Source organism: Pseudomonas fragi, from assembly GCF_002269505.1.
GTDB classification, from domain to species: domain Bacteria; phylum Pseudomonadota; class Gammaproteobacteria; order Pseudomonadales; family Pseudomonadaceae; genus Aquipseudomonas; species Aquipseudomonas fragi_D.
The window spans coordinates 22,199-79,533 of the sequence record NZ_NQKQ01000012.1 but is presented as its reverse complement, the minus strand read 5'-3'; the positions used below and the strand labels follow the sequence as shown (position 1 = coordinate 79,533).

The 57,335-nt window shown below is 60.3% G+C and carries 53 protein-coding genes and 2 pseudogenes (1 of these 55 cut by a window edge); 13 read left to right on the top strand and 42 right to left on the bottom strand.

From position 1 onward, the window contains the following. Positions 1-187: the 5' portion of an AMP-binding protein gene (locus tag CJU81_RS12825; protein WP_095036919.1), read on the bottom strand. The gene continues 1,472 nt to the left of window position 1, outside the view; 187 of the gene's 1,659 nt are visible here — the first part of the coding sequence; it begins with the start codon at positions 185-187; its stop codon lies off the left edge, out of view. 207 nt (positions 188-394) lie between these two features. Between CJU81_RS12825 and CJU81_RS12820 the strand changes: the two genes are divergently transcribed. The 3 genes from CJU81_RS12820 to CJU81_RS12810 all read left to right on the top strand — a co-directional run bounded on the left by CJU81_RS12820 (position 395) and on the right by CJU81_RS12810 (position 1,637). After that, positions 395-748, top strand: a complete 354-nt coding sequence (locus CJU81_RS12820; RefSeq protein WP_217902756.1) for a VOC family protein — start codon at positions 395-397, stop codon at positions 746-748. Between the two features lie 266 nt (positions 749-1,014). Continuing rightward, positions 1,015-1,338, top strand: a complete 324-nt coding sequence (locus CJU81_RS12815; RefSeq protein WP_095036917.1) for a type II toxin-antitoxin system RelE/ParE family toxin — start codon at positions 1,015-1,017, stop codon at positions 1,336-1,338. Then, positions 1,335-1,637 carry an addiction module antidote protein gene (locus CJU81_RS12810; RefSeq protein ID WP_095036916.1) on the top strand — a complete coding sequence of 101 codons (303 nt, stop codon included), beginning with the start codon at positions 1,335-1,337 and terminating at the stop codon, positions 1,635-1,637. Before CJU81_RS12815 ends, CJU81_RS12810 begins: the two co-directional genes overlap by 4 nt. A 71-nt stretch (positions 1,638-1,708) precedes the next feature. Here CJU81_RS12810 and CJU81_RS12805 read toward each other — a convergent pair whose 3' ends face one another. The 10 genes from CJU81_RS12805 to CJU81_RS12760 all read right to left on the bottom strand — a co-directional run bounded on the left by CJU81_RS12805 (position 1,709) and on the right by CJU81_RS12760 (position 12,995). Then, positions 1,709-3,091: a DUF1329 domain-containing protein gene (locus tag CJU81_RS12805; protein ID WP_254924870.1), complete on the bottom strand. Its 1,383-nt coding sequence runs from the start codon at positions 3,089-3,091 to the stop codon at positions 1,709-1,711. Between the two features lie 88 nt (positions 3,092-3,179). Beyond that, positions 3,180-4,868: a class I adenylate-forming enzyme family protein gene (locus CJU81_RS12800; protein WP_095036914.1), complete on the bottom strand. Its 1,689-nt coding sequence runs from the start codon at positions 4,866-4,868 to the stop codon at positions 3,180-3,182. A gap of 37 nt (positions 4,869-4,905) precedes the next feature. Next, complete coding sequence (locus tag CJU81_RS12795) at positions 4,906-6,045, bottom strand: acyl-CoA dehydrogenase family protein (RefSeq protein WP_095036913.1); 1,140 nt, start codon at positions 6,043-6,045, stop codon at positions 4,906-4,908. A gap of 11 nt (positions 6,046-6,056) precedes the next feature. Then, positions 6,057-7,247 carry an acyl-CoA dehydrogenase family protein gene (locus CJU81_RS12790; RefSeq protein ID WP_095036912.1) on the bottom strand — a complete coding sequence of 397 codons (1,191 nt, stop codon included), beginning with the start codon at positions 7,245-7,247 and terminating at the stop codon, positions 6,057-6,059. Between the two features lie 42 nt (positions 7,248-7,289). Then, positions 7,290-8,459 carry an acyl-CoA dehydrogenase family protein gene (locus CJU81_RS12785; RefSeq protein WP_095036911.1) on the bottom strand — a complete coding sequence of 390 codons (1,170 nt, stop codon included), beginning with the start codon at positions 8,457-8,459 and terminating at the stop codon, positions 7,290-7,292. Beyond that, positions 8,460-9,638, bottom strand: a complete 1,179-nt coding sequence (locus tag CJU81_RS12780; protein ID WP_095030177.1) for a lipid-transfer protein — start codon at positions 9,636-9,638, stop codon at positions 8,460-8,462. Positions 9,639-9,655: 17 nt separating this feature from the next. After that, entirely contained in the window at positions 9,656-10,075 is a 420-nt protein-coding gene (locus tag CJU81_RS12775; protein WP_095030178.1) for a MaoC family dehydratase, read from the bottom strand. Then, the gene (locus tag CJU81_RS12770; protein WP_095036910.1) at positions 10,047-11,180 is read right to left on the bottom strand and encodes an acyl-CoA dehydrogenase family protein; all 1,134 of its coding nucleotides are present in this window, start codon (positions 11,178-11,180) and stop codon (positions 10,047-10,049) included. Before CJU81_RS12770 ends, CJU81_RS12775 begins: the two co-directional genes overlap by 29 nt. Before the next feature lie 10 nt (positions 11,181-11,190). Then, entirely contained in the window at positions 11,191-12,168 is a 978-nt protein-coding gene (locus tag CJU81_RS12765) for a bifunctional MaoC family dehydratase N-terminal/OB-fold nucleic acid binding domain-containing protein (RefSeq protein WP_095036909.1), read from the bottom strand. Between the two features lie 53 nt (positions 12,169-12,221). Then, the gene (locus CJU81_RS12760) at positions 12,222-12,995 is read right to left on the bottom strand and encodes an SDR family oxidoreductase (RefSeq protein ID WP_095036908.1); all 774 of its coding nucleotides are present in this window, start codon (positions 12,993-12,995) and stop codon (positions 12,222-12,224) included. Positions 12,996-13,138: 143 nt separating this feature from the next. Here CJU81_RS12760 and CJU81_RS12755 point away from each other — a divergent pair, with 143 nt between their 5' ends. Next, the gene (locus tag CJU81_RS12755) at positions 13,139-13,924 is read left to right on the top strand and encodes an enoyl-CoA hydratase (RefSeq protein WP_176464838.1); all 786 of its coding nucleotides are present in this window, start codon (positions 13,139-13,141) and stop codon (positions 13,922-13,924) included. A 56-nt stretch (positions 13,925-13,980) separates the two neighbouring features. Here CJU81_RS12755 and CJU81_RS12750 read toward each other — a convergent pair whose 3' ends face one another. Further along, positions 13,981-15,408, bottom strand: a complete 1,428-nt coding sequence (locus CJU81_RS12750) for an FAD/NAD(P)-binding protein (protein WP_095036907.1) — start codon at positions 15,406-15,408, stop codon at positions 13,981-13,983. 74 nt (positions 15,409-15,482) lie between these two features. Beyond that, entirely contained in the window at positions 15,483-16,883 is a 1,401-nt protein-coding gene (locus CJU81_RS12745; RefSeq protein ID WP_095036906.1) for an LLM class flavin-dependent oxidoreductase, read from the bottom strand. A 262-nt stretch (positions 16,884-17,145) separates the two neighbouring features. Here CJU81_RS12745 and CJU81_RS12740 point away from each other — a divergent pair, with 262 nt between their 5' ends. Continuing rightward, positions 17,146-18,399, top strand: coding sequence for an acyl-CoA dehydrogenase family protein (locus CJU81_RS12740; protein WP_095036905.1), 1,254 nt, complete (start codon positions 17,146-17,148; stop codon positions 18,397-18,399). A gap of 27 nt (positions 18,400-18,426) precedes the next feature. Here CJU81_RS12740 and CJU81_RS12735 read toward each other — a convergent pair whose 3' ends face one another. The 12 genes from CJU81_RS12735 to CJU81_RS12680 form a co-directional block, all read right to left on the bottom strand. Next, positions 18,427-19,404, bottom strand: coding sequence for an ABC transporter permease (locus CJU81_RS12735; RefSeq protein ID WP_095036904.1), 978 nt, complete (start codon positions 19,402-19,404; stop codon positions 18,427-18,429). Continuing rightward, the gene (locus CJU81_RS12730) at positions 19,401-20,396 is read right to left on the bottom strand and encodes an ABC transporter permease (RefSeq protein ID WP_095036903.1); all 996 of its coding nucleotides are present in this window, start codon (positions 20,394-20,396) and stop codon (positions 19,401-19,403) included. The genes CJU81_RS12735 and CJU81_RS12730 overlap by 4 nt, the downstream gene beginning before the upstream one ends. Then, positions 20,383-21,927, bottom strand: a complete 1,545-nt coding sequence (locus CJU81_RS12725; protein WP_095036902.1) for a sugar ABC transporter ATP-binding protein — start codon at positions 21,925-21,927, stop codon at positions 20,383-20,385. Before CJU81_RS12725 ends, CJU81_RS12730 begins: the two co-directional genes overlap by 14 nt. Continuing rightward, complete coding sequence (locus tag CJU81_RS12720) at positions 21,924-22,871, bottom strand: sugar ABC transporter substrate-binding protein (protein ID WP_254924871.1); 948 nt, start codon at positions 22,869-22,871, stop codon at positions 21,924-21,926. Before CJU81_RS12720 ends, CJU81_RS12725 begins: the two co-directional genes overlap by 4 nt. A 305-nt stretch (positions 22,872-23,176) precedes the next feature. Next, the gene (gene catA, locus CJU81_RS12715; RefSeq protein ID WP_095036900.1) at positions 23,177-24,100 is read right to left on the bottom strand and encodes a catechol 1,2-dioxygenase; all 924 of its coding nucleotides are present in this window, start codon (positions 24,098-24,100) and stop codon (positions 23,177-23,179) included. Positions 24,101-24,142: 42 nt separating this feature from the next. Beyond that, the gene (gene catC, locus CJU81_RS12710) at positions 24,143-24,433 is read right to left on the bottom strand and encodes a muconolactone Delta-isomerase (RefSeq protein WP_048361578.1); all 291 of its coding nucleotides are present in this window, start codon (positions 24,431-24,433) and stop codon (positions 24,143-24,145) included. A 141-nt stretch (positions 24,434-24,574) separates the two neighbouring features. Then, on the bottom strand, positions 24,575-25,693 hold the full coding sequence (locus tag CJU81_RS12705; RefSeq protein WP_095036899.1) for a muconate cycloisomerase family protein: 1,119 nt from the start codon (positions 25,691-25,693) through the stop codon (positions 24,575-24,577). A 26-nt stretch (positions 25,694-25,719) separates the two neighbouring features. Further along, on the bottom strand, positions 25,720-26,481 hold the full coding sequence (locus CJU81_RS12700; RefSeq protein WP_095036898.1) for a 1,6-dihydroxycyclohexa-2,4-diene-1-carboxylate dehydrogenase: 762 nt from the start codon (positions 26,479-26,481) through the stop codon (positions 25,720-25,722). A 19-nt stretch (positions 26,482-26,500) separates the two neighbouring features. Continuing rightward, on the bottom strand, positions 26,501-27,511 hold the full coding sequence (gene benC / locus CJU81_RS12695; protein WP_095036897.1) for a benzoate 1,2-dioxygenase electron transfer component BenC: 1,011 nt from the start codon (positions 27,509-27,511) through the stop codon (positions 26,501-26,503). A gap of 69 nt (positions 27,512-27,580) precedes the next feature. After that, on the bottom strand, positions 27,581-28,069 hold the full coding sequence (gene benB / locus CJU81_RS12690) for a benzoate 1,2-dioxygenase small subunit (RefSeq protein WP_095030188.1): 489 nt from the start codon (positions 28,067-28,069) through the stop codon (positions 27,581-27,583). Beyond that, complete coding sequence (benA, locus tag CJU81_RS12685; protein ID WP_095036896.1) at positions 28,066-29,424, bottom strand: benzoate 1,2-dioxygenase large subunit; 1,359 nt, start codon at positions 29,422-29,424, stop codon at positions 28,066-28,068. The genes benB and benA overlap by 4 nt, the downstream gene beginning before the upstream one ends. Positions 29,425-29,653: 229 nt before the next feature. After that, positions 29,654-30,610, bottom strand: coding sequence for a helix-turn-helix transcriptional regulator (locus CJU81_RS12680; protein WP_095036895.1), 957 nt, complete (start codon positions 30,608-30,610; stop codon positions 29,654-29,656). A gap of 190 nt (positions 30,611-30,800) precedes the next feature. On the opposite strand from CJU81_RS12680, the gene CJU81_RS12675 reads away from it, so the two are divergent. Both CJU81_RS12675 and CJU81_RS12670 read left to right on the top strand, forming a co-directional pair. After that, positions 30,801-32,135, top strand: a complete 1,335-nt coding sequence (locus CJU81_RS12675) for an amidohydrolase (protein ID WP_095036894.1) — start codon at positions 30,801-30,803, stop codon at positions 32,133-32,135. Positions 32,136-32,681: 546 nt separating this feature from the next. Then, positions 32,682-33,011, top strand: coding sequence for a hypothetical protein (locus CJU81_RS12670; RefSeq protein ID WP_094999986.1), 330 nt, complete (start codon positions 32,682-32,684; stop codon positions 33,009-33,011). A 52-nt stretch (positions 33,012-33,063) separates the two neighbouring features. On the opposite strand, the gene CJU81_RS12665 is transcribed toward CJU81_RS12670, so the two are convergent. The 5 genes and pseudogenes from CJU81_RS12665 to CJU81_RS12645 form a co-directional block, all read right to left on the bottom strand. Then, complete coding sequence (locus CJU81_RS12665) at positions 33,064-33,552, bottom strand: hypothetical protein (RefSeq protein ID WP_095036893.1); 489 nt, start codon at positions 33,550-33,552, stop codon at positions 33,064-33,066. Between the two features lie 175 nt (positions 33,553-33,727). Continuing rightward, on the bottom strand, positions 33,728-34,657 hold the full coding sequence (locus CJU81_RS12660; protein WP_095036892.1) for an electron transfer flavoprotein subunit alpha/FixB family protein: 930 nt from the start codon (positions 34,655-34,657) through the stop codon (positions 33,728-33,730). Between the two features lie 2 nt (positions 34,658-34,659). Further along, positions 34,660-35,409, bottom strand: a complete 750-nt coding sequence (locus CJU81_RS12655) for an electron transfer flavoprotein subunit beta/FixA family protein (protein WP_095036891.1) — start codon at positions 35,407-35,409, stop codon at positions 34,660-34,662. A gap of 35 nt (positions 35,410-35,444) precedes the next feature. Then, positions 35,445-35,819: pseudogene (locus tag CJU81_RS12650) on the bottom strand (cytosine permease); the annotation flags it as partial. Positions 35,820-35,827: 8 nt separating this feature from the next. Next, a complete protein-coding gene (locus CJU81_RS12645; protein ID WP_095036890.1) occupies positions 35,828-36,532 on the bottom strand; it encodes a YoaK family protein in 705 nt (234 codons plus the stop codon). Positions 36,533-36,793: 261 nt separating this feature from the next. On the opposite strand from CJU81_RS12645, the gene CJU81_RS12640 reads away from it, so the two are divergent. Then, positions 36,794-37,468 (top strand): histidine phosphatase family protein, encoded by a 675-nt coding sequence (locus tag CJU81_RS12640; RefSeq protein WP_095031114.1) that lies wholly within the window; start codon positions 36,794-36,796, stop codon positions 37,466-37,468. Positions 37,469-37,484: 16 nt separating this feature from the next. Here CJU81_RS12640 and CJU81_RS12635 read toward each other — a convergent pair whose 3' ends face one another. Then, complete coding sequence (locus CJU81_RS12635; protein ID WP_095036889.1) at positions 37,485-38,423, bottom strand: DMT family transporter; 939 nt, start codon at positions 38,421-38,423, stop codon at positions 37,485-37,487. 311 nt (positions 38,424-38,734) lie between these two features. Here CJU81_RS12635 and CJU81_RS12630 point away from each other — a divergent pair, with 311 nt between their 5' ends. Both CJU81_RS12630 and CJU81_RS12625 read left to right on the top strand, forming a co-directional pair. After that, the gene (locus CJU81_RS12630) at positions 38,735-39,673 is read left to right on the top strand and encodes a LysR substrate-binding domain-containing protein (RefSeq protein WP_095036888.1); all 939 of its coding nucleotides are present in this window, start codon (positions 38,735-38,737) and stop codon (positions 39,671-39,673) included. Beyond that, a complete protein-coding gene (locus tag CJU81_RS12625) occupies positions 39,670-39,891 on the top strand; it encodes a YgdI/YgdR family lipoprotein (protein WP_095031117.1) in 222 nt (73 codons plus the stop codon). The genes CJU81_RS12630 and CJU81_RS12625 overlap by 4 nt, the downstream gene beginning before the upstream one ends. 48 nt (positions 39,892-39,939) lie before the next feature. On the opposite strand, the gene CJU81_RS12620 is transcribed toward CJU81_RS12625, so the two are convergent. Genes CJU81_RS12620 through CJU81_RS12610 form a run of 3 tightly spaced genes read right to left on the bottom strand, consistent with a single transcriptional unit; the run spans position 39,940 to position 42,706 of the window. Further along, positions 39,940-41,232, bottom strand: a complete 1,293-nt coding sequence (locus CJU81_RS12620; RefSeq protein WP_095036887.1) for an NAD(P)/FAD-dependent oxidoreductase — start codon at positions 41,230-41,232, stop codon at positions 39,940-39,942. Then, complete coding sequence (locus CJU81_RS12615) at positions 41,229-41,885, bottom strand: amino acid ABC transporter permease (RefSeq protein WP_095031119.1); 657 nt, start codon at positions 41,883-41,885, stop codon at positions 41,229-41,231. Before CJU81_RS12615 ends, CJU81_RS12620 begins: the two co-directional genes overlap by 4 nt. A 59-nt stretch (positions 41,886-41,944) precedes the next feature. Further along, a complete protein-coding gene (locus CJU81_RS12610) occupies positions 41,945-42,706 on the bottom strand; it encodes an ABC transporter substrate-binding protein (protein ID WP_095036886.1) in 762 nt (253 codons plus the stop codon). A 171-nt stretch (positions 42,707-42,877) separates the two neighbouring features. On the opposite strand from CJU81_RS12610, the gene CJU81_RS12605 reads away from it, so the two are divergent. After that, entirely contained in the window at positions 42,878-43,654 is a 777-nt protein-coding gene (locus CJU81_RS12605; protein WP_095036885.1) for an IclR family transcriptional regulator, read from the top strand. 78 nt (positions 43,655-43,732) lie between these two features. Here CJU81_RS12605 and CJU81_RS12600 read toward each other — a convergent pair whose 3' ends face one another. The 8 genes and pseudogenes from CJU81_RS12600 to CJU81_RS12565 form a co-directional block, all read right to left on the bottom strand. Beyond that, positions 43,733-44,746 (bottom strand): AraC family transcriptional regulator, encoded by a 1,014-nt coding sequence (locus CJU81_RS12600; protein ID WP_095036884.1) that lies wholly within the window; start codon positions 44,744-44,746, stop codon positions 43,733-43,735. A 127-nt stretch (positions 44,747-44,873) separates the two neighbouring features. Continuing rightward, a complete protein-coding gene (locus CJU81_RS12595; RefSeq protein WP_095036883.1) occupies positions 44,874-45,911 on the bottom strand; it encodes a Rieske 2Fe-2S domain-containing protein in 1,038 nt (345 codons plus the stop codon). Between the two features lie 232 nt (positions 45,912-46,143). Continuing rightward, on the bottom strand, positions 46,144-46,977 hold the full coding sequence (locus CJU81_RS12590) for an SDR family NAD(P)-dependent oxidoreductase (RefSeq protein WP_095036882.1): 834 nt from the start codon (positions 46,975-46,977) through the stop codon (positions 46,144-46,146). A 16-nt stretch (positions 46,978-46,993) separates the two neighbouring features. Next, a complete protein-coding gene (locus CJU81_RS12585; RefSeq protein ID WP_095036881.1) occupies positions 46,994-47,761 on the bottom strand; it encodes an SDR family oxidoreductase in 768 nt (255 codons plus the stop codon). Positions 47,762-47,851: 90 nt separating this feature from the next. Next, positions 47,852-49,096 (bottom strand): helix-turn-helix transcriptional regulator, encoded by a 1,245-nt coding sequence (locus CJU81_RS12580; RefSeq protein ID WP_441007419.1) that lies wholly within the window; start codon positions 49,094-49,096, stop codon positions 47,852-47,854. 155 nt (positions 49,097-49,251) lie between these two features. Next, entirely contained in the window at positions 49,252-51,678 is a 2,427-nt protein-coding gene (locus tag CJU81_RS12575) for an efflux RND transporter permease subunit (RefSeq protein WP_095036879.1), read from the bottom strand. Next, positions 51,675-52,652, bottom strand: coding sequence for a WD40/YVTN/BNR-like repeat-containing protein (locus CJU81_RS12570; RefSeq protein WP_095036878.1), 978 nt, complete (start codon positions 52,650-52,652; stop codon positions 51,675-51,677). Before CJU81_RS12570 ends, CJU81_RS12575 begins: the two co-directional genes overlap by 4 nt. Before the next feature lie 260 nt (positions 52,653-52,912). Next, a pseudogene (locus tag CJU81_RS12565) lies at positions 52,913-53,128 on the bottom strand (hypothetical protein); the annotation flags it as partial. A gap of 448 nt (positions 53,129-53,576) precedes the next feature. On the opposite strand from CJU81_RS12565, the gene CJU81_RS12560 reads away from it, so the two are divergent. Beyond that, on the top strand, positions 53,577-54,767 hold the full coding sequence (locus CJU81_RS12560) for an Ig-like domain-containing protein (RefSeq protein ID WP_141232603.1): 1,191 nt from the start codon (positions 53,577-53,579) through the stop codon (positions 54,765-54,767). 1,086 nt (positions 54,768-55,853) lie between these two features. Further along, positions 55,854-57,335: ESPR-type extended signal peptide-containing protein (locus tag CJU81_RS24070; RefSeq protein WP_303396362.1), on the top strand; the 1,482-nt coding region annotated here is incomplete at its 3' end.

Sequence of the window (57,335 nt, the reverse complement as noted above, 5' to 3'; positions counted from 1 at the left end):
ACTGAGTGAAGGTGTAGGTGGCGCTGCTGGAATCGCGCCCCTCCCAAAACAACGCAATGCGGCCCGGCAAGGCGTGGCGGTCGCAACACTCGACGCAGGCATTGATCGCTGCCAGATGGCCGTCCAGGGAACCGGCTACCGTGCGTTGGTAGTCAAAGTCAGTCATCGAAGTCAGATAGTCGCGCATCAGCAGAATCCCTCGGTCTTTATTTTTAGGATGGGAACCGTGAAAAATCCTGCTGATAATCGCCCTGCGAAGGCTCTGCAACAATGGTCAAAACACTCAAGCTGGGTGACTGCTTTGGCCAATGGCTACGAGCTTGTTGTGCTGATAAGAACCGGATGGCATTCAGCCAGTCACTTATCTATATTTGAGCCTCATAAGGAGATGCCCGTGACCACAGACAACCGCCACAACAGAATCGACAACATCGAATTCAACGTCCATGACATCGCACGCAGCAAAGCCTTTTATGGCGCCGCGTTCGGCTGGACCTTCACTGACTTTGGCCCCACCTACAGCGAGTTCAGCGATGGGCGCCTGAGCGGCGGATTCACCACTGGCGAACCTGTACGCCCCGGTGGCCCGCTGATCATTGTGTACGCCGACGACCTGGTCCAGGCTCAGCAGGCCATCAGCGCTGCCGGAGGCCGCATCAGCCGACAAGAATTCAAGTTCCCCGGCGGCAGCCGCTTCCACTTCACCGACCTGGATGGCTACGAACTGGCCGTCTGGTCGCAGGCATAACTGCGCATTCCCCTTCTACACAGCCCACCCCCGCACCCCGGCAATGACTTGTTGCATTACCGGGGTCTGCCGCTGCGCCGTAATTGCGCATAAGTAATAAAACCTGCACAACCTTGCGATCCATCCTAATTGCCCTCGCTACACCGCAACCCTAGCTTTGCCACTGCCACCCTCTATCACATTGGATGTGGGCCTGCTCTGACGAACAGCCGTGCTTGGCGGTTAAAAATAATTGACCAAAGGGTAGCTTCAAAGCTACATTTCAAATGCTAGAGATAAGACACTACCTCAGCGAAACAGGTAACGACCCTTACCAGCAGTGGCTGGACCACTTAAAGGATCGCACGGCCAAGGCACGCATCACCGTGCGAGTCAACCGGCTTTCAGCGGGCGCTTTTGGTGATTGCAAACCCCTGTGCCAGGGCGTATGGGAGTTGCGTATAGATCACGGACCAGGCTATCGGCTGTATTACGCTCGGGACGGCAAAAAACTGGTGCTGTTGTTGCTGGGTGGCGACAAGCGCCAGCAACAGGCCGATATCGATAAAGCCGTGCGCTGCTGGAACGAGTATCAGACGAGGAAGCCATGAACAAAACCAGGAACCACGACGAATCCGTTATCGAGATGATCCGCCAGGATCCCGAACTTGCCATTGAATACCTGCGTATCGCCATTGAAGAACTTGATGAAGAAGGTGGCCAGGCCAGCTTTTTGACCGCGTTGCGCCATGTTGTCGAAGCACGGGGCGGCATGGCACAAATAGCCGAAAAGGCAGGGCTCTCCCGTGAAAGCCTGTATCGCGCCCTTTCGCCCAAAGGCAACCCGACACTGCGCACCATGCGCCAGGTGGTGCATGCCACGGGTATGACTTTTGCCTCACTGACCTGAGCCAATAAAAAACCCCGCAGGCGTTACACCGACGGGGTTTTTGCTTGCAGCTTGGTGCTAAAACCTGCCGCTTAGCGTCCCATCGCCCGCGCCGCATCGGCGGTGTACTGGTCCTGGGTGAACTTGCCTTCGTTGAGGATCGGGCCTTTCTTGGCTTCGTTGGTCATGCCGTAGCCGGTGTACTGCCCCGAGTTCAAGTCCATGAAGAACTGTGAACCGGCCTGCCAGCCGCTCATGTCCGGGTGGTAGTAGTAGTTGATCATGGCATGCTTCCACAGCTGGCCACGAGCGTCGTAGTTGTCCGCCAGCACCGAGTTCCAGGTGTCTTCGTCGAGGAACAGTACACGCTTGCCGTACACGTGGCGGTAGCCTTCCTTGAGGTCGGCTTCAACCACCCACACCCGGCGCAGCTCATAACGCATCAAGTCCGGGTTGGGATGATTGGGCGTCAGCATGTCGGCGTATTTTACCGTACCTGCGTTGGGCTTGTAGGCGTTGGCCGGGATGTAGATTTCACGCTTGCCCAGCAGTTTCCAGTTGTAGCGCTCCGGCGAGCCGTTATACAAACGGTCTTCGTCCACGGTCATGGTGCCGTTGGTGCCGATCATCGGCTGATCGTAGCCGTAACCCGGCAGCAGCCTTACACGGCGGGTCGAGGGGCTGTAGCTCCAGGCCTGGCGCGGGTCGGTGGCGAAGTTGTAGGGTTCGTGGGAGATGCTCAGCGTGCCGTTGTCACGGGTCGGCTTGAGGGTCATGTTGTTGCTCATGGCCTGGAGTTTGTTTTCGGTCTTGGGCTCGACCGTAGGCGAGTTGGCCATGGCCAGGTTGCGGGCATAGGCACGCCCCCAGCCAATGCTGCCGTTGGGCAGCACGGAGGCCAGGTCGCTGGTTTTTTCTTCGGTCCAGGCACGGGCCGGGAGCTGGTGGTTCCACAGGGCCTCCATGCCGTTTTTCGGAATCGGGAACGGTACCTGGCCCAGCCCTTCGAAGCCCATGCCGTCATTCACCAGCTTGGCGTTCAAGGCATTGTTCATGACCCGCTGGCACACGTAATCCGGGTAGCGGTAGTCACGGTGACCGGTGTAGATGTTCATCTTGTAGGTGGTCGGGTAACGCTTGAGCAGGGCCTTCTGGCCTTCGGTCAGCTTGTCTTCGTACTGCGCCATGTTTTGCGCGGTAATCACCAGGATCGGCTTCTCCGCGGCATAGGGATCAACCGGCTGGTCACCGGAAAACTTCACATGATTCCAGCCCGGCACTTCGCCCAGGTACTTGCCGGTATACGGCGGGATGGTGCCCGCGGCATTACCCGCCTGCTCTGCCCCTACACAGGTCAGCTCCTTGCCCAGTTTGGCCGCTTCCGCGGGCGTTACCTGGGCAGATGCCGTGCCGATGGCGACCACATTGACGGCCATGGCGGCTGCGAGCATTACGCCTGTTCTTGTTATTTTCATGTATTGCCTCCTACGCGAATAAGGCTTGCTGGGGGTATGCATCCATTCTTCGCCAATTAGCGGCGAGCACATCGTCCACAGAGACTACTCAGGCTGTTACCAGTATTTCCTTGAGCACGCTTTTCAGCGTCTTGCCCGAGGCATTGCGGGCAAAGGGTGTGTGCTGCACATGGATCTGCGCCGGCACCTTGTAGCTGGCCAGGCGCTGCGCAATGAAACTGCGTACCGCGTCGCTGCCCGGCGTTGAAGCCGGCTCGCCACGCACCACCAGAAACACCACTTCGCCCAGCACATCGTCGGGCACGGCAAAGGCTGCAGCTTCAATCACACCGGGCATTTCACAGGCGCAGGACTCAACCTCGGCGGCAGCAATTTTTTCGCCACCGCGATTGATCAGGTCCTTGGCGCGGTCAGTGATGTAGAGGAAACCTTCGTCATCCAGCAGGCCGATATCGCCGGTATCCAGCCAGCCATCGCACAGGGTCCGGGCGCTGGCTTCGGGCAGGTTCCAGTACTCGCTCATCAGGGTTGGCGAACGCACCCAGATCAGCCCGCTGACCCCGGCAGATACGGGGCGGTCCGGGCTGTCGCCGATACGCACATCGACAATCGGCAAGGGCCAGCCCGCCGAGGCCGGTTTGTAGGCAAACTGGTCACCTCCATGGGCCGCACAGATGCCGTTGCTTTCGGTCAGGCCATAGCCACTGCCACCGATTGCCTCGGGCTTGCGCCGGGTCAGGTTGTCCAGCAGGCTGCTGGACGGTGCCGCACCGCCCAGGCCCAGACCGAACAGGCTCGCGGTGTCGGGGCTGCCAAAGCGTGGCGAGGCCAGCAGTTGCTGCATCATCACCGGGGCGCCGTTGAACTGGGTGCACTGTTCGTCACGAATCAAGTCGAGGGCTTTTTCCACATCCCACTTGTACATCAGCAGCAAGCGCCGTCCGCTGCGCAAGGCCAGCAGAAACTGGGCATGCAGGCCACTGACATGAAACAGCGGCACCGCCATCAGGGTGGCGGGGGCATAGCCGCTATTAATCACCACACTGATGCGCTCCGGCGAGCTGACCGCACAAAATGCACTCTGGAACTCCAGCGCCACCAGCGCCTGACAAACCGCACCGTGGGTCGACAGCACGCCCTTGGCCAAGCTGGTGGTGCCCGAGGTGTAGAGAATCATTGCCGGATCACTGGCACTGACAGCCTGCGCCGGCACGTTGATCGCCGGCGCCGCCAGCAGATCTTCCAGACGCTGGCAGTGCTCTTCCAGCGGTGCCCCTGCGCTCAGCCCCACCACAATGGTCGCCAGCCCCTGCTCGCGCAGGTCATTGGCCAACAGTTGCAAGCGTGGCTCGTCACTCAACAACAAGCTCGCCCCGCTGTCCTGCAGACCGTGAAACAACTCGTCGCGCAGGCCCCAGCTGTTGAGCGGGACGCAGACCCCGGCGCAACGCTGAATCGCCGCAAACGCCACCAGCCAGGCGGGCTGGTTGCGCATGGCAATCGCCACACGATCGCCCTTGCGCAGGCCAAAGCGCTCGACCAACTGCCCGGCCAGCCGGTCCACTTGATCGAAGAACTGGTTAAACGTCAGGCGCTGCTGCTCCCACACCAGAAATTCACGATCAGCATGGATGCGCCCGCTATCAATTGCAGCCCAGACGCTGGCAGCAGTGTGACGAAAATACTTGGGACCGCCATCAGCGGGTGTCTGTACTTCAAAAGGCGAGCCGGCACCAATCAGTTGCTGCCAGGCGCTCTGCCATTGCTCAAGTTTCATCTTGTTATTCTCCTGACTCGAACAGCCCGCTACAGGCTCAAGCGTGCGCCAGCTCCAGGGCTCCATAGCGCTCGCAGTGATAATCGGCATCCCCCAGGCAGGCCTGGGCCACCCGGATACGCTTGAGAAACAGGCCCACATCCAGCTCGTCGGTGACGCCAATGCCGCCGTGCATCTGCACCGCCTCGTTGACCACCTTGATCGCCGTCTGCCCGGCCTTCCACTTGGCCAGACTGGCCAGGCGCTGACGCTCGACCTCGCTCAGGCTGCTGTCATCCAGCGCCGCCAAACCGGCCATCACGGCGCTGCGCGCCAGCGCCAGATCCACATACAACTGCGCAGCGCGATGTTGCAGCGCCTGGAAACTGCCAATCGCCACGTCGAACTGCACGCGGGTCTTGAGATAATCGAGGGTCATGTCGAAGAGTTTTTCAGACATGCCCAGCATCTCTGCAGCCAGACACACACGGCCGCGATCCAGGGCGACATTCAAGGCCGGCATGGCCGACCCGGCGGCACCCAGCAAGGCATCCGCCCCGACCTGCACCTGATCCAGCTGCAAGCGGGCATGGTTGCGCGAGTCAATCAGCGGCAACGGGATAACGCTCAGGCCCGGGGCATCGGCCGGCAGCAGAAACAGGCTGATGCCCGCCATGCCGGTGCGTGCCGCCACCAGATAGGCGTCAGCTCCAACCCCGTCGATGACGAAATATTTTTCCCCGCTCAGGCTGTAGCCGTCGCCGTTGGCCACGGCTTGCAAAGCCACCCGGGACGGGTTGTGCCGTGGCTGCTCGTCCAGCGCCAGTGCCAGGCGCCGTTCGCCGCTGATGGTCGCCGACAGCCAGCGGTCCTGCTGCTGTGCATTGCCTTGCAAGTGCAGTAGCGAACCGCTGAGCACCACACTGGAAAGCAATGGCGTAGCGCTGAGATTACAACCGATGGATTCAAAAATCGGTCCCAGGCCCATGCAGCCAAAATCCAGCCCGCCTAGGTTTTCCGGGAAAGGAATTGCACTCCAGCCCAACGCAACTGCATCTTTCCACAGTTGCGGGTCAAAGCCGCCCGCCTGCGCTTCATCACGCAAAGCGCGCTGGCGGGACACCGGGCTGCGCGCGGCAAGAAATTCACCGGCACTGTCGGCCAGCAGCCGTTGATCTTCGTTATAAAGCAGGTTCATGGTGAGTTTCCTTACTTCACGTCAGGCAGGCCCAGGACCCGCTTGGCAATAACGTTGAGCTGCACTTCTGACGAGCCGCCAGAGATGGTCAAGGCAAAACTGTTCAACCAGCCGCGGGTGATGGCCTGCTCCTGGGGGCTGAATGCAGCCTTGTCCCAGCCAAGCCCGTGATAACCCATGACATCGAGCAGCACTTCGAACTTGTCGCGTTCCTGCTCGGTGTGCACCAGTTTCATGATCGACATCAGCCCACTGACGTCTTGCCCGGCGCGGGCGGTTTCGCCCATGCGCTGCACGGTCAGGTTGTAGCTGTGCTCGTTCATGGCCGTGGCCACCGCCCGTGCGACCAGTGCTGACTCGGCCTGGCCGGTTGCCTCGGGCAGGTACTGCTTGACCAGGGGCAGCAGATGAAAATGGGTCGGCAGGCTGAACTCGCCAAACTTGGACATGGCTTTGCGTTCGTGTTGCAACAGGCGCTTGGCCAGGTTCCAGCCGCCGTGCAGCGGGCCGATCAGTTGGCTTTTTGGGACTTTGACGGCGTCGAAAAAAACCTGGCAGAACGCCGACTTGCCGCTGATCAAATCGATCGGCGCGACGCTGACCCCGGGGCTCTTCATGTCCAGTACGATCAGGCTGATGCCTGTGTGTTTGCTGGCTTTGGCGTCGGTGCGCACCAGCGCGTACATCCAGTCCGACTTGTCGCCGTAAGAGGTCCAGATTTTGCTGCCGTCGACCACAAAGTGATCGCCGGCATCCCGGGCCGACGTTTTCAGACTGGCCAGATCAGAGCCGGCGTTGGGCTCGGAGAAGCCCTGACACCAGCGCACTTGCCCGCGGGTCATGGGCGTGAGCAGGGTTTTTTTCTGTTCTTCGGTACCGAACTCCAGCAGTACCGGGCCGAGCATCCAGATGCCCAGGTTGATTTGCGGCGGGCGGCACTTGAGGCGCCGCAACTCGCTTTCGAGTACGGCGTTGTATTCCGCACTCAGGCCTGCGCCACCGTATTCGGCAGGCCACTCGGGGCAGAACCAGCCCTTGTCGCGCATGCGCTCGAACCACAATTGCGCATCTGTACCGGGGAACTCCACCTCGCGGGCACCCCAGACCATCTCGCCTTCAGGGATGGCCTTGCGTTGCGAGGGCGGGCAATTGGCCTCAAGCCAGCTGCGGGTTTGTTCTCTGAACTGGTCAATCGCGTTCATGTTTTTCACCTTTCGGTTCAGGTCAATCAGTGCTGTCAAATCTCAGCGCTGGGTACGCGGCATGCCCAAACCGAACTGGGCGATCAGCTCGCGCTGGATTTCATTGGTGCCACCGCCAAAGGTCAGGGTCACCGAGGCACGCACTTCGTACTCCAATTCGCCGTGCAGCAGCGACGCTGGCGAACCGCCGCGCACCAATGCATTGGCCCCGACGATATTGCTCAATAGGCGCAGAATCTCGATCGAGGATTCCGAGCCATAGACCTTGGTCGTCGACGCCAGCGCCACGTCCATGCGCTCACGCTCAAGGTCAGCAGCAATGCGCAGGTTGATCAGGCGCATGGCTTCAAGGCGCGCGTAGCACTGCGCCAGACCTGCACGCACCCAGGCCTTGTCGGTGGCACGCACGCCGCGTTCATCGGCTGCATTGGCCCACTTCAAGACTCGGCCAAACAGCCCCACGACCTTGTCCGACCAGGCCCCCAGGCCCAGGCGTTCATGGTTCAGTTGCGCCGTGATGAGCTTCCAGCCGCCATTCAATTCACCCACCAGCATGTCGGCAGGCACGCGCACGTTGTCGTAGTAGGTGGCCGCCGTCGGGATGCTGGTAGTCGGGATAACCGTGCTGGCAAAGCCCGGCGCGCGGGTGTCGAGAATCAGGATCGACACGCCCTTGTGCCGCGGTCGCTCGGGATCGGTGCGCGCCGCCAGCCAGATGTAGTCCGCCGACTCAGCGCCCGAAGTCCACAACTTGTTGCCGTTGACCACAAACGCGTCGCCTTCGAGGCGGGCGGTGGTTTTCAGTGCCGCCAGATCACTGCCCGCATCCGGCTCGGAATATCCGATGGCGAAGATGATTTCCCCCGCCGCGATCCCCGGCAAAAACTTCGCCTTTTGCGCCTCGCTGCCGTGGGCCATCAACGCCGGTCCCACGGTGCTGATGGTCACGAACGGCAACGGTGCACCGGCGATATTGGCTTCTTCAAAGAAAATAAACTGCTCGGTAGGGCCGTAGCCCTGGCCGCCATGTTCCTTGGGCCAACCCACCGCCAGCCAGCCGTCGCGGCCCATCTGGCGGATGGTGTCGCGGTACAGCGGGCCGCCCTCCTGGCCGCGCAATTGCTCGCGCAACTGCGGGGTCATCAGGTTCTGGAAGTAGTCCCGCACCTTCAGGCGCAGGGCATGTTGTTCTGGCGTCAGGTCGACGAACATTCAGGCTGCTCCCAGAATCAGGCCGCTGGTGGGTACACCGGTACCGGCCGTGACCAGTACGTTCTCGACATTGTCGACCTGGTTGACCGAGCTGCCGCGCACCTGCCGCACCGCTTCCGCCACGCCGTTCATGCCGTGGATATAAGCTTCGCCCAGTTGCCCGCCGTGGGTGTTGATCGGGAACTTGCCGCCGCGAGCATGATGCCCGGCGCGGATAAACTCCTTGGCCTCGCCGCGTTCACACAGGCCGAACTCTTCCAGCTGCGGCAGTACGAACGGGGTGAAGTGGTCATAAATGATCGCCGTTTGCAGCGCCTCGGGGCCAAGGCCCGACTGGCGATACAGCTCTTTGGCGACCACGCCCATCTCCGGCAGACCGGTGATGTCATCACGGTAGAACGAGGTCATGATCTGCTGGCCCGAGGTAATGCCCTGGGAGCCGGCCTTGATCATCACCGGCTTCTGGCGCAGGTCCCTGGCACGCTCGGCCGAGGTGATCACCATCGCCACGGCACCGTCGGATTCCTGGCAGCAATCGAGCAAGTGCAGCGGCTCGCAGATCCAGCGCGAAGCCTGATGTTCTTCAAGGGTGATCGGCTTGCCGTAGAAGAACGCCTGGGGGTTGGTGGCGGCAAAGTCCCGTACGGCGACGGCCACGCGGCCGAAATCTTCGGAGGTCGCGCCGTAGGTGTGCATGTAGCGCTGGGCAAACATCCCGACCCAGGAGGCCGGGGTATGCAGGCCGTGGGGCATGTACCAGCCGTAGTTGACGTTCTCGAAAATCGGCGTCGAGGCAAAACCGTAGCTGCCGCTGCCGAAGCGATACCACGAACGCTCGTTCATGGCGCGGTAAACCACCACCACTTTGGCCACGCCAGTGGCCACCGCCATGGCTGCGTGCATGATCGGCCCGCAGGCAGCACCGCCGCCATGGGGCACCTGGGAGAAGAACTTGACGTCCTTGCACCCCAGCAACCGGGCGATTTCATATTCCGGGACTTTATCCACCGAATACGAGCTGAAGCCCTCGACTTCGGAAGGGTCAATACCGGCGTCCTTCAACGCGGCCAGAGTGGCCTCCAGCGCCAGACGCAGTTCGGTGCGCCCGGAGTTTTTCGAAAATTCGGTCGCGCCCAGGCCAACAATGGCTGCGCTGCCGGAAAGTGACGATTGCGTCATGTGTGCTGTCTCCGCGATCAGGGCAGAACCAGCGCGACCGTACCGGTCACGTGGTTGCCCATGGAATTTTTGCCGCTGAGGGTGATTTCCACCGTGCGGGTGGCGGCATCCTGACGGGTGACCGCGCCGTTGAAGGTCATGCTGTCACCGGGATAATTCGGCGCGCCGAGCTTGATCTTCAGCGCGGTGAAACGCGCCTCGGGGCCTGCCCAGTCTTCGATATAGCGCTGCACCAGGCCGTTGGTGGTGAGGATGTTCATGAAGATATGCGGCGAACCCAGCTCGCGTGCCGCCTCAGCATCATGGTGGCCGGGGAAGTAGTCGCGGGTGGCGATGGCGCCACCGGCAATCAGGCCCACGGTGATCGGGATCGCCAGTTCCGGCAGGGTTTCGCCGGGGCGCACGTCGTCAAAGCGCTTGGTGTTCTGCAAGGTCATATTTCCATCCCAGCTTGTCGTTATGGCTCAGCCAGTCGCCGAGGCGTTCAAGGCATGCTGCCGATCCACCCAGGGCACAGCCCAGGGCGCGGCTCCAGTAGAGGAAGCGGTGTATCGGGTAGGTCAGGTCGACGCCGATGCCGCCGTGCACATGCTGGGCGTTGTGCCCAATCAGATGCCCTGCTTCACAGGCCTGCCAGGCGGTGGCCAATGCTTCGCTGGGCGCCGGCAACCCGGCGTCCAGGCGGTAGCACAACTGCCACAGGGTGCTGCGCAGCGCTTCGAGGGCGATATGGGCGTTGGCCATGCTCATTTGCACCGCCTGAAAACTGCCGATGCTGCGTTCGAACTGGCGCCGCTCGCTGACGTACGCCACGGTGCGGCGGATCTGCTCGGCACTGACGCCCAGCTGCAGCGCCGCCAGTGCGGCGATGCTGCGCGGCTCCAGCCAGCCCAGCGCGGCGGCTGGGAGCAAGTGTTCGGCGCGGATCAGCAGCCCGTCGATATGCACATCGGCAATCGCTTCGCCGTGGGTCATGCGCCCGGCCACGTGAGTGATCGCCTTGTCGCCCAGCTCGACCAGCGCCAGCCGCGGCTGCCCGTCAATGCTGACCAGCAGCAATGCCGCCTGGGACTGCTCGGCCAGCGCCAGGGCGCCAACACGGCCTTTGAGGCGCCAGCCGCCGTCAGCCTCGATCCCGTGCAACTCAATGCCGTGGGCGCTGTAAAGACCGCTCAAGTCCAGGGTCAGCATCGCCCTGCCCGCGGCGGCCTCTACGGCCCACGGTTGCTGGGACTCGTCGGCAAACTGCGCGACAGTGGCGGCCGCCAGTTGATGGCGCCACAGCGGCACCTGCCCCAGCGCACGGCCCTGGGCCTGCAACACCAGCATCAGCTCGGCCATGCCCAGGCCACTGCCACCCAGTGCTTCAGGGATTGCCAGTGCTTGCAGGCCGGTTTCCACGCACAGTTCCCACAGCGGCTGCATGTAAGCCTGCTCACTGGTATCGAACTGGCGCAGGCGGTCATCGGTGCAATAGTCGGCAAACACGCTGCCGGCCATTTCGGCGATGGCGCCCTGGTCTTCGGTAATGTCGAAATCCATGCTGGCTCCCTTACTCGACCACAGGTCGGAATAGCGGCAAGGTCAACTCGCCATCGAAGGTCTGGAATTCAAGCTGCAAGGGCTGGCCAATTCGCAGGTCCTCGCGCTTGGCACCCACCAGCCCTGCCACCAGACGCACGCCCTCTTCCAGCTCGATCAGGCCGATCGGGTTGGGATGGTCGAACGGGGCAACTTCGGGGTAGTGCATGATCACAAACGAATACAGACTGGCGCGGCCGCTGGCCTGCACACTGTCCCAATCGAACGAGTGGCATTCGATGCACACCGGCGCCGGCGGATGACGCAGGGTCTGGCACTGGGTGCAGCGCTGGATCAACAGCTTGCCGGCGTCACAGCCTTCCCAGAAAAACCGCGTGTCATCGCTCATGCCCGGCTTCGGCCGTTTGACCACCGCAGCCGCTTCGACCTTGGCCGGGGCGGCCTCTGCTGCATGGTTGTTGGCCGGGCGAAACTTGAACACGCGGAACAGCAACTGGCCCACGGCTTCGTCGCCACTTTTGTGTTCAACGAAGTAGTCCATCACGAGGGTGACGAAAAATCCGGTGCCCAGACCGGTGGTTTTTTCGTCGCCCACCGAGTCCAGCCGGGTGGTGTAGTAGAGCTTTTCCCCCGGGCGCAGATTGCGTTCGAAGGTCAGCTCGGAGTTGACCGCGACCACCGACGGATAACCGTAGGACTCAATCAGCTTGAGCACTTCATAGGGGTTTTCGGTGGTCGAACCGGGCGCGTAGTTATTGATGTGAAAACCTTCCATGCACCACACCTGCAACATCGCAGGCGGCGCCACCAGCCCGTCCTGGGCACTGTTGGCGGCAAAGGCCGGATCGGTATAAAGAGGGTTGTCCACGCCCATGATCTCGCACCACTGGCGGATCATCGGGGCGTTGACTTCGTCCCAGGCGTAGACGCGACCATATTCACGCCCCACCAGGGCGCGCACGTCGGTTAGCAATTGAGAATCAGCCAAGTTCGTCTCCTGCGTGTCAAGTGCAGCAACCGGGTGGTCGCCGCTGAAGGTCGTCAGTGCGCAGCGCTCAAAAAAGCCGGGCGTTCGCCGCCGCCGTGCAACAACAGGTTGCAGCCGCTGGCATAGCCGGCCAGGGGTGATGCGATAAACAGGCAGGCGTTGCCGATGTCTTCGGGCAATGCCATGCGCCCGGCCGGGATCCCGGCGCTGACCGCCGCGATGCCCTGTTCGTCGCCGAAATGCAGGTGAGCCTGCTCGGTGCGTACCAGCCCCGGGCTGACCGCCACTACCCGCACCTTGGGTGCCCACTCCACGGCCAGCGACTGCACCAGGGCCAGCACCCCGGCCTTGGCCGCGCCATACGCGGCGGTGCCCGGCGATGCGCGCAAGGCGCTGATGCTGCCGATAAACACGATGCAACCGCCCTCGCTCTGTTGCTGCATCAGGGCATTGGCCTGTTGTGCAACGTTCAACGGAGCGATCAAGTTGAGGCGGATAATGCTTTCGTGAAAACGCGGCGAGGCGCTGCCGGCTTCGGCCGGAGGGCTGCCACCGGCGTTGTTGATCACCACATCGAGGCGGCCGAAATCGGCGCGGATGCCTTCGAACAAGGCCGTCAGCGATGCCTGGTCGCGCACATCGCACGCCATAAACACCGCCTGTGCCGAACCCGCACTGGGCAACACCTCAGGGGTTGTTCTGCCACACACGATCACCCGTGCCCCGGCTTGCAGAAAGCTGCGGGCGATACCGGCGCCGATGCCTTTGGTGCCGCCGGTGACCAGCACCACCTTGGCGCTGTAATCCAGCCCTGAGAGTTGACCCATGACGTGCTCCTTTTCTACTGATGGAGCCACTCTAGGGACAATCCGGGGGCTGCTCGTCGTCTGAACGGACGATGAAGCACGGCCGGCTGAACGCAACAATCCAGCGCATGCTGTGGACACAGCCCCTGTTAATGAGGAAGCCCATGTCAGACCCATCTGCCGCGCCGGTATTGCTTGAGTTCCCGGCCCCGGGCGTGGCCCTGCTGCGCCTTAACCGCCCCCAGGCCACCAATGCCCTGAGCCTTGAATTGCAGGCGCTGCTGTCGCGCCACTTCACTGAGCTGTCCGACAACCCGCAAGTGCGCTGCATCCTGCTGACCGGTGGCGAAAAGGTGTTTGCCGCTGGTGGCGACATCAACAGCATGGCCGGGGTCGGCCCGATCGATATCTACCAGCGCCATACCGAACGGGTCTGGGCGCCGATCCAGCATTGCCCCAAGCCGGTGATCGCGGCGGTGTGCGGCTATGCCTATGGCGGTGGCTGCGAACTGGCGATGCTCGCCGATATCATTGTTGCGGGGCGCAGCGCGAAATTTTGCCAGCCGGAAATTCGCATCGGCATCATGCCGGGTATCGGCGGCACCCAGCGGCTGGTGCGGGCGGTGGGCAAGGCCAAGGCGATGCGCATGGCCCTCACCGGGCAGCCGATTACCGCTGAAGAAGCCTGGGTTGCCGGGCTGGTGAGTAATATCGTGGACGATGCCGAGGTACAGGCCTATGCCCTGGAGATGGCGCAACTGATCGCCGCCATGCCGCCGCTGGCGGCCGAGCAGATCAAGGAAGTGATTCTGGCCGGTGTTGACGGGCCGCTGGAAACAGGCCTGGCGCTGGAGCGCAAGGCCAATGCACTGCTGTTTGCTTCACGGGATCAAAAAGAAGGGATGCAGGCGTTTATCGAAAAACGCACGGCGCGGTTTGAGGGCAATTAAGTTTTTCCAGCCAAAACCCTGCAACCCTCGCTCGCCAGCAGAGGGTTGCAGGTGGATTACAGCATCACCAGGCGTTGAGCCAACGCCTTGGCCTGCAAGGCAACATCGGTCACCGCGGTACTTTCCCACCACATGCCGCGCAATGGCGGGCCCATCGCGAACAATCGCGACGCAGGCTCGGCCTGCGCATTGAGCACCGCGCCGCCAGCATCGCTGGCAATGCCCAGGCCCAGATTGCCGGGCAGGATCAGCCCGCGCTGCAACAACTGGCGTGGCAAGGCTTTATCCACCCGGCGCCAGTCGTATTCAATGCCGGTGGAGTTGATCAGAGCATCCCCCTGCACCCATACCGCTTCGGATTGCCCGCGATATCGCAAGCGAATGCGCAGCCCCGAGCTGTCCACGCCTTGCAACGACGCCGCATTGATCGTCAGCCGCCCTTCTTCGATCAGCCGTTGCAACAAGGCATCACCCTGGGGCGGCGAACGGTGGTGATGGCTCTCCCACCAGGGCCGCACATGGCGCACAAACTGGCGGCGCTGGGCATCGCTGGCCTGGCTCCAGAGCCTGGGGATATGCACACGCACGGTGTCCAGCGGGGCCTGCCAGTCGATGCCCCGGGCCTGGGCCAAGGCGCATTGGCGACGCAGTTCACGCAACAACTGCAAAGGGCTGCGAATGTGCACGGCCAGGCTCAGGAAGTCTTCCCAAACCGGTGGCTGGCGCCGTACACGGGGCAGCAGGCCGTGACGGGAAAAGACCTCGATCGGGCCCCGATGCCCTGCCTGGTTCAGGGACTCGAGGGCATCGACCATGGTCAGCCCCGAGCCGATGATCAGCACCCGGGCATCCACCGGCAATGCGCGCATGGCGTCGATATTCCACGGGTCCAGCGCGGCCGCATTCAAACCGCTCGACTGGCGCTGGGCCGTGCGCGCCGCCGGGAACATGCCGGTAGCCAACACCGCAGCCCCTGCCTGCAACGGCTCGCCGTGCTTGAGCGTGACCCTCACGCCATGCGCCTGGGTGTGCAGGTCGACCACCTCATCGCGTACATGGGTCAGGCTTGAGCCGTTGCACTCGCCGACGGCCAGGGCCTGCGCCAGCCGCTGCTGGGCATACAGGCCAAACAGCCCGCGTGGCGGGAACAGTTCGGCTACCGGCACAGGCTGCACCGCCGACTCGGGCCAGCCACCCCCGGCGATATGGGCTTGCAGCCAGCGGGTCAGGTCGTCGGCATCATCCGGTTCGACGCTCATGCGCGCGGCATTGCCATTGAGGGTATGCCCCAGCTCGGTGGCGCTGTAGGCCTCGCCCCGGCCCAGTTCGGCCCGGGGTTCCACCACCACGATATGCCGGGCACCCGGCAAGCGCAGCAGTTGCATGGCCAACAAGGTGCCGCTCAGGCCACCGCCAACAATCAACACATCAGCCTTGCGGATGGCGTGGGTTGCCTGTCCGCTTGGCGCATCACTTAAGGTCATTCACTCGTTCCTGGATTTATTGAGCGCTGAACGCAGGGTCAGTCACTGACCCTGCCTGTGTCCAGCCCCTGGTTTCAAGCAGGCTCTGTTGCGCGGCTGCGGTTGAGTTCGCCCAGGTTGCGGTAGCCCGCTCCCGGATGCCCGGGCGCAAGACGCGGACCTTCGCCAAACAGCTTCTCGCGCAGGGTGCCCGGCGCGTACTCCTTCTTGTACACGCCGCGTCTTTGCAGCTCGGGCACCAGCAGCTCGACGGCGTCGGTAAAGGTCTCATGGGTGATGGCGTAAGCCAGGTTGAAACCGTCCACATCGGTCTCGGCCACCCATTCTTCGAGCAGGTCGGCCACGGTTTCGGGACTGCCGACAAACAACGGGCCAAAGCCGCCGATGCCCACCCAGTCGGCCAGGGCATTGGGAGTCCAGAGGGTGTTGGGGTCCGCCGTGGAAAAGGTCTCGACCGCCGATTGAATGGCATTGGTGTGCACATGCTTGAGCGGTTCGTCTGGCTTGAACTGGCTGAAATCGATGCCGGTCCAGCCGCTGATCAGGGCCATTGCGCCTTCGTAGCTGACATAGCTTTTGTATTCTTCGAATTTGGCCTTGGCCAGGGCATCGGTCTCGCCGAGAATCACCGTCTGCAGATTGAAAATCAGGATTTTTGCAGGGTCTCGTCCGGCTTCGGCAGCACGGCGGCGGATATCGGCGACGGTTTTTTTCAACAGTACCTTGGACGGCGCAGCCACAAACACACACTCGGCCTGCTCGGCGGCGAACTGCTTGCCCCTGCTGGAAGCACCCGCCTGATAAAGCACTGGAGTGCGTTGCGGTGAGGGCTCACACAGGTGTATGCCGGGCACCTGGAAGTGTTTGCCGAAATGGCGGATTTCATGGATTTTGCCCGGATCACTGAACACCCGCTTCTCGCGGTCGCGCAGGATCGCGCCCTCTTCCCAGCTGCCTTCCCAGAGCTTGTAGCAGACCTCCAGATATTCCTGGGCATAGTCATAGCGCGCATCATGCTCGGTCAGGGCTGGCTGGCCGATATTCCTGGCGCCGCTTTCCAGATACGAGGTGACAATGTTCCAGCCCGCACGGCCCTTGGTCAGATGATCGAGGGTCGACAGACGCCGGGCGAAGGGATACGGGTGTTCAAACGACAGCGAGGCGGTGAGGCCAAAACCCAGATGCTCGGTCACCAGCGCCATCGGCGGGATCAATTGCAGTGGATCATTGACCGGCACCTGTGCGCCCTGGCGGATTGCCGCATCGCCATTGCCGCGATAGACGTCATAAACGCCCAGCACATCGGCGATAAACAGCCCGTCGAACTTGCCACGCTCAAGGATCCGGGCCAGGTCGGTCCAGTATTCAAGGTCCTTGTACTGCCACGAGCGATCACGGGGGTGGGCCCATAAGCCCGGGGACTGATGCCCGACACAGTTCATGTCGAAGGCGTTGAGACGAATTTCACGGGACATCGAATTGCTCCACGGCAAGGCATTTGAAAGGGGCTGTTGCACAGGCCGTGCCGGTTTTGACCATCGCTCATCCTTGTAGCCTCGCTGCGCTGCGCAGCGGCTACCGAGCTGTTGAAATCGGGACAAGCTGTGGGATTTTCGTACAGTTTGTTGTTGCCCAGGCAACACATTGGCGAGTAATTCCCAGATTTATCCGGCCTGCAAGCAGCGGCACAAACCCTGCAACCCCACGTCAGGAACCTTCCATTTCAGGAGAACAGCCATGACCGCATCACCTCTGTCCGTGGGCACCGACTACGAAACCCTGGCCAAGCGTTTCCGCCCGCTGTTTCGCAGGATCGCCGCCGGCACGCTAGAGCGCGAACAGGCCCGCGAGTTGCCCCATGAACCCATCCGCTGGCTCAAGCAGGCAGGCTTTGGCGCAGTGCGGGTGCCGGTTGAATACGGCGGAGCAGGAGCGTCCCTAAGTCAGCTGTTCCAGTTGCTGATCGAACTGGCCGAGGCCGACTCGAATATCCCGCAAGCACTGCGCGGTCATTTCGCCTTTGTCGAAGACCGCCTCAACGCGCCACCCGGCCCTGCGCGCGGATCCTGGTTCGCACGCATTGTGGCGGGTGAACTGGTGGGAAATGGCTGGACTGAAGTGGGCGCGGTAAAGCTTGGGGAAGTCCTCACCAGGATCAGCCCCCAAGGCGAAAGCTACCTGCTCAACGGTGCCAAGTACTACAGCACCGGCAGCATCTTCGCCGACTGGATCGATGTATACGCCCGGCGTTCGGACAACGGCGCCGATGTGATTGCCCTGGTGCAGGCCAACCACCCCGGCGTTACCCAGAGCGATGATTGGGACGGCTTTGGCCAGCGCACGACCGGCAGTGGCACGTCGGTGTATGTGGACGTGCCCCTGAGCGCCGAAAACGTGATTCCCTTTGAAACGCGTTTCAAATACCAGACTGCGTTTTACCAACTGGTGCTGCTGGCCGTGCTGGCAGGTATTGGCCGGGCGGTGGAACGCGATATCGCGCAAGAAGTGCGTGAACGCAAGCGGGTGTTCAGCCACGGCAATGCCGAAACCGCCAGTGGCGATGCGCAAATCCTGCAAGTGGTCGGGCAGATAGCGGCTCAGGTGTACGCGGCAGAAGCCGTGACCCTACGCGCGGCCGAACCGCTGCAAAGGGCCTACGTCGCACATCTGGCCCAGAACACAGAGGCCGAGCGCCAAGCCAATATCGACGCCGAAATAGAGACCTCCAAGGCGCAGGTGGTGGTCTCGGAATTGATTCTGCGGGCGACCAGCGATCTGTTCAACGCCCTGGGTGCCTCAGGGGTAAGCGTCAGCAAAGCGCTGGATCGCCACTGGCGCAATGCGCGCACAGCGGCCTCCCACAACCCCTGGATCTACAAAGCGCGGATTGTCGGGGACTGGACAGTCAACGGCACCGAGCCGCTATCTGTGTGGCAAATCGGCAACAGCTTCCCTCACCCCACTCCTCTCGCAGATCCCACGCACGCTTGAGTACCCCGCCAACCTGTCCTCTCTCGCTCAGTAAGAGGGGCTTTGGCGCCGGCTGGCAAAACTGAACGCCAGCACCAGCAAAATCAGCCCTCCGGTCGCCACCTGCTGCCAGTAGAAATTCCAGCCGATCAACAGCAACCCATTGGCAATCACATTGATAAACAACACCCCCAGCAGCGTGCCGGGGATGTTGGCGCGCCCGGTTCGGCTCAAGGTGGTGCCCATAAACACCGCGCCGATGGCATTAATCAAAAACGCATTGCCCGACATCGGCACATAAGCATTGACCGTCGAACTGAGCACAATCCCGGCCACGGCACAGGCCAGCGCGCTGGCAATAAACACCTTGAGGCTGATCTGGCGGATCGACAGACCCGAATATCGCGCCAGTTGCACCTGAGTGCCCACGGCCAGTATCTCCCGCCCCAACCGCCCACGCGCCAGGATCACCCCGTATACCGTCGCCACCGCCAGCACCAGCCACAAGGGCAGCGGCATGCCCAGCCATGTCACCGCGGTGAGGCCCGGCAAAACAGGCTGCGCGATGTAGATCGGCTGCCCGCCGTCAGAGAGCAACTGCTGCACGCTGGTGCCGATGAACAGGGTGCCTAGCGTCGCCAGAAACGGCGTGATGCCCAGGCCTGCGATCAACCCGGCATTGAAGCTGCCCACCAGCGCCCCGGCCACCAGTGCTCCGGGAATGGCGACGACCAGCCCATAGCCGCCATTGAGCAACACAACAAAGGCCAGGCTGGCGAAATCCACCGCGGTGCCCACCGACAGGTCAATACCCCCCGCCGCGACGGCCCAGGTCATGCCAATGGCGACAATCGCCAACAAGACAAAATTGTTCAGCACAAGGCTGCTCAGATTGCCAAGGCTCAGAAACCCCGGCGCCGCCACGGAAAAAAATGCCACGATGGCAACGATCAACAGCGGCAGAATCCCCCGCAGCAAGCGGGATAACAGCGGCCTGGATACAGCAGTTGCAGCCAGCGTGGTCATAGCCCGCCCTCCTCTTTGCGCAATGCACTGGACATGGCCACCACCAACAAAATCAGTACCCCCTGCACACCGTTGACCCAGAAGCTGGCGATGTTCAGCAACTGGAAACCGTTAATCAAAAAACCCAGTAACAGCGTTGCCAGCAAAGTCCCGGGGATGTTCGCCACCAGCCGCCGGGAAAACACCACCCCCAAAAAAGCGATGGCCACCACTGACAGCAACATGTCCCCGGAACCCGTAGTACTGCCGCTAAAATACGCTGCCGAACAAAAGGCCGCGACGCCAGCACACAGGCCGGCAATCAGATAGCTGGAAAACACATAAAGCCCGACGCGCAGCCCGGCTGCCCGCGCTGCTTCGGGGTATTCGCCGACCGCGTACAGGCGCAAGCCATAGGGGCTGTGCTGAATCAACAAACCCAGCAGCAAGGCAACCGCCAACAACATCCAGGCAAGCGCTGGCACCTGCAGCCACTCACCCATGGCCAGGGTATCCAGCAAGGCCGAGTCGGTGGGCAGTACGCTGTTCTGGGTCAGCACCAGCTCCAGTCCGGCAATCAGGTTCATGCTCGCCAATGTTGCGAGCAACGGCGGCAGACGCAGCACCACTACGGTAAAACCGTTCAGCGCACCAACCGCCAGCCCGCAGAGCAAGGTCAGGCCAATCGCTTGTACCGTGTCAAAACCGGCATTGTTCAAGCTGCTGTAAACCGCAGCACACAGGCCCAGATTGGCTGCCAGCGACAGGTCGAGGCCACCGGCAACCACATTGGAGCCGCCCCCGATCACCACACAGGTCAGACCGAACGCCAGAATCCCCAGGATCGCCGACTGGGCAAACACATTGGCAATATTGCCGGGGCTGAGGAAGTTCGGTGCAGTCACGGCCAATACCGCCAGAATTAGCAAAAACGCCCCTGACGAGCCGCGCCGCAGCACCAGCAGACCCAGCCGGCGAGCCAGCGGCTGGGCAAGGATTTCAGACCAGGGCATGTTGCGTCTCCCGCACGGGGCAAAGGCCTGGGGCGGTCCCTTCATGGGCCCCCGTGGCACAGGCCAGCAGGCGATCGCTGTCAACCTGACCGGCATCGAACTCTGCGGCCAGGGCGCCACGGTGCATCACCAGAATGCGGTCGCTGATGCCAATCAGCTCCGGCAAGTCCGAAGACAGCACCAGTACCGCAGCACCTTGGCGGGCCAGGCGACTGATCAAGCGATAAATCTCGACCTTGGCGCCGATATCGATCCCGACGCTGGGCTCGTCCAGCAGATACACCGTGCAGTCACGGCCCAACCATTTACCCAACGCTACTTTTTGCTGGTTGCCGCCACTCAAGTGCCGCACTGCCGTATCGTGGCCGGCGGTCTTGATTCCCAGCTCGGCAATCAGCCGATCGCTTTCGCGTGCCTCATCTGCCGCATTTAGCAGGCAGGCACGAGTGAAACGCGAGAGCCCGGCCAGGGTCAGGTTTTCCAGGACCGAAAGCAGCGGTGCCACCCCGTGGATACGGCGCTCTTCGGGCACCAGCGCGATGCCTTTGCGTACCGCGTCGCGAGGTGATTTGAAGCGCGTGACCTGACCGTGCAAATGCACGCTGCCACGTTCGGGCTGCACCAGGCCAAACAAGCTTTTGAGCAGTTCCTTGGCACCGGAGCCGACCAGCCCGGTCAGCCCCACTACCTCACCACGGCGCAGGCTCAGGTTGATATCGCGGTAGGCCAGGCCTGCGCCCAGCCCCTTGAGCTGCAGCACCACCTCACCGGGTGTGACCACAGTTTTGGGGTACATCTCGCCGACATCCCGATTGACCATCAACCGTGCCACCTGTGCCGTCGAGGTACTGCGCGGGTCGACCACCGCCACGGTGCGGCCATTGCGCAACACCGTGACGCGGTCACACAGGCTTTCGATTTCTTGCAGGTAGTGGGAGATATACACAATCGTCAGGCCCTGATCACGCAGACCGCGGATGATTGCCAGCAGTTGGTCGACCTCGCGCTTGACCAGTGACACGCTGGGTTCGTCGAACACCAGAATCTTTGGCTTGGCCAGCAAGGCGCGGGTAATTTGCAAAATCTGCCGCTGCGCACTGTCCAGTTCGCTGACCAGCGCTCCCGGGGGGAACTCCAGGGCAAAATACTCACGTAGCAGCCGTGCCGCCTCGCGGTCCTGGGCACGCCGGCGCAGAAAAGGCCCGTATCTGAGCTCATGGCAGAAAAACAGCGCTTCACCCACGGTAAAGCTACCCGGCAACAAGCGCTCCTGATGAATGAAATGCACACCCAAGGCTTCGATTTGCCGGGGCCCGAACCCGCGTAATACCTGCCCGTCGATGGCCAGGGTACCGCTGTCGGCCCGATGAATGCCTGCCAGCACCTTGATCAGGGTCGATTTACCGGCACCGTTCTCACCGACCAGCCCGTGAATCGAGCCCCGCTCGACACGCAGGTCAACCTCATCCAGGGCCCGGGTCACCCCGAAACGCTTGCTGATGCCCTGCAAATGCAGCGCGGGGGCCGTCATTGATCGCCTCGCAGTGCTTGCACCTGTTCAAGATTGGCCGCGGTGGTCAGCAGGGTCGGCACTTGTGTTTCCCTGGGCAAGTCATTTTGCCCGGCCAGATAGCGCGCCACATTCTGCACGGCGGTTTTGCCGATCAAAGCCGGTTGCTGGGCGATCACCGCACCGACCGGCGAGTCGCTACGTTTGAGCAGTTCCAGCACTTCTGGCGTGCCATCGACGCCGTAGGTCTTGATCTCGGTGCGCCCGGCATCTACCAGTGCCTTGCTGGCACCCAATTGCGGAATATCCCAGGCAGACCAGATCGCGGTCACACTGCCTTTGGGGTATTTATTGAGCAATGCACTGACCTGACTGTAGGCGTCCTGCACGGTGTTGGGGATCACATCGCGCAGCTCGGGATCAATGATCTTCAGTTCGGGATGATCCCTGAGGGCCAGTTTGAGCTGGTCATAACGGATCGCGCACACTGGCACCCCATAAAAACCGTTGAACACCAGAATATTGCCTTTGCCGCCGCTGTCGGCCACCAACTGGTCGGCCAGATGCTTGCCGGTGGCGACGTTGTCCGACGTGGTGTTGTTGAGGCTGTATTGCGACGGCGCATCAATAGTAAACAGAGGAATGCCAGCCTTGCTGATGCGCTTGAGCCAGGGGTCGATCACGCTCAGGGTGCCCAGTGTCTGGATCACCGCATCGGGTTTTTGCGTGACTACCGTTTGCAGTTGCGTTACCAGGTTTTTATCGTTGCGCCCGGCATCCAGGGTAATGGGCGTACCGCCCAGGCGCTTGACCTCGGCAACCTGCGCTTCGAACGCTTTGACATCGAAGTAGTGACTGGTGCCGGTCATGCTGATGGCGATGCGTTTGCCGGCCAGCGAAGGCACATCGCTGTCCTCAGCATGGGCCAGTGACCCCAGCCCGAGGCTGACCACCGCCAGCGCCATGGCCTGCCAGAAGCGAGTAGAAGAAAAGTGCTGTTTGCGGGAAGTGGCAGCAGGCATGACGGTGTTCCTGAAGGGTATTTCCAGGAACGTTGCACAGACCATGCCGCAGCCCTTTGGGCCTGTGGCACCGGCGGGCAGCGCTGTGGCGTCGCGCACAGTGCTGCCTGTTTACCAACAGTCTGTCGGACAACTGTTGTCGGGCAAACACTTACTTCCAGGCCGGGCCCGGGACTTAAGCTGCGGCCTGCTGTCAAAAACGTTTCGAGCACCTCGCCCAGCTTATCGAATACCAGGCCAATACGTTGCTAAGCCTGCTGCAAGGCCCGCGGGCGATGGCTGCGCTGTTCGGCAGCAGGCGCGACGGCCTGTTGCAACTGGAAGTCAAAGGTCAACTCGGCATAACGCCCCGCCACATCACGGGCACCGTCGTCGCGAAATTGCACTTCGCCCACCAGGCCTTCGCGGGTGGCATAGGCAAAGTCGTCCCACAGGTATTTGTCCCCGGACAGGTTGATCTGGGTGGTCAGGTGACGGTGACCAGGGGCCGAGATAAAGAAGTGCACATGGGCCGGACGCTGGCCGTGACGGCCCAGTTGGTCCAGGCATTCCTGGGTCGGCCCCTGCGGGTCGCAGCCGTAGCCCGATGGCACGATACTGCGGGCGCGATAGCGACCTTCGGCATCCGTGATGATGCGCCGGCGCAGGTTGTACTCGGACTGGCTCTGGTCAAAAAACGAATAGGTGCCCTTGGTATTGGCGTGCCACAGGTCGACCGTGGCCCCGGCCAGCGGCTTGCCCTGGGTGTCGAACACCTGGCCTTCGAGGAACATCACGGTGGCCCCCTCCTCGCTACCATCGTCCATGCGCGTCTGTGCTTCAAATATCGGGGCACCGGCTACATACAGCGGGCCTTCGATGGTGCGCGGAGTACCGCCGACCTGACCGGCTTGATCGTCCTTGGCGTCCTGCAACAGGTCGATAAAATGTTCGATGCCCAGCCCGGCCACCAACAGACCGGCTTCCGAGCGAGCGCCCAGACGGTTGAGATAGTCCACGGACTTCCAGAATTCGTCCTCGCTGATGTCGAGGTCTTCGATGATTTTGGCACTGTCCTGCAAGACCCGCAGGATGATGCTTTTCAGGCGCGGGCTACCGGTGTCGCTGGCAAAACCGGCGGCTTCTTTGAAGAAGCTCTGGACGGCAGCGGTATGGGAAATTTTCACGGTCATGGGGCTCACCTCATCTTGTTCTTGTGCAAGGGATAGAAAGCGTTAACGGTCGTCGCTGTGGATCGAGGAAGGATGACGGCACAGCCCTTCGATCTCGATATCCATGTAGGGGAAGAGCGGCAATTGCAGCAGGGTGTCGTGCAGGGCCTCGACACTGGCCACGTCAAATACGCTGTAGTTGGCGTAGTGCCCGGCGATGCGCCACAGGTGGCGCCATTTGCCTTCCTGCTGCAGGCGCTGGGCCAGTTCCTTTTCATCGGCCTTGAGTTTTGCGGCCTTGGTCGGGTCCATGTCGAGCGGCAGGTTGACGGTCATTTTTACGTGGAAAAGCATGGGGGGTGCTCCTTGAAAATCATTACTGCGTAGTCGCTGCCGAGGAACGAAGGCTGCGAGCTTGTTAACCGCGTCCCTGCCAGATAAAAGCTCGCAGCCTTCGTTCCTCGGCAGCGACTACAGGTCTGGAAAGGCCTGGGATCAGCGGCTGAAACGCGCCAGGCGTTCTTCGTCCAGCGCCAGGCCAAGGCCCGGGGTACGCGGAATGTGCAGCTCAAAATCCCGGTACTGGGGCGCCTCGGTCACGATGTCTTCGGTCAGTAACAGCGGCCCGAACAGCTCGGTGCCCCAGGTCAGTTGCTTGAGGGTGAGGAAGGCATGGGCCGAAGCCAGGGTGCCCACCGAGCCTTCGAGCATGGTGCCGCCGTACAGGGCAATACCGGCGGCCTCGGCGATATGCGCAGTACGCAGCACCGCACGGGGCCCGCCGTTTTTCGCGATCTTGAGGGCAAACACGCTGGCCGCACCGTCCGCCGCCAGGCTGAAGGCGTCTTCGACACTTTCGATGGATTCGTCAGCCATGATTGGCGCCGGGCTGCGCAGGTTCAGGCGCACCTGCCCGGAGCGGTTGACCCGGGAAATCGGCTGTTCGATCAGGTCAATGCCGTTGTCACCCAGCACCTGGCAGCCCCGGATGGCCTGGGACTCGTCCCAGTACTGGTTGACGTCAACCCGCACACTGGCGCGATCGCCCAGGGCCTTTTTGATCGCCAGCACATGCTTGAGGTCTTGTTCCAGCGGGTTGGCGCCGATCTTCAACTTGAAGATGCGGTGCCGACGTCTATCGAGCATCTGTTGGGCTTCGTCAATGTCGCGACCGGTGTCGCCGCTGGCCAGGGTCCAGGCCACTTCCAGGCTGTCGCGCACGCGCCCGCCCAGCAACTCGCTGACCGCCAGGCCCAGGCGCTTGCCCTGGGCGTCGAGCAGCGCGGTTTCGATCCCGGATTTGGCGAAGGTATTGCCCTTGGCAATCTTGTCCAGGCTTTGCATGGCAGCGTTGATATTGGCCGCCGGCCTGCCCACCAGCATCGGTGCCAGATGCGCATCGATATTGGCCTTGATGCTTTCCGGACTTTCATATCCGTAGGCCAGGCCGCCTATGGTGGTGGCTTCGCCGATGCCTTCGATGCCGTCGCTGCACCGCAGGCGCACAATCACCAGGGTCTGCTTGCGCATGGTGTGCATGGCCAGGGTGTGCGGGCGGATGGTCGGCAGGTCGACGATCTGGGTAGTCAGGCTTTCAATCAGGATTTGGTTCATGGCAGTTGTCCTTTTTGTCAGGGCGGTCAGCCGAGGTCGCCGCCGCCCACTGGCAGGGTTACGCCGGTGATATAGGAGGCTTCGTCGCTGGCCAGGAACAGGATCGCGCCCACTTGTTCATCGAGGCTGGCGTAGCGTTTCATCAAGCTGCTGTCCAGGGTCTGATCGACGATTTGCTGGTACCAGACTTTCTCGTCCGGGGTTTGCTCGGCGTCATTGCGCGCAATCCGCCGCGGCGGTGCTTCAGTACCTCCCGGTGCGGTGGCATTGACCCGAATACCGCGCCCGGCATTCTCGAATGCCAGGCAGGCCGTGAGTGCATTCACGCCCCCCTTGGCCGCGCCGTAAGGTACGCGGTTGACGCTGCGGGTTGCGATTGAAGAAATATTCACAATCGCCCCGCTGCCCTGCTCCAGCATGTACGGCAACGCCGCATGGCAACACCACAGGGTGGGAAACAGCGAGCGGCGCACTTCAGCCTCGATTTCTTCGACCTGATAGTGCTCGAACGGCTTGGCCCAGAGGGTGCCGCCCACGTTATTGATCAGCACATCGAGACGGCCAAATGTTTTTACCGCCTCAGCCATCACCCGTGCGCAGTCGGCGTACTGCTCAAGGTCGGCGGTCAGGGCTAGCACGCCCTCGCCCTCAAGCTCAAAGACCAGCTCGGAACGGTCCACCGCGATCACCTGCGCGCCTTCGTCCAGCAGGCGTTCACACACGCGCCGGCCGATGCCCTGGGCGGCGCCGGTGACCAGCGCGACCTTGTTGTCGAATCGTTTGTTCATGGCAAGCTCCAGTCAAGTTTCACGCCGCAGCGGCAAACTTCTCGTAGTAGAAATTGGCCGGGGTAATGCCCTGCTCGCGGATGTAAACGTTGACTGCTTCCACCATCGGCGGCGGGCCGCACAGGTACACATCGACATCACCCTGGTTGAGGTGGCATGGCTCGATATGCTGGGTGACGTAGCCCTTGAGCGGATGCTGGCTCTGCGGGTTGGCCACGCAGGCACTGAAACTGAAGTTGGCAATGCGCTCGCTCAAGGCTTGCAGGCGATCGAGTTCAACCAGATCAAAGTCATTGCTTACGCCGTAAATCAGATGCACCGGATGGGCACTGCCCTGCTCGGCGATTTTTTCCAGCATGGCGGTAAACGGCGCCAGCCCCGTACCGCCAGCCAGCAGCAGCAACGGCCGGTCGATGCGCCGCAGGTAGAAGCTGCCCAACGGCCCGGCCAGGGTCATGCTGTCGCCCGCCTTGGCGATGCCGGTCAAAAAGCTGCTCATCAGCCCGCCCGGCACGTTGCGAATCAGAAAGCTGACCTCGCCGTCCTTTTGCAGGGTGCTGAATGAATAGGCTCGCGTCTGCTCGCTGCCGGGCACGTTGAGGTTGACGTACTGGCCCGGCAAGAAGGCCAGGCTGCTCAGGGACTCACCCTTGAGCGACAGTGCGATGGTGCTTTCGGACAACTGGCGAACATCGCTGATGGCCGCCTCGAAACTGGCCTGGCGAGTCTTGCACAGCGCCGACGAAGCCGGCACACGCACCACGCAGTCGCTGGCGGCACGCATCTGGCAGGTCAGCACATAGCCCTGCTCAACCTCGTCTGCGCTGAGGGCATCTTCGATGTAATCCTCGCCCAGCTCATAACGTCCGGCCTCGGCAAAGCATTTGCAGGTACCGCAAGCGCCGTCACGACAGTCCAGCGGAATATTGATGCCCTGGCGGTAGGCCGCGTCAGCGACGGTTTCCTGGCCATTGGTTTCGATAAAACGGGTCACCCCGTCTTCGAAGTTGAGGGCTATTTGAAAGCTCATAATGTACCTCGCAGGCAATGCCGGGCCCGGGTGCCGGCGGGCACCTTCAGGCGCGCATCAACGCGTTGATCAGATGTGGTAGATGTCGATGACCTGACGCACGTAGTCATTCTTGAGCACGACTTTCTTGGCCTTGATCAGCGGCTGCGGGCCGCGCATGTCGAGGGTGTAGAAGCTGGTGCCGAAGTAGCTGTCGCAGGTCTTGTAGCGATAGCTGAGGGTGTGCCAGTTGAACCGCACATGGCACAGGCCATCGGCTTCGTCGACGATCTCGATATTGCTCAGGTTGTGCGAGGTACGGGTGTCGGGGATGGTCGCACTGGAGCGCTCGGTCTTGATGCGGAACACGCGGTCTTCCAGGCCGCCGCGATTGCCGTACCAGATCAGCGATATTTCGCTTTGCGGGTCTTCGGTCAAGGTGTCGTTGTCATCCCAGCACGGCATCCAGAAGCTGGCATCGGCGGCGTACAACTCCAGCCATTGATCCCACTGGGCGTCGTCCAGGTAACGCGCTTCGCGGTACAGAAAGTCGCGCACAATCGCGTAGAGGCTGTTCATTGCACAGCCTCCACGGGGATCAGCGCCGGTTCGCCAGCGGTGGCCTTGAGCATGGTTTGCTGCCAGTACTTGTGTTGCAGCACAAACAGGCCTTCGTCTTCGGTGCGCACGCCAGACAGCAGCGGCTTGAGGTCGATCTCTTCGGCCGCCGCATCGGCGCCCTCGACCCAGTGCCCGGCACCCCGGGACATGTCATTCCAGCCGCGCCCTGCGCCGTAACCGGTCTGGCAGGAGCGGAACTCTTCCAGGTCATCCGGGGTGGCCATGCCACTGACGTTGAAGAAGTCTTCGTACTGGCGGATGCGTTTGGTGCGCGCCTCGCTGCTCTCGCCCTTGGGCGCGATGCAGTAGATGGTGATCTCGGTCTGGTTCACGCTGATCGGTCGGGCAATGCGGATTTGCGAGCTGAACTGATCCATCAGGTACACGTTGGGGTACAGGCACAGGTTGCGCGAGTTCTCGATCATCCAGTCGGCGCGGGCCTGGCCGAAGTCGCGGGCCAGTTCGTCGCGGCGCTCGTAAGCCGGTCGATCCTGGGGGTTGGCCCAACGGGTCCAGAGCAGCAGATGGCCGTGATCGAACGAGTAGAAACCGCCGCCACTCTTGGCCCAGCTGCCGGCGCTCATGGTTTTTATTTCTTCCCCGGCTTCGCGCAGGGTGCGCTGGTTTTGCGTGGCGGCGTAGTTCCAGTGAACGGAACTGACGTGGTAGCCATCGGCGCCATTTTCGGCGGTGAGTTTCCAGTTGCCTTCGTAGATATAGGAACTGGCGCCGCGCAGCACTTCCAGGCCATCGGGAGACTGGTCGACGATCATGTCGATGATCTTGGCGGATTCGCCCAGGTGCTCGGCCAGGGATTTCACGTCGGGGTTGAGGCTGCCAAACAGAAAGCCGCGATAGGACTCGAAACGCGCCACTTTGCTCAGGTCGTGAGAGCCTTCGCAGTTGAAGGCTTCAGGGTAACCGGCCGCAGCCGGGTCCTTGACCTTGAGCAGCTTGCCGCTGTTGTTGAAGGTCCAGCCGTGGAACGGACAGGTATAGCTGGCACGATTGCCAGTCTTGTGTCGGCACAGCATGGCGCCACGATGGCTGCAGGCGTTGAGAAAGGCATTGAGTTCACCGGCCTTGTTGCGCGCAATGAAGATCGGCTGGCGGCCCATGGTGGTGGTCAAAAAGTCGTTGACGTCGGGGATCTGGCTCTCATGTGCGAGGTAGATCCAGTTACCCTCGAAGATATGGGTCATTTCGAGTTCAAAGAGGTCAGGGTCGGTGAACATCTCGCGCTTGCAGCGGTAGATGCCCTTCTCCTTGTCGTCTTCAAGCATGGCATTCAAGTAATCGATACCCAGGGACATGGCCGGGGCCTCCGTTGTTATTATCCAGGCCGGGTCAGGTTAGGGAATCGATGTGCGGGGCAATATCCGTTTACTGCGGATCGCTATCCGATTAGTGCGCAGAGCGGCCCTCACCCCAACCCTCTCCCTGAGGGAAGAGGGAGCTGGTTTGAAGCGCTGCGCAAATCTGCTTTTGCTTTTAGTCCCCTCTCCCTCCGGGAGAGGGTTAGGGTGAGGGCCGCCTTTAAATTCAATGCCGGCGCTTGAAGGTGCTCGAAGGCAGCTCGCCGAACTGCAAACGGTAGCTTTCGGAAAATCGGCCCAGGTGCATAAAGCCGTAATCGAGTGCCAGCTCTGTGAGGCTGCGTACCGTGCAGCTGGGGTCGCTCAGGCAGGCGTGAACACGCTCGAGCTTGCGCTGGCGGATGTACTGCAAGGGGGTCACGCCCAGTTGGCGCTCGAACAGGCTATAGAGCGAGCGCTGGCTGATGCACGCTTGCGCAGCCAGGTCTTCACTGCTGATGTCCTGCTTGAGGTGGCGCTCGATGTAATCGAGGAGGCGCTCAATACTGGCACTGGCGGATGCCAGGTTTTCACGGCTGATATTGGTCTGCATCAGGGTCAACAGCTTGCTGGCGACAATCTGCGTGTAGTGCTCCTGCACCCGCTGCAGCGGGTCGCTGGCCTCGGACTCCTGGCACACCATGCCCAGCAAGCCGAGAAACCCCTCCAGCTCATCGAGCCGGTAATGATTGCGCATAAAGCGCACACCGCCCGCAGGCCGCCGCCAGCGCTGATCGTCACACACCGATTCGAGCAAGCTGGCCGGTATTTTAAGGATGAATTTTTCGCAATCCTGCGAGTACGTCAGGTCGACCGGGTCGTCAGGATTGATCAGCAACAGCTCGCCCGGCACCAGATGGTGCTCACGGGTCGGACCACGCCACAGGCAATTGCCGCTCAACAGGACCTGCAGGTGGAAGATGGTCTCCAGCGCAGGCGACGTTACGCGGACACTGCCGCCGTAACTGATACGGCACAGATCCAGCTCGGCGAACTTGCGATGATTGAGGCTGGCCAGCGGCCGGGTGGTTCGGGAAAGGCCAATACAGTGCTGGCCAACATGTCGATTCACATAATCGGACACGGCATGCGGGTCAGCATGTCGGAACACACTACTGCGCTCGCTCAGCAGGCGGCTATCCATCGGTCAGGTACTCGGTGTTGTCATTATTATTGGCGTCACAGGCGCCAGAGTAAGCACGCTGACATTGGCAGGGCAATTGGACCCTCGGCTAATGTGCGGTAATCGAACGCTTTTAGCCGGGCGGTTGCGCCGCCCCTGCAAAAAACTGGCTTACCCTGTGCGCCCAAAAACAACAAACAAGAGACCTTCGATGCTGCCCTGCCTTCGCCATGCCCCTTTGTACCTCGCCCTGTTGAGCGCACTGTCCAGCACCAGCCATGCGGCTGACCTGAGCTGGGTCGACCCCGCCGTCGCGGTGGTCAATGATCAAGTGATCTCGCTGCGCCACACCCTTCACCAGAATCCCGAGATGGGTAATCAGGAATTCAAGACCGCCGCTCTGGTCGCCGAGCAGCTCAAGAGCCTGGGCTTGCAGGTGCGCACCGGGGTCGGCAAAACCGGCGTGGTTGGCGTGCTCAAGGGCGGCCTGCCCGGGCCGGTCGTGGCCCTGCGTGCCGACATGGACGCACTGCCGGTCAAAGAAATGACCGGCCTGCCCTGGGCCAGCAAAGCCACGGGCGTGCGCCTGGGCAAGACCGTGCCGGTGATGCATGCCTGCGGCCATGACACCCACACCGCCATGCTGCTGGGCGCAGCCAGAGTACTGGCCGAGCATCGCGATCAGGTCGCCGGCACCGTGGTATTCCTGTTCCAGCCTGCCGAAGAAGGCGCAGCGGACCTGGACGAATTCGAGACCGACACCCTGATCGGCGCCCAGGCCATGATCCGCGACGGTGCGCTGGACTCACCCAAGGTCGAAGCGGTTTTCGGCGTGCATGTGATGGCGGGTTACCCCACGGGACATCTGTATTACAAGGCCGGTACCGTGCTCAATAGCAGCGACGGTTTTCGCATCATAGTCAAAGGCCAACAGACCCACGGCTCGGCCCCCTGGAGCGGCGTAGACCCGGTGGTGGCCAGCGCAGGCATTATCAACGGCCTGCAAACTCTGGTCAGCCGCCGGGCTGATTTGACCCAGGGGATGGGCGTGATCAGTGTTGGCACCATCAATGCCGGTTCTGCGGCCAATATCATCCCCGAAACCGTGGAAATGACCGGCACCATCCGCAGCAACAGCGCCGCGGTGCGCGACACCCTGTTGAAAAAAATGCCTCCGCTGGTGCAAGGCATCGCCAGTGCCTACGAGACCGAAGCCAGCCTGCTGCTGGTCAATCATGCGCCAGTCACCAGCAACGATCCGCAGTTGACCGCAGCCATGGTCCCGGCTCTGGAACTGGCAGCGCCAGGCAAAGTGCAGTTGCTGCCTGCGTCCCTGTCGCCAAGCGAAGACTTCTCGTACTACGCCGAAAAAGTCCCGGGTTTGTTCGTATTTTTGGGCGCAACGCCTGAAGGGCAGGACATGAGCAAGGCCGCGAACAACCACAGCCCCTACTTCACCGCCGACGATGCCACCCTGGCCACAGGGGTGAAAGCCCATGTGCAGTTTGTGATGAATTATCCGGGGCAGGTGCGCAGCAGCAACTGATCTGGGCTTGCCCACGCCGGGTAGCAGTTGCCGAACAAACACGGGGCAACAGCTACCCGTTCCGTCTTCGCCAGGGATGACCGGCATGCTGAAAACAGACCTATCAGTCACCTATGTAGTGCCTTAATATAATCACTACATATGTATTGACGGCACGATTTTCCCCCAGCATTATGCAGACGTCTTCCCCACCGGAAGCGCTGGAAAGGGTTGTTGCAAGCATGCTCGACGAGCTGTCGGGCTGTTCCGGGATAGGTACTGCCCACAAGGCAGAATTGATGAAGCTGACCTGGCTTGATCGTCCGCGTCAAAGACGACAGGGGCTAGCGAAACGTCCTCAAGAAGCTTGTGGCTGATGCGTCATGTCACTCAGGCATCCTGGTTCACGCTGCTCTCCTTCGCTTTACGCTCTTTATGTAGTGCCGGGTTTCACTACTACATATGACGAACTCAAGACAGATCTGCTTTGGATGGACACTACGTAGCGCTGCATGTGCAGTTGCGCGAATCAATTAGACAGATCAACGAGTAGTCAAGGAGTTAGCCATGAACCTGAATAACCAACCGACTGTTAACGAGCTGGCTCGACTCTTCGCCGCCCAGAAAGACACGCTGAACGACCATATCCTGTGGATCAGCGAAGCCGGTGATGTACGCATCGATCCCGTAACGTCGTGCAAGGAAGAAACCAGATTCGAGGAGGAACGCCCACAAATGCGAGCCCACCTCAAAATGTACCGCCGTGGCCAAGGCTACGTGGGCAAGAAGGCTGCAGCCGATAGCGACTATATGGCGCGCGTGCTGCAAACCCTGACCCTGACCTGGCAAAAAGCTCAAACCGAGCCTGCACTGGTCAAAGTTAACAGCTACAGCTGATAACCCCCTGCCGTACAAAAAAGCCCCGGATCATCTCCGGGGCTTTTTTACATCAGGAACCTGCAATTTTGACGCAGGTTTCCGTCCCTCGACCACCGCCCATGTAATCGGGCAAGTAATAGGATTTGTGTAACGTCGTTGAATATTGCCCCTTATTGTCCTGATCACGGGAAACAACCGTTATGCCCACGCCGCGATCAGTCGCTGCACTTTGACTGTCATTGGCGAAGTACATGGCCAACAAGTGCCCCTGGGCGGCAGCAATACCCGAGTAGGTAGCGGTTGCGCCATCAAGCGGAACTTCCAGCTTGAATTTATAGGCGCCAAAACCCTGGGCGAAATTGCTCACTCTGTCGTCCACTGCGAACGTCAAATCCCCCTTGAAAGCCCCGTCATGACTGTCATAGCCCGTGCATTTGTAACTGCCTGCTATAAACAACGGATCATTGACCAGTGTGTCCGCCAATAAAGAACCGGCACTGGTAATGCCTGCAACGACAAACAATGTGTTTAATACGGCTTTAGGGAAGTTACCCGACATATTTTACCCTCGAAACTGCTTAATAAGGATGGGATGTGACCGTCGGGAATTTACACTTCAGCGGATACGGCATATATAAAACTACAAAGCGGATTGTGCCAAAACTTGTATTGCGCACTGAATCTGCCGTCTGCGGGAGCGAACTTGTCCGCTCCCACAAACAGCACATAAGGGTTTAAACCGCCTGCTCCAGCTCAGGTACCGCTTCGAACAAGTCCGCAACCAGGCCGTAATCGGCCACCTGGAAGATCGGAGCCTCTTCGTCCTTGTTGATCGCAACGATCACCTTGGCATCTTTCATACCGGCCAGATGCTGGATTGCACCGGAAATACCCACTGCGATATACAGCTGTGGCGCAACGATTTTTCCGGTCTGACCGACCTGCATGTCGTTAGGCACAAAACCTGCGTCCACGGCCGCACGCGAAGCCCCCACCCCAGCGCCCAGCTTGTCGGCCAATGCATACAGATACTTGAAGTTGTCGCCGTTCTGCATGCCACGACCGCCGGAAACCACGACTTTGGCAGCCGTCAGTTCAGGACGGTCCGACTTGGCCAGCTCTTCACCCACGAACGAGGAAGTGCCTGCATCGTGAACCGCTGCAACCGCTTCAACCGCTGCCGAACCACCTTGGGCGGCAACCGGGTCGAAACCGGTGGCTCGTACGGTGATCACTTTGACCGGCGCCGTGGACTGCACCGTGGCAATGGCGTTGCCGGCGTAGATCGGACGGGTGAAGGTATCAGCGCTGACCACCGAGATGATCTCAGAGATCTGGTCAACATCAAGCGCAGCAGCAACCCGCGGCAGGATGTTTTTGCCGTTGGAAGTAGCTGCAGCCAGGATGTGACTGTAGCCAGTGCCAAGCTCTGCTACCAGTGGTGCAACGTTTTCCGGCAGTTGATGGGCGTAAGCCGCGTTATCCGCAACCAGGACCTTGGCCACGCCAGTGATCTGTGCGGCGGCTTGTGCCACAGCAGCCACACCCTGCCCTGCAACCAGCAGGTGAATATCTCCACCCATTTTGCCCGCTGCGGCCACTGTGTTAAGGGTTGCCGATGCAATACCGGCACCGTCGTGCTCTGCAATTACCAGGACAGTCATGCTCAGATCACCTTCGCTTCGTTTTTCAGTTTCTCGACCAGTTCAGCCACCGACTTGACCTTGATACCCGCGCTGCGTGCAGCCGGGGCTTCAACTTTCAGGGTTTTGTTGGTCGAAGCCGTGGAAACACCCAACGCGTCTGGGGTCAGTACTTCAAGCGGCTTTTTCTTGGCTTTCATGATGTTTGGCAGGGACGCATAACGCGGCTCGTTCAAACGCAGGTCGGTGGTGATGATCGCCGGCAAGCTCAGCGAAACAGTTTGCGCGCCGCCGTCGACTTCACGGGTCACGGCAACCTTGTCACCTGCCACTTCAACCTTGGACGCGAATGTACCCTGGCCGAAACCGGTCAGCGCAGCCAGCATCTGGCCCGTCTGGTTGTTGTCGCTGTCGATGGCCTGTTTGCCCAGGATCACCAGTTGCGGCTGTTCCTTGTCAACAACGGCCTTGAGCAGCTTGGCCACGGCCAGCGAGGTCAGGTCTTCGGCGGACTCGACGAGAATGGCGCGATCGGCACCCAGTGCCAGCGCGGTACGCAGCTGCTCCTGAGCGGTGGTCGGGCCGATGGAGACGACGACGATTTCAGTAGCAACACCCTCCTCTTTCAGGCGTACGGCTTCTTCCACGGCGATTTCGCAGAAGGGGTTCATCGACATCTTGACGTTGGCGAGGTCAACGCCGGAGTTGTCCGCCTTGACGCGAACCTTGACGTTGTAATCGACCACGCGCTTGATACAGGCCAGCACCTTCATTGTTGCTCCCCCTATGGCTACTTGATTGAAAAAACCTAAACCGCCGCAGGCTCGGCCGGCAAAATCAGTTGATCCGGCACCGACTGCCCCGAGTTGCGTGCCACGAAGTAGTACACCAGCGCTGGCAGCGTCAGGCCGATGATCCAGGAAATATCAGTCCCGCCCAGATGTTCCACCAGAGGCCCGGTGTAAAAGCTGGTGGCGATAAACGGCAACTGCACCACCACCCCGAAGGCGTAGACCAGAATACCGCGCAGGTTCCAGCGCCCGTATCGGCCATTCGGGTTAGACAGCGCCGGCACGTCATAGCGTTCTTTGCTGATCAGGTAAAAGCCCACCAGGTTGATCGCGCTCCACGGGGTGAAAAATGCCAGCAAAAAAAGGATAAATGCCGAGAAATCCTTGAGAAACCGGGCGTTTAGCGCGGCATGTAATCGCGCTGCCAGCGCCGCGGGATGCGCAGCGAAACCAGCCCCAGCACGCCAGCAAAGCCGGCGCTGAAGAGCATCGCCCTGAGCCCGAACTGCGCCTCGAGCAATGCGCCCAGAATCGCCCCCAGCAGCATCCCGGTCCAGGGCACCAGTTGCACGCGCCAGCCGCTGCGGCGCTCACCCAGCATCCAGCGCCCCAGACCCCGGCCAAAACGCGACAGAGCCCCGGTCACATAGGTCAGGCCCACCGGCAAGCCGTTGACCTGCTCCACAGCGGCATTGAGCATACCCATCGCCACAACCGCAGCCAGCAAAGCCGGCACCTTGCTGGCTAGCGGCAGCAAGGCTGCCGCACACAGCAAAGCTGCGATCACCAGCATCAACGGCAAGGCACGCCGCCCGCCCCAGCGCCCCAGCAGCACCCCCAGGGCGTTGCCGAGAATAAACGCGAGCACGGCAAACAACAGGCGCACCACCATGCCCAGGTCGCCCTCGCCCACAGCCACCGCCAGACGCGTGGTATTGCCGCTCATAAAGGAGACAAAATCACCGGTGGCCAAAAAGCCGATGGCATCGGTCATGCCCGCCAGCACCGACAAGCTGGCCACCATGGCCAGCCCTACCCGCCCGCGCCAGGCGCGAACCCGCAAATGCACAGGGTTGCTCGGTTTTCTGAGTGGCGCTGGAAGCATGGCGGCAGCCTCTGGAGAGTTATCCGACTAAAGAGAGAACGATTTTGTCATATAAAAAAGCCACCATAGCACTCAGTCTGTAGGACTATTCCCGACATAGCGCAGGTAAAATCGAACCAATTGTGAAAAACGCGTCTAATAACTGCTTCGACCAAGGATGAGAAGCATTACTTGTGCAGCAATGACAGGGAACAACACGCGGGCTGATGCTCCCGGTGTGCCAGGCCGGTCGGCCTTAATAGAGGCAAACAGAAGAACCCCATGACCCTGTCCGTATGGATCAAACCGCGACTCAAACCCTGCGCAGTGGCCCTTGGCACGCTGCTTCTGGTCAGCGCCGCAACCACCCTTGCCGTTCACGCTGACAAGGTCTTCGCCCAGCCGGTTGACGGCGTACAGACCCTGGTGTTTTTGCGCCACGCTGAAAAACCTGCAGACGGTCTTGGCCAACTCACCTGCCAGGGGCTGAACCGGGCGATTGATCTGGCCACCCTCCTGCCGCAACGCTACGGCAAGGCTGACTACGTGTTTGCCGCCAACCCTTCGCGCCAGGTTGAAGAAGGCGCCAATGATGATGCCTACAGTTACGTCCGGCCGCTGATGACCATCAACCCCAGCGCGATCAAACTGGGCTTGCCGATCAATCTGCAATACTCGGCCAACGATACCCGCCAACTGGCCAAAGAGCTGACCGACGACCAGTATCACAGCTCAACCATCTATACCGCCTGGTCCCACGGCTACTTGCCGGAACTGATCAATGACGTTGCCAGCCAGGCGCTGGGCAAAAAGACCTCGTTGACCGAAGACTGGTCCGGCGGTGACTTCGATTCGCTGTATGTGCTGACCCTGACCTGGAAAGATGGCAAGGCCTCACTGCTCAGCCGCGTCGACAAGCAACAACTCAACAATGGCTCGCACATTTGCCCGACCTGATCATTCCAGCAGTCACTTACGGCGCCAGCGCCGGGCGTGCCGGAGCATGGCGGTGCACGGCCCAACTGACCCCGCCCAGCAGCAGCCCCACTGCCAGCGCCTCGACGAACGTTGGCCAACGCTGCAGGTAAATGAAGCCATAGTGCAGCGCAAACACCGTTTCAAACACAATCAACTGCCCGCTCAAGGTCAACGGCAAGCGGCGTGACGAAGCATTCCACATGCGATTGCCAAACCATGAACCGAGCACTGCGCACGCCAGATTGACCAGCCAGAACATCTGCCAGCGCTGATCACTGGCCTCGACAGTCACGGCCTCCAGCGACAGTAAATGCGCCACGCCCCAGATCAGCACACCCAGCACTCCGGTAGTGACGCCCCACAACGTTGACCATTCGCCACTTTCAAATCGGCTGTGCTTCAGATACCGGGCATTTTCGATCGCGAACCAACTCCAGTATGCCAGAGCCCCCACCCCGCACAGCACGCCGAGTAACCGGGTGCCCATTGGCTGCTGCGAAGCGCTGGCGAACAAGGCATCCAGGTTGATGCACAGCACACCGCCGATAACCAGCAGCAACGGCCACGCCAGGTGTGCCAGCGGCACGGCTCCGGCATCGCGTCGGCCCAACCAGGTAATGCTCAATGGCAACACACCAATAATCAGCGAGGCAGCAGCAATACCCACCCATTGGACCGATGCCGCGAGCAGCATGTAATAAACCAGATTACCCAGCAGGGCGAACCTGATCAGGGTCAGCACATCGCGCCGCGTGAGCTGGCGCAGCAAACGCCTGGCATTGGGCAACAGCAACAGCAGCGACACCGCGCCATATACCATAAAACGCCCGCAACTGAGCAACAGCGGACTGAACTCGGGCAACAACTTGGGCACCAGAAACACCAGCCCCCAGACCGCCCCGGCCATGCCTGCATAGACTATCCCGCGTTTCATTGAATGCTCTCGAACTGTTGAATATCGGCAGAGCGTAGGCAGTTGCGAGCTGGCGCACAAAAGATCATTTGGCATACTGGCATTCCACAAGGGAATGGCTTATACCCTTATGCGGGCCCTGGCACCCTGTAGTTGCTGCCGAGGAACGATGGCTGCGAGCGGCGGCGCAGCCGTCGTAAAACCGGTCGCCGCGCTGGGCCTGGCTAACCGCACACCCCAGGCTTATCACGGCCTCGGCGCAATGCTGCTACACGCCAATCGCAGCCATCGTTCCTCGGCAGCGACTACAACAGCGCCGACAGGAAACCCTTATGAACCGCTACCACAAACACCTGCCTCCCCTGGACAGCCTGATCACTTTCGAGGCCGTAGGCCGCAATGGCAGTTTTACCCGCGCAGCCAGCGAGCTGTGCCTCACCCAAAGTGCGGTCAGCAAACAAATCCGCGTCCTGGAAAACAACCTCAAACTGGCCCTGTTCGAGCGTCAGGCCCGTGGCATTTGCCTGACCCATGCTGGCGCCAGCCTGTTCAGTGAAGTCAGTACCCTGCTCGAACGCCTGCAACACAGCGTCAACCGGATCAAGGCCGCCCACTCGCCCAATGCGGTCACTGTGCTGTGTACCCATGCCGTCGCGCAGTTCTGGCTGTTCCCGCGGCTGCTCGCGTTTAACACCGAGCACCCTGCAATCACGGTCAATATCCACGCCAGCAACGATATCGACGAATCCAGCGTTGCTGATTACGACTTCTGCATCCTGTATGGCACCGGCCAGTGGTCATCCCTGAATGCCGAGCTGCTGTTTGCCGAAAAGGTCTACCCGGTTGCTCACCCCAGCCTCCCGCTGGCCACTGTCAACCACCCCGCCGATCTGCAAGGCCTGCCCCTGATCGAGCTGGATGCATCGGGCTGGAACTGCATGGACTGGCTCGACTGGTTCAAACATTTTGCTCTGGAACACAAGGCCGATGCGCAGCGACCCACCTTCAATCAGGTCACCCTTGCCTATCAGGCGATCGTGCAAGGCATGGGGGTGGGGCTGGGTTGGGACTTTATGGTCAGGGACAAAATCGAACGGGGCGAACTGCGCCGCGTCGGCCCGTTTGAATTTTTCAGCACAAACGCCGATCATCTGGCGCACTCTCGGCAAAAAACGCTGTCAGATGCAGCACTTACTTTCCAGCGCTGGCTGCTCGATGAAGCCCGGCGCGACCCATCTCCAACTTGCCAACAGCTCAAGGTACATGCATGAAGATCAAGGTTACCGGTTTACCCCTGCTTTTAGCGGCCTTGCTGGGACTGGCGGGCTGCGCGACCCCGAGCGTTGTAACCCTGCAAAACGGCACGCAATACCTGACCAAGGACCTGCCCACTACCACCAACAAGGACGGCTTCTATGAATTCGTCGACATAGCAGGCAAGCACATCAAGGTCAGGGCCGAAGATGTGTCCACGATAAAGTCAGACTGAACAGTAGCGGCAAGCTGCAAGAGATGCGCTTGCCGCTTGCCGCGGCCTTTAACCGCTCAGTGCATCCAGCAACCGGTAGTAGCTGATACCCGCCGCCACGTACAGGCGCTGCAAGCTGTGGAAGGGAATTCTGCGAATCGGCGTTACCGGGAACGGGAAGTCACTGCTGGCCCCCGAGATCCGCGCCGCCAGATGCTTGCCTAAGGTTGTCGCCATCGCAATACCACGCCCGTTGTAGCCCATCAGAATCGACAGGCCCGGCTGCGGCTCATGCAGTTGCGGCAACACACTGTGATTGAGCGCCACCCGCCCGCTCCAGCGGTATTCGATCGCCACGCCTGCCAACTGCGGAAACACGCTGATCAGCGAGCGCTCAAGGTGTGCCCAGTCTTCAGCGCGGCGCGGTTCGGCAAACGGCCCGCGCCCACCCAGCAACACGCGTCCCTGTGCATCCTGCTTGAAGTACAGCAACAGACGCCGCGCATCCGAACACACTTCCCCGCCCGGCAAAATAGTTTTGCGCAGTTCCGGTGACAGCGGCCGCGTGGCAATCAGGAAGCTATTGGCCGCCAGCACGGTCTGTCGCAGCCCCGGCCACAAGCCATCGGTATAGCCATTGGTGGCCAGCACCACGCGATCGGCCGTCACGGTGTGACCTGGTGCAGTGGTCAGTTGCCACTGCGTTCCAATGCGGCGCAAGTCCGTCACCCGGCTATCGCTGTGAATCATCACGCCACGCCCCAGCGCAGACCTGGCCAGGCCACGCGCATAGTTGAGCGGATGTAAACTGCCGGCACGCGGGTCAACCCAGCCACCCACGTAATTGTGCGTGCCGATGCGCTGGCATACGGCATCACTGTCCAGCAACTCGGCGGCCACACCGCGCTGTTGCCACTGGCGGGCACGGTGTTCCAACGTCTTCATCGTCGCGCTGGAAAAGGCCGGTTGAATCCAGCCCTTGCGCGTTGCATCGCAGGCAATACCGTATTCGCGAATCAGTGAAAACACTTCATCAGCAGCCCCGCCACAGGCTTCGATGATTTTCTCGCCACGTTCCGTTCCAAAACGCTCAAGCAACTGATCGGGGTCGTATTTGAGGCCGGGGATGACCTGCCCGCCGTTGCGCCCCGAAGCGCCCCAGCCCGGCTCCCCCGCATCCAGCACACAGACGCTGACACCCGATTCCGCCAGGCGCAGTGCGGTCACCAGCCCCGTGTACCCGGCACCGACAATCGCCACGTCCACCCGTTTGTTTTCCGCCAGCGCCTGGGTCAGTGCCGCGGGGCGAGCCGTGGCGGACCAGAGCGAAGGCGGTAAGGTCAACTTTGACGTTGCTTTCATGTACGCCTCCGCAGCGCAAAACGGCCTTCCAGACGACGCAAGCCATAGGACAGCGGCAAGCTCATCGACAGATAAAGCAACGCAACCAGGGTATAGACCGTCATGTTTTCAAAGGTCGAAGACGCAATCAGTTGCCCTTGACGGGTCATTTCCGCCACGGTGATGGTCGACACCAGCGACGAGTCTTTGAGCATCATCACCAGCGTATTGCCATAGGGCGGCAAGGCAATGCGAAATGCCTGGGGCAACACAATCCGGCGCATGATCAGCAGACCGCGCATGCCAAACGACTCGGCGGCCTCGATCTGGCCCAGGTCGATGGCCTGGATCCCCGCGCGAAAGTTCTCGGCCTGATAGGCCGAATAGGCAATGCCCAGACCGATCACGCCAGCCTGCATGGCGCTGAGCTGGATGCCGAAGTCGGGCAATACAAAGTAGATATAAAACAGCTGCACGATAATCGGCAGCCCGCGAATCACATTGACCACGCCAATGGCAAACAATGCGATGGCGCGGATTTTGGAAACCATCATCAGCGCAAACAGCAAGCCGATCACTGAACTGAGCAGGAACGAACCTGCTGTGACCTGCACCGTGACCACTGCGCCTTTGAGCAGAATTGGAAGAAAGTCCAACGCGTCCTGAACAAACATAAACTACCTGCGCACCGCTACAAGAAGTGGCCCACCGCAACGCGGGGGCCACAGGATCATCAGTTCAGTTGCCACTTCTCGATGATGCGTTGCAGCGAGCCGTCGGCCTTGATGGCGGCAATGCCCTTGTTGACCTGCGCCAGCTTCTCGGCGTCGCCCTGGCGCATGACCAGACAGACATCGCCCATCACCACCGGCACATAGGTGCTCGACAGTTTTACGTCCGGATTTTTACCCTGAGCCAGCTGGTAGGCGATGATCGGGCGATCACCGAATGCCGCCTTGATACGGCCCAGCTTGAGGTCACGCATCAGGTCAGGGATGGAGTCGTAGCTACGCACTTCCTTGAAGCCACCGTGCTTGTTCAGCGCGTCGAGGAAGACAGTGCCCACCTGGGCGCCGACCACTTCACCGGCCAGGTCATCCATGGTTTTGTAATCTTTCTGGTCATCGGCCTTGACGATCAGACCTTCGCCGTAGCTGAAAATCGGATCGGAATACTGCACAACCTTTTCACGCTCAGGGGTTTTGAGCATGGCGGCGGAAATCAGGTCGATCTTGTTGGTGGTCAACGAAGGGATCAGAGCAGCAAAGGTGGTTTGCTGGATCTCGGTGTCAAAGCCGCCGGCTTTGCCCACGGCCTCGGCAGCGTCGACCATCATGCCCTGGATCTTCCCGCTCTTGATATCGAGGAAGGTAAACGGGATGCCCGTTGCCGTCGCACCGACTTTATAGACAGGCTCTGCAACAGCGCTGGCTGATCCAATCAACCCGGCAGCCATTGCGCATACAAGCGTCAGCACTTGAAAAGGTTTGTGCATAGCGAATCTCCCTGTGGTCGCTTTTATTGTTGCGATACGGCACTCAACAAGCCCTGAAGCCTCTGGTGCAAAATGCCGCCATCGACTATAACCAATTTACTTAAATCGTAAAGAGATTTATAAGTATCGCATATCGATACTTATAGACCTGAAACAAGCCAAGGATGCGCCATGAGCGATAACAACAACCCTCTTTTCAACCAGTCACTGGAAAAGGGCCTGGCCGTACTTCGCGGCTTCGGGGCGGCGCGGCGCACCATGACCCTGGCGGATATAGCCCTGGTGGCAGGCATCAGCAAAAGTTCGGCCCAACGCATGGTCCATACCCTTGAGGAACTCGGCTATGTGCGCAAACACCCGCAAAGCCGCCGCTTTCAGTTAACGCCCAAAGTTATGGAAATCGGCTACAACTATTTGGCCGCCGACATATTGGTAGATGTGGCAAACCCCTACTTGGCCGAGCTCAACCAGATCACCGGCGAGACGGTCAACCTGACCGAGCCCGACGGGCTGGACATGGTGTATGTGTCGCGCTTTGTTGCGCCAAAATTCATCCCGATCCATATGCCCATCGGTAGCCGCATCCCCATGTATTGCACCGGTGGTGGTCGGGCCTATCTGAGTGGTCTGGCTGATGATGAGGTTCGCAGTGTGCTGCAAGACAGCCAGCTGATCGAACTGACCCGCTATACCCTGACCGATGCCGATGCCATTTTTGAACGGGTGCAGACCAGCCGCAAACAGGGTTATGCCACCAACAAGGAAGAGATGTTTCTGGGCGATATGACCATTGCGGCGCCGATTTTCAACAGCAACGGCCTGCCGGTGGCCGCAGTGCATGTGGTGGTGCCAAGCAGCCGCTGGAGCATGGAGGACGCCGAAGAAAAACTGGCCTCGACGGTGATTCAGTGCGCCCGCGGGATCAGCAACTCGATCAGGACGTTGTAGCCCATATATACGACGACTGTGGGAGCGAGCCTGCTCGCGAAGGTCGTTCGCGAGCAGGCTCGCTCCCACAGATGGCTTTCAACCCGCGCCCAATATCAACCCGCGGTAATGCCCGGGGTTGGTCCCCGACCATTTGCGAAAGGCCTTGTAGAACGAGCTGGTGTCGGCAAACCCCAGGCGCTGGGCAATGTCGGCATAGCTGTGCTCAGGCTCGGCCAGCCAGCCGATCGCCAGTTCCTTGCGCACGCTGTCCTTAAGCCCCTGAAAGGTTTGCCCTTCGTCCGCCAGGCGGCGGCGCAAGGTCGATGCCGACATGCACAAGCTCTGCGCCATACCCTGGGTCTCGGGCCACTGCTCAGCCGGTAACTGACGCAGGCTCTGCTTGATCTGGCTGGCCAGGCTTTGCGGGTCACGGTACTTGACCAGAATATTGGCCGGCGCCTCGGCCAAAAACCGCTTCAACTCCTGATCGCTGCGCTTGATCGGTGCATCAAGGCAGTCCGCAGCGAAGATCATCCGCGTGCGTGGCCGGTCAAAGCGCAGGTTCTCGGAGAACATCACTTCGTAGTCTTCGCAGTAATCGGGCGCGGCACAACGCAGTTCAATGGCCAGAATCGGAATTCGCCGCCCGGCCAGCCAGCAGGCCACACCGTGCACGATCATCCAGTAGGCAAAGTAGGTAAAACCACGGCTGGCCTGTTGCTCAGGCTCGTGCAGGACAATCTCGGCCACACTTTGCTGGCGTACCAGACGCGCCGGCAAACGCTCCAGCATCAACGACAGGAACCCCAGCACCACTTCCAGCCCCCGGGCCAGGGTCGGCTGCGCCATGGCCGAGCGGCACATGAATTCCAGGCTGCCGGAACGCAACTTGCGCGGGTCCATGCCGAAAAACTCGTCGTCCAGGCGCCGCGCCAGCAACCGCCACATCCGCGCATAGACCATGGCCGGTACACGGGCATCCGGCTGTTCAAGCAACTCGCGCGCGATGCCGACCTTGTGCAGCACTTCATCGGTGGCACTGCCCGGCGCACAGCTCTGCAGCAGCGCCTCACGCACCAGATGAATAGAGATGGTGTCCTTGTTCAGCATTGGCCCTGTTCCATGCCCGATGACGTATCAATGACGGCCATCTTAAGCAGCGCGGATCAAAAAGCCAGCAGTACCTTAGGCTTAGACGGGCAGCGCCAGCGGCGTTGCCCGTCGCTCAAGCCCTCAATCAGCGGTTATCCACCGTGGTGATTTCACGCCGCTCGGCCATGCTCGCCGGCACGCCGGATTCGTCGGTGAAAAACTGCTGATACCACTCGCGCAGTTGATACACAGGACCGTCGCCCTCGGCCAGAACCGGGTTGTTGACGCGCACCTTGTGCGTCCAGATATCAACATCCTGATAGAACGAGTCACGGTTGCGTTGCACGTAATCCACGGCCAGCGCTTCATTCTGCTCCTGGGTCCAGCCCGGCACTTTTTTCACCATGCAACCAAAGCGCAGTTCAAAGCTGTTGGGGCCGATCGGCACGTGGCAGTTGAGCAGAATGGACTTGATTTCCTGCCCTTCAAACACGGCGCGCATACGGGTGAAGTGAGTCGCAGGGCCGAAGTAGGCCGACTCGGCCACCAGGTCGCCGCCCAGCCGCTCGGAGTCGCCGTGGAAGATCTGCTGGGCGATATGACCCTCGAACACGTTGTGAAAGTATTTGGTCGGGGTGCCATGCACCGGGCCGAAATGCTGGGCATCCACCAGGTTGTCGACCAGCTCGCGCGGGTTGGTTTCAATGATCAGCTTGTCCATGTGCCAACTATGCAGCCACTCATCACTGTCCATTTCCGGCAGATGGGGGATCACCACGTCATCGGCAGGCGGCTTGCCTTCGGGGTTGTTCCACACAAACAGCAGATTGTTCACTTCGCAGGTCTGCCAGGCGCGGGTTTTGGCCTTGGGCGGAATGCGCTTGCAGTAGGGGATTTCTACACACTTGCCGCTGGCGTCGTACTGCCAGTGGTGGAAGGGGCAAACCACGCGGTCATTTTCAAGGGTGCCCTGGGACAGGTCCGCGCCCATATGCGGGCAATGGGCGTCCAGCACGCTGATTTCGCCCTTGGACGTGGCGAACGCCAGCAGCCGCGAGCCAAACACATTCAGGGTATGCAGCTTGCCATCACGGTACTCGTCGGCCTCGCCCAGGCAATGCCAGCCACGACCATAGCGTGGCGACAATGCATTCTCGACGTGGATTTGTGCGAGTTTAGTCATTTTTATTATTCCTCAGGTTAAGGGCCAGGGCGCTTTACCCTGTGATCTTCACCGAGGTGTGGGGCGGGCTCATCGTTCAGATGGACTAGAGCCCCGAGGTGTTGTAGTCGCTGTCGAGGCACGAGGCTGCGATGGGCTGCGCAGCGGCCCCGGTTTTTTGAAGGTCCTGCGGCCCTTATCGCAGCCTCGTGCCTCGACAGCGACTACAGGATTTGAGTGTTAAAAATCCTTATTAGCGCCAATCCTCAACAATCCCGTGTTCCCGGGCAAACGGCTGGCAGTGGATGGTCTTGCGCTGGTGGTCAACCGCACCTTCATCGGTGGCCAGCCACAGCATCACCGCCGCGGGCACCTGCGGCGGCGCAGAGCCTGCACGCAAGGCAATCACACCTTTGTCACCGATGGTGGCGCGCAATGCGTCGGTGGTCACCACGCCGGGGTTGAGGGTGTAGGCGCGAATCCCCTGTTCCCCCAGCTCCACCGACAGAATGCCCGACAGCCGCGACACCGCCGCCTTGCCCGCACCATAGGCATACCCCCAGCCGCCCTTGCCCGCCGCCACCGGCGGGTCACTTTCACCGGCCCCGGAGGTGACGTTGATCACCACCCCGCCGCCCTGCTCGAGCATTCGGCTGACCACCGCCCGGGTCAGCAAAAACGGCGTCATCACATAACCCTGAAAGACCCGGTCCAGAGTCTCGGGCTGCAACTGCATAAACGGTGCATTCAGGTCACTGCCCTGATAGATGGCGTTGTTGATCAGCACATCAACCCGGCCATATTCGGCAAATACCGCCTGGCTGGCGGCAAGCACCGACTCGCTGTCGAGCAGATCCATAGGCACCACCAGCGCCTTGCGCCCCAGTTCGCGAACTGCCGCGGCAGTGGCATTCAAACTGCCAGGCAGCGGCGTGCCATCCGGGTTGCGCAAGCCGTGGGCATGGCTTTCGCCTTCGTCCAGGCTGCGCGCGCTGATGGCCAGATCAAAACCTGCACGGGCGAAGGCCAGCGCAGTTTCACGGCCTATGCCGCGACTGGCGCCGGTAATAAATGCCACTTTGTTCATAAAAGTCCCTTAGCGGTCAGAAGCGTTGCGGGCGCACCATCGCGTCCATGCCACCGTCGACAAACACCACACTGCCCGTCATGAAACTGGCCTGTTGCGATTGCATGAACGCCACGACCCGGGCCAGTTCTTCAGGCGTGCCCGAACGCCCCAGCGGCGCGACAAACTCACGGACTGCCTTGCCAAAGCGGGCATCATCCTTGGCTGCCTGATGCAGCGGGGTTTCTACCGCGCCCGGCGCCACTACGTTCAGGCGAATGCCTTGCGGGGCCCATTGCACCGCCTTGCGCCGCGCTGCGCAGGTCACTGCATATTTGGAGCCGGCATAGGCCAGATGGGTCTGCCCCAGGGTATTGGCCAGTTCAAGCGCCTGCGCCTCATCACCTGCCAGCATGGCGGCAACCATAGGCTCTTGCTCGGCCCCGGAATGCGTGGCCGCCACCGATCCGATTACCAGCGCCGCCGGGTGCTCACCCTTGGCCAGCGCATCGGCCAGACCATCAAGCAGTTCACTGACGCCAAAGTAGTTCACGGCCAGCACCAGGCCGCTGGAAGCAGCGGTCACCCCGATCCCGGCGCAGCACACCAGCCCGTCCAGCACCCCGCCGCTTTGCTCCAGCACCTGCGCCACTGCCGCCTGGCGCCCGGCACGGGTCGACAGGTCGGCAATCACTTCAGCATTGGCCCGGTCAATCCCGATAATGCGGTGGCCCGCAGCCCGTAATTGCGCGCACACGGCGGCACCAATCCCGGAGGCGGAACCGCTGACAGCTGTAACTGGCATAAGATTTTCCTTGGTATTGCAGGCGCGACGGCCTGGCTGACGAAACACCGGCGTTGGCGCCAATCGCCACTGCCGGCGCAGATAGAATCCTTAAGCGCTTTTACGCACCGGGCGCGCCAGTTGTGGCGCCGGCACCACCACAGACTCAGCCGCTCGCAAGGCGCACTTGGGCTTTCCCAACGCGACCACGCTGTTCAGCAAAATCCTCACCAGCTCGGTCTGACGGCGCACACCGGTCTTGGAGAAAATCGAGCGCAAGTGCGCCCGCGCGGTGTTGCGCCGGATATTCAGGTTTTCCGCCGCCTCTTCCAGGGACAAACCGTTGGCCAGCTCCATCGCCAGCGCCGTCTCGGCCTTGGTCAGGTTGAACAACTGCTTGGTCACCACTTCACTGGCCAGCGACTTGCCCACCGAATCGCGGATGTAGATCACGGCCGCCGGCTTGCTCTTGCCTTCGGCCCACTCCAGCGACGGAATGGCCTCGACCACCAGGCCCAGGCTGACCTGACCCGAAGGCCGGGTCACGGACATGGCATCGGCAGTCACGCCGCCCTCACGCACTTCCTGGCTGAAAGCGTGCTTGACCAGGCGCTGCAGCTCGCGGTTGTCGCTGGGGTAAGTGGCTTCCAGCCGGCCGCCCACCAGCTTGAGGCCATCGGCGTTCTTGAGGATTTCTTCGGCCACCGGATTGAGGCGCAGGACCTTGCCGGTTTCGTCGAGCACGATGGTCGCCACCGACAGGCGACTGATAGCCTGGGCGTACAACTCACTCATGGACTCGCTGCGGTCGAGCAAGTTGTGCAGATGCAGGGCGCGGCGCAAATGCGGCAGAAAACTGCTGCACAGGGCACGCTCGGCACTGGAGAAAGCCGGGGAGGTTTTTGGCCGGGTGATGCGAAACCGCAGCTTGCCGCCATCAGGCGTGGAAATATCGGCGCCCATGACGTGGTAGACATTCTGCGGACCGCAGTAGGCCTTGAAATAGGCCGACTGCACCCACTCGCTCTCGCTCATCAGGTCTTCAACGGTGAACACCTGGTCCAGCGCCTGGCCGACAAAGGGAGTATTGGTTTGCGGATAGGTTTGATAGGTCAGCTCGCCCTCGCCTTCGATGTCCCCGGCCACGATCATCAAGCCCAGGTCAGGCTGATCCGGCACCCGCAGGATCAGGGTCGCGTAATTGGCCTGGAACATGCCCCGCACGGCGCACAAGGTACGACCCATGATCTTGGGGTCCAGCGCACCGTCATAAAAGCTGCCGATCATCTGGTCATAATCGGCCAGTTCGAGCCCCAGACTGGCCAGGGTTTGGTGATTCAGGGTCACTCTATCCACGGACTTATCCTCGCATCGGGCCAGGTTCATGACCGGCCCTTTTTATTGTTCTTATGACTAGCGGCTAGCCCTTGCACCACATCCGTAAAGCTGCGCAAAAGCGACTCAGTGTGTCTCTATGCTTGCCCTCATACAAGCCCGGCAAGGGGTCTGTTTCAACGGTTCGAGGAGTCCCTCGCAGCAACGCTCGGCTTGAGCGGGTAATGCCCGGCAGTCGCTGGCACCGCGCGGGTTTTGACCTTGACCAACGGTCGCCCCAAATTGAACCAGGCCGCCAGCGCCGGCAGCAAAAAGATCGCGCCGAGCACGTTGACCAAAAACATGAAGGACAGCAGCACGCCCATGTCAGCCTGGAACTTCAGCGGTGCAAAGGCCCAGGTACATACGCCGATGGACATGGTCAGCGCCGTAAACACCGCCGCCGTACCCCGTTGGCACATGGCCTGGTAGAACGCCGTGCGCAGGTCCTTGCCGTCAGCCATTTCATGGGCAATGCGCTCATACAGATAGATCCCGTAATCGACCCCGACCCCCACGCCCAGCGCCATCACCGGCAAGGTCGCGACTTTCAGGCCAATGCCCAGGGTCGCCATCAGGGCGTTGCACAGGATCGCCACAATCGCCAGCGGCACCAGAATGCACAGCACTGCGCGCAATGAACCAAAGGTCAGCCAGCAGAACAGCGCCACCGAACCGAACAGCGCCGCGAGCATCACCACCTCGGCCTGCTTGACCGCTTCGTTGGACGCGGCCATCACGCCCACGTTGCCGCCCGCCATCAAAAACTCCACATCAGGCCCTTGCAGACCACGGATGATGCGCTGGGTTTCGTCCACTACATGACTTACGGTCGGCCCTTCGTGATCGGTGAGGAACACCAGGATCTGCATGCGCTGGCAGCCTTCGGTCACCAGGCCATCGTCCGGCATGTAAGCACGGGAGCCCTGGCTCAAGCCGCGCTCGGAACCGGGGATCGCCGACCAGCGCGGGTTGCCTTCGTTATTGCCGGCAATCACGGCTTTGCCCATGCCCGCCACGCTCTGTACCGACTGCACCCCCGCCACGCTGCGGATCTGGAAGTCGAATGATTCAATGGCGCGCATCACTTGCGGCGCCAGGCAGCCTTCTTCGATGCCCTTGACCTGTACGAACACCGACATCACATCCAGGCCGATGGAGTAACTGTTAATGATCTTCTGATTGTCCTGGTTGTAGCGCGAATCGGCACGCAGCTCCGGCGCGCCCACGCCGATATCGCCCACTGCCAGATCCCGGGCCTTCCAGGCACCGACACCGAGCAGCAACAGGCTGACCACAAACACCGCCAGCGCCGGTTTCGGCTCGGCCAGCGCCGACAGCCGCCACCACAAAGCGTGCTTGCCCTGCACCTTGAGCCCTTGGGCCATCGCGCCCGGCTCAAGCCTGAGGTATGACAGGATGATCGGCAGCATCAGCTTGTTGGTGATGATCATCAGCATCACCCCGATGCAGGCGGTCACCCCCAGCTCATGCACGATGGGAATATCGATCAGCATGATCACGCCGAAACCCAGGGCGTTCATCAGCAGCGCCAGCGAGCCCGGAATGAAGATTTTGCAAAAGGCCCCGTGCGCAGCCTGCACCGGGGAACTGCCTGCAAGCACATCCTGCTTCCAGGCATTGGTCATCTGCACGGCATGGGACACGCCGATCGAGAAGATCAGAAACGGCACCAGAATCGACATTGGATCGATCCCCAGCCCCAGCAACGGCAGCAGCCCCAACAGCCAGACCACCGGCAGCAGCGCCACGGCCAGGGCCACCACCGTCAGGCGCCACGAGCGCGAGTACGCCCACAGCATCAGCGCGGTGATGACAAAGGCAATCACAAAAAAGCCGATGACCGTGGTCAGTCCCTCAACCACATCCCCCACCAGCTTGGCGAAGCCGACGATATTGATCTCGATATCATCATTGCTGTATTTGTCGCGGATATCTTCGAGCCGCTGGGCGACCTCGGCATAGGACACCGACTTGCCGGTTTGCGGGTCCATGTCCTGCAGATCGGCGCGCACCATCGACGAGGTCAGGTCATTGGCCACCAGGCGCCCGACCTGCCCGGAGCGAGCCACGTTATTGCGCGCCTGGGACAAGTCTTCGGGCGTGCCGGTAAAGCGCGGCGGCATCACCACATCACCGAAAAAACCGTCCTCGGTGATTTCGATGTAGCGCACATTGGCGGTGAACAGCGACGTCACACTGGCACGGCTGACACCGTTGATAAAGAACACGTCATCCGTGACTTTGCGCAGGGTTTCCAGGTACTGGCGGTTATAGATATCGCCCTCGCCCTTCCACTTCACACTGACCAGAAATCGGTTGGCACCCGTGAAGTACTGGCTGAAATTGAGAAAGTTGACCATGAACGCATTGCGCACCGGGATCTGCTTGTTGAAGCCCGGGTCCAGTTGCGTGTGAGTGGCGCTGTAACCCAGGGCCAGGGTCAGCAAGACGAACAGCGCCAACAGGCTCTTGCGCCAGATGATGAGCAAATCAGCGATACGCGCGACCGTACGGTTTACCGCATTTTGTTCAGCGCTCACCGGGCACCTCCAAGGGCAGCAACACCGCCATCAGCGCCCTGGAACACACCGCGCTCGCCACCCACCAGCAACCGTGACCCGGCCATTACCGCCGAGGTCAAAGTACCCAGCCCCGGCAAGCGCGAAGCGCTGACCAGTTGGCCTTTGCCGTCCAGGCGTACCACCGAGCTGCCTGCACCGACAATCAACAGGCCGCCGTCATTGGGCAACAGCACATGCCCGTAGAGCGGCAATTGATTGCCGACTTTTACCGGTTCCCAGGTCTTGCCGAAGTCCTGGCTGACAAACACATGCCCGCGCATGCCGTAGGTCACCCAGCGGTCGGGGCTCAGGCGTACAACGCCAAACAACGAACCGTTGTAGAACGGTTCAAGCTTGTGCCAGCTGTGCCCGGCATCGTCGCTGCGCAACACCAGCCCTTGCTCGCCGACCACCATGCGCCGACCGTCGGCACCGCCGTCCATACCATTCAGGTGTGCGCTGTCGACCTCCAGCGGCTTGGCCTGCCAGGTGCGGCCATCATCTTCAGACTGGTAAAATTTGCCGAAACTGCCGAATGCCAGGACGCGATTGCCGCCGGCACTCCAGATGCCCAGCAAAGGCTCGGCAACATCTCCGTCAAAGCGTACTTCTGACCAGTTGGCGCCTTCATCTTCGGAACGCAGAATCCAGCCATCGTGACCGACCGCCAGCAGGCTTTTGTCTTGCAGCGCCACCAGTGCGGTCAGCGTCAGGTCACGCTGCGGCGTGACCGTTGCGGGTTGCCACGACAATCCCTGATCATCACTGAGCAAAATATTGCCGCGCTCACCAACAGCCACCACCCGTTGATCCAAGTACAGCATGCCGTTGATTTGCAGGCGATCGGGCCGTAACTGGGCCGAAGCGACATCGGAGGCATGACGGGGGGAGAAGGTAAACGCGATGGTGACAGCGACGATCAGGCAGACCAGATAGCCAATTATTGAGCGCATGGTCGATGCCTCGCTGCACGATTCAGTTGCTGGGCAGAGTTCATGCAGCCAGTCCTCTTTTTATTATCGTGGATGCTCTGGCTGCCTCCTCGGCGAGGTATCCAGAGCCTGCCTTCGATAATCGGACTGGTGAGTCACGGGCACATCGTCCAAATGGCCTAGCTGCAATGGAGGGTGCAAGCGTGCAGCCTGCTTTGATTGATACGCCGGATAATATCCGGCATTTTCGTCGAGCTTAGATTAGCGGGGCGACCTGCCCGTCACGAGGCCGCTAACGCCTGTGCATTCGCCTTGCGGCGCTGAATCAAATACCCAAGCACCGCCAGCGGCGCCGTAGCCAGCATCTCTTCAACGGTGATTTGCAACGGCTGACTGATAAAGGTCGACACCAGCAACCAGGGCAACAGCGCCCGTCCGCTGATCCGCTGCAGTGCGCTGCGACAGCTATAGCCACCCACCATAAACGCAACAGCAGGTCACCGCCGCCGCGCAAATGCCGATGGCCTGAACAAACCGCAGGCCCAGCAGCACACTGTCCTGAACCCAGAACATGCCCCTAGCACCCCATTCAAGCTGGACTTACTACGCTCCAGCAAATACGTGACTCCAGCAACAGGCGCTCGCTACAACGACACCCAATGGCACTGAGCAACAAGTAACAATTTCACTCGTAAAGCCACTGAGGTTTTTCTCATCTGCGCCGGCGTTGCATCTGGAAAATAGCGCCATAAGCATGTGAGCGCCCTGCTTTCCAGGCACCACTCAAACCACCAAGCATTTAGGACAAATCTCATTTACTGCATCCCTGCCTTGCGCAAACATCCTCTTACTTTCCTCATGCTACCAATTCGTAAAATTTATTTGCGCCGATAGTGCGACAGCCCTTTTTTACCGACAAAGTAACTTGCCCATCGTGAGTACAAAATGACCGCAAACGCGCTTAATGTCGCAGTAATTGATGGTAATACCATTAGCCGGGCCACCGAATTGCGTTCTAACCAACAAGGAAAATCGATACGTATCAAGGCAGTAGCGAATGGTAAATATGTCCTGGCTGCAGGTGAGGACGGTGCAGAGGGTCAACACTCCATAACGATTGTTGAGAAAACAACGGATGGGAGTACAAGTGCTGCTTCCCCCGGTTTTCAATTCACTATCGACATTACCGCCCCCGATCAGTCCGTGATCACCGAGGTGCTGGATAATATTGGCAGCCTGAGTGCTGATACCATCTTGTCCGGCGGCATCACCAACCATCCCCGCCCTGGCATCGGCGGCACGGGCGAAGCCGGCAGCACGGTAACGGTCTACAGCAACGGCGATTTTCTAGGCACCGCTCTGGTCAACAGCAGCGGCCAATGGTCCCTGCCCCTGACGGCCGACTTGCCTGAAAACCTCAACAGCCTTACGGCCACCGCCACTGACCTCGCGGGGAATCTGAGCCCGACATCCGCGGCATATTCCATTACTGTCGATACCTCCTCTCCTGTGGCAATGGCCATTGTCGAAAGCATGTCGAAAGACAGTGGCGCCACCCCCAACACCTTCATAACCAACGATGGCTCGGCTGGACGCATGATTTACGGGTCATTGAGCAGTGCCCTGGCGGACGGCGAAAAGGTTCAGACGTCATTCGACGGAGGGCTTACCTTGATAGATGCAACAGTCAGTGAGAATAAATGGTCCGCCCTGGATATGAGCTGCCATAGAGCAGACTGGCAGATCCATACTCGCGTATTGGACCTGGCCGGTCAGACCAATCATGCGTTTGTAGCGGGTGAAACCTTGAGTTTCTCCAATTTTACTTTGGTGGCGAGTGCAGTCACTTCAAGCGGTAACGGAAGTACGGGCTTCGGATCAAATCTCGGCAATTGGGCCGATCCCGCACCATCTCAGGCTCTGGTCATGATGGGAGGGTCTCAAGTCATTCTGAACATGAACGCAGGCGAAAACGTCAACCTCGATGATTTGCTGGCCAACGGTACTGAACCGGGTAACTGGGCCAATTCCGGCCGCAATGTCACCCTGGGTGGGGCGGTGTACGAGGAATATCGGCATGACAGACTGGATGCCGAGTTACTGGTGCAGCAAGGCGTACAAACCAATCTGGTATAAGACCCGCGTTCTCCGTTCACTTTAGCCCCCGGATGCCAATCGGTATCCGAGGCAATTAGAAACACTGCGGCAAACATACCTCTTATGATTTTAACCTTGCTACCGATTCTTGTGTTTTTGTTGCCACTCCACAACTGCGCGCCAATTCCTGACAAGAACATTATTAAGCTTTAATATTAAACCTGACATTTACCGTAAAAATAACAGACAGCACCCCACAGAAAAACCAGCAGCACAGCGTTGAACCGGTATAACCTGAACTGCGTCAACGCCTCCCCTTTCAAACGTCTACACCCACCCACAACAACACCTCACATACACCCTCTGAGAATCCGCAATCACTCAAGGAAGCGCTCTTCACATTAAACAAATCATATGACGCTTACTTACAAACCGACCTACCTTGCCTGCCTTGCACTAGCTCTTAGATTAAAAAATAATAATACAAAGATCAAATTTATATCTATCCGCCTCTCATAACGATCCACATCCACATCCGGACACAGCCCCTCACACCAAAAAACAAAAAACACGATTTAAACTTGTAAATAAATCATATTTTTCAATCTATTACATCAACCAAGCCGCTTGCAAAAAAAATACTGAGGCGCTACCCAACCAATACAAAAGCGCCCTGCCCTTTCACCAGCCCATATGCCCTACCAAAACAATTAGCATTAAAATACTCCACACAAAAAAAAACTCATTAAAAACAACTAATGCGACTTGCGATTTTCTGCAGCACCACTACTGTTAAACCAAGAGACTTAACATTACATTAGCCAGTATTCGACTACCACAACTCCGCGTGTGCTTATTGCCGCACAAGCAAATACTTCACCCAAATCCTGTGACACTGCTTTATAGCGACCTCCCAACCGATCTTAAACAGGAGCCGGACAGGGTATAAATTCTATCTAATACAGGAGCAACCTTCCTCCCCAGCTTACGCACACAAAATATCCACCCGGACCACCCCCCGGCAGCGCCGTTTGTGATCCGTATTCAGTACCGTAAATAAGAAGCGGTGGGGTCTACTGCATCTAACATTCCTGCATTGGAGGTTGGCCCTAGCCAAAGGCAACCATGAACAAGATTTTCTCTGTTGTATGGAGTTACTCCTTGGGTAGTTGGGTCGTAGCGAGCGAATTTGCACACATAAAATATAAACGCGGATCTCGCAAAGGCATAAAAACAATAGTGGCAGTGACGGTTGGACTGTCAGTGGGATTGCTGTCTACATTTACTATTTCAGGTACGGTAATTCAGGGAGGTACCATAAGCACAGCTCCGGTTGGGAATACTTCCGCAGACACCTTTTCAATCGCCATCGGCGGCCCTTCAGGCGCAATTGCCACGAGCAGAAGCATTGCGATCGGCGAACTGTCCCAAGCAACAGGCGATAGCTCTGTGTCATTGGGACGCCTTAGCTCTGCCACCGGCGCCAACTCTTTCGCAGCAGGGCAAGGCAGTAGTTCAACAGGCTTTGGAGCTACCGCTCTTGGCTTCAGTAGCACTGCCTCAGGTTTAAACGCTACCGCTCTTGGCTTCAGCAGCACTGCCTCAGGAACAGACTCCCTCGCTTCAGGGAATAACAGCAATGCCTTTAGTAGGAACTCCATTGCAATAGGCACTTCGGCTGTATCAGGCGTATCAGATTCACCTGACATAAGTGGTGGTACCGCCATAGGTAGCGGTGCTTCAGCCACCGCCCTCGATAGTTCGGCCTATGGCAGGCTCTCCTCCGCCAGCGCTAATTCGGCATTGGCAGGCGGTTCATTTGCTAATGCCTCAGGTGCAGCATCCGTCGCCTTGGGAACCAGTACAGTAGCTTCTGGACTGAACGACGTTGCTATCGGCAATACCTCGCAGGCAACCGGTGGCAACTCGATGGCTATCGGCTCAGGTGCAAGTGCCTCCGCTACCGGGGCCGTTTCAATGGGCAGCGGCGCAATGGCCGACTCGGCCGATGCCGTGGCCATAGGTACCTCGGCACAGGCCACTGGCGGCAAAGCCGTGTCCATCGGTGCGGGCAATATCGCCAGCGGAAACGGTGCAGTCGCCATCGGTGACCCCAACACCGCCACCGGCACCGGCGCAGTCGCCATGGGCACCGATAACACCGCCGACGGCCAGGGCAGCGTGGCGCTGGGTAATCTCAACACCGCAACAGGTCAAGGTTCAGTGGCACTGGGTAATGCTTCCCAGGCCAACAGCGCAGGCTCCGTTGCCCTGGGCGACGCTGCCATCGTAGCTGTCGGTGCGACCCAAGGGCTGGCAGTGGGTTCAGGGGCCACGGCCAACAACGCCGGTGACGTCGCACTGGGTGCCGGCAGCACCACCGCTGCCCCGGTCCCTACGGGCAGTACGACCATCGGCGGGGTGTCTTACAACTTTGCCGGGGGCTCGCCAAACAGCGTGGTCAGCGTCGGTAGCGTCGGCCAAGAACGCCAGATCACCAACGTTGCTGCAGGCCAGCTCAGTGCCTCCAGTACCGATGCTGTCAACGGCAGTCAACTGTTTGCCACCAACCAGCAGGTCACCAGCAACACCACCGCCATCACCAAT

Coding starts and splice junctions, on each gene's coding strand:
- CJU81_RS12815 (WP_095036917.1), top strand. CDS start 1,015: ATGCTAGAGATAAGACACTACCTCAGCGAAACAGGTAACGACCCTTAC.
- CJU81_RS12810 (WP_095036916.1), top strand. CDS start 1,335: ATGAACAAAACCAGGAACCACGACGAATCCGTTATCGAGATGATCCGC.
- CJU81_RS12805 (WP_254924870.1), bottom strand. CDS start 3,091: ATGAAAATAACAAGAACAGGCGTAATGCTCGCAGCCGCCATGGCCGTC.
- CJU81_RS12800 (WP_095036914.1), bottom strand. CDS start 4,868: ATGAAACTTGAGCAATGGCAGAGCGCCTGGCAGCAACTGATTGGTGCC.
- CJU81_RS12795 (WP_095036913.1), bottom strand. CDS start 6,045: ATGAACCTGCTTTATAACGAAGATCAACGGCTGCTGGCCGACAGTGCC.
- CJU81_RS12790 (WP_095036912.1), bottom strand. CDS start 7,247: ATGAACGCGATTGACCAGTTCAGAGAACAAACCCGCAGCTGGCTTGAG.
- CJU81_RS12785 (WP_095036911.1), bottom strand. CDS start 8,459: ATGTTCGTCGACCTGACGCCAGAACAACATGCCCTGCGCCTGAAGGTG.
- CJU81_RS12780 (WP_095030177.1), bottom strand. CDS start 9,638: ATGACGCAATCGTCACTTTCCGGCAGCGCAGCCATTGTTGGCCTGGGC.
- CJU81_RS12775 (WP_095030178.1), bottom strand. CDS start 10,075: ATGACCTTGCAGAACACCAAGCGCTTTGACGACGTGCGCCCCGGCGAA.
- CJU81_RS12770 (WP_095036910.1), bottom strand. CDS start 11,180: ATGGATTTCGACATTACCGAAGACCAGGGCGCCATCGCCGAAATGGCC.
- CJU81_RS12760 (WP_095036908.1), bottom strand. CDS start 12,995: ATGGGTCAACTCTCAGGGCTGGATTACAGCGCCAAGGTGGTGCTGGTC.
- CJU81_RS12755 (WP_176464838.1), top strand. CDS start 13,139: ATGTCAGACCCATCTGCCGCGCCGGTATTGCTTGAGTTCCCGGCCCCG.
- CJU81_RS12750 (WP_095036907.1), bottom strand. CDS start 15,408: ATGACCTTAAGTGATGCGCCAAGCGGACAGGCAACCCACGCCATCCGC.
- CJU81_RS12745 (WP_095036906.1), bottom strand. CDS start 16,883: ATGTCCCGTGAAATTCGTCTCAACGCCTTCGACATGAACTGTGTCGGG.
- CJU81_RS12740 (WP_095036905.1), top strand. CDS start 17,146: ATGACCGCATCACCTCTGTCCGTGGGCACCGACTACGAAACCCTGGCC.
- CJU81_RS12735 (WP_095036904.1), bottom strand. CDS start 19,404: ATGACCACGCTGGCTGCAACTGCTGTATCCAGGCCGCTGTTATCCCGC.
- CJU81_RS12730 (WP_095036903.1), bottom strand. CDS start 20,396: ATGCCCTGGTCTGAAATCCTTGCCCAGCCGCTGGCTCGCCGGCTGGGT.
- CJU81_RS12725 (WP_095036902.1), bottom strand. CDS start 21,927: ATGACGGCCCCCGCGCTGCATTTGCAGGGCATCAGCAAGCGTTTCGGG.
- CJU81_RS12720 (WP_254924871.1), bottom strand. CDS start 22,871: ATGGCGCTGGCGGTGGTCAGCCTCGGGCTGGGGTCACTGGCCCATGCT.
- catA (WP_095036900.1), bottom strand. CDS start 24,100: ATGACCGTGAAAATTTCCCATACCGCTGCCGTCCAGAGCTTCTTCAAA.
- catC (WP_048361578.1), bottom strand. CDS start 24,433: ATGCTTTTCCACGTAAAAATGACCGTCAACCTGCCGCTCGACATGGAC.
- CJU81_RS12705 (WP_095036899.1), bottom strand. CDS start 25,693: ATGAACCAAATCCTGATTGAAAGCCTGACTACCCAGATCGTCGACCTG.
- CJU81_RS12700 (WP_095036898.1), bottom strand. CDS start 26,481: ATGAACAAACGATTCGACAACAAGGTCGCGCTGGTCACCGGCGCCGCC.
- benC (WP_095036897.1), bottom strand. CDS start 27,511: ATGAGCTTTCAAATAGCCCTCAACTTCGAAGACGGGGTGACCCGTTTT.
- benB (WP_095030188.1), bottom strand. CDS start 28,069: ATGAACAGCCTCTACGCGATTGTGCGCGACTTTCTGTACCGCGAAGCG.
- benA (WP_095036896.1), bottom strand. CDS start 29,424: ATGTCCCTGGGTATCGATTACTTGAATGCCATGCTTGAAGACGACAAG.
- CJU81_RS12680 (WP_095036895.1), bottom strand. CDS start 30,610: ATGGATAGCCGCCTGCTGAGCGAGCGCAGTAGTGTGTTCCGACATGCT.
- CJU81_RS12675 (WP_095036894.1), top strand. CDS start 30,801: ATGCTGCCCTGCCTTCGCCATGCCCCTTTGTACCTCGCCCTGTTGAGC.
- CJU81_RS12670 (WP_094999986.1), top strand. CDS start 32,682: ATGAACCTGAATAACCAACCGACTGTTAACGAGCTGGCTCGACTCTTC.
- CJU81_RS12665 (WP_095036893.1), bottom strand. CDS start 33,552: ATGTCGGGTAACTTCCCTAAAGCCGTATTAAACACATTGTTTGTCGTT.
- CJU81_RS12660 (WP_095036892.1), bottom strand. CDS start 34,657: ATGACTGTCCTGGTAATTGCAGAGCACGACGGTGCCGGTATTGCATCG.
- CJU81_RS12655 (WP_095036891.1), bottom strand. CDS start 35,409: ATGAAGGTGCTGGCCTGTATCAAGCGCGTGGTCGATTACAACGTCAAG.
- CJU81_RS12645 (WP_095036890.1), bottom strand. CDS start 36,532: ATGCTTCCAGCGCCACTCAGAAAACCGAGCAACCCTGTGCATTTGCGG.
- CJU81_RS12640 (WP_095031114.1), top strand. CDS start 36,794: ATGACCCTGTCCGTATGGATCAAACCGCGACTCAAACCCTGCGCAGTG.
- CJU81_RS12635 (WP_095036889.1), bottom strand. CDS start 38,423: ATGAAACGCGGGATAGTCTATGCAGGCATGGCCGGGGCGGTCTGGGGG.
- CJU81_RS12630 (WP_095036888.1), top strand. CDS start 38,735: ATGAACCGCTACCACAAACACCTGCCTCCCCTGGACAGCCTGATCACT.
- CJU81_RS12625 (WP_095031117.1), top strand. CDS start 39,670: ATGAAGATCAAGGTTACCGGTTTACCCCTGCTTTTAGCGGCCTTGCTG.
- CJU81_RS12620 (WP_095036887.1), bottom strand. CDS start 41,232: ATGAAAGCAACGTCAAAGTTGACCTTACCGCCTTCGCTCTGGTCCGCC.
- CJU81_RS12615 (WP_095031119.1), bottom strand. CDS start 41,885: ATGTTTGTTCAGGACGCGTTGGACTTTCTTCCAATTCTGCTCAAAGGC.
- CJU81_RS12610 (WP_095036886.1), bottom strand. CDS start 42,706: ATGCACAAACCTTTTCAAGTGCTGACGCTTGTATGCGCAATGGCTGCC.
- CJU81_RS12605 (WP_095036885.1), top strand. CDS start 42,878: ATGAGCGATAACAACAACCCTCTTTTCAACCAGTCACTGGAAAAGGGC.
- CJU81_RS12600 (WP_095036884.1), bottom strand. CDS start 44,746: ATGCTGAACAAGGACACCATCTCTATTCATCTGGTGCGTGAGGCGCTG.
- CJU81_RS12595 (WP_095036883.1), bottom strand. CDS start 45,911: ATGACTAAACTCGCACAAATCCACGTCGAGAATGCATTGTCGCCACGC.
- CJU81_RS12590 (WP_095036882.1), bottom strand. CDS start 46,977: ATGAACAAAGTGGCATTTATTACCGGCGCCAGTCGCGGCATAGGCCGT.
- CJU81_RS12585 (WP_095036881.1), bottom strand. CDS start 47,761: ATGCCAGTTACAGCTGTCAGCGGTTCCGCCTCCGGGATTGGTGCCGCC.
- CJU81_RS12570 (WP_095036878.1), bottom strand. CDS start 52,652: ATGCGCTCAATAATTGGCTATCTGGTCTGCCTGATCGTCGCTGTCACC.
- CJU81_RS12560 (WP_141232603.1), top strand. CDS start 53,577: ATGACCGCAAACGCGCTTAATGTCGCAGTAATTGATGGTAATACCATT.